We start from the raw sequence: 57,047 nt of genomic DNA on the forward strand, positions 1-57,047 counted from the left end.
GGTGTCGTTCCCGCCGGTGTCTCACCGGGTTGCTCGGTACCCGGATCCTCCGTCTCCTCGGTACCCGGATCATCTCCGAGCTCCTCCGCACCGGGCTCCTCCCCGGTAGGACTCTCCTCCTCCGGGTTTCCGGTATCCGAACTGTTCGGGTTACCGCCCTCCTCGGTGGAGTTATCGCCAGGGCCGGGCTGGTCACCGGTGTCGGTGGGCAGATCGGGGTGCAGGGGCTGGGTCGGGTTCACCGGGACGGGCAGCACGGGGATCTTCGTATCGGCCGCGACGAAGCCGGTTACGTAGTAGTCCCGCATGACCTGCCGGGCCGATTCTTCGTTGTCGGTCCGCTCGTTGTCGAACCCGAGGATGGTCCACTCCCTCGGATCCCAACCCGAATGCTTCTCGATCACCTCGGGCAGATTGGTCTGAGTACGCATAATCGACACGACGGACTCATAGACCTGGACAGCAAGGGCATCCAGCGCGGGAACGAGGTCTTCGGCCCGGGTCGCGTAGTTGTCGATCGCCTGCCGCGATTGTTCCGCCGCCGGCCCTTCCCAGGCAGCAGCGCTGGATCGCCGGATCCGCGCCGCGAACACCTGCACTCCGCTCTCCCACTGAGCGGCGATCTGCCCGTATTGATCGGAGGCCATCATGCCGTGATCGCCGGGAGCCAGCGGCTTGAATGCTCCGTCGATCTCGGGGTGGGAGAATCCATTCGGTTCCTCCGGATCACCGATTCTCGGATTCTCGTTCTGGAAGGCCATCATTCCCCCTGTTTCGAACTCACTGACGCACCGTATGGCCGAACCGCGGGCCTCCTACTGTCCTGCAGTAACCGGGAAGGCCGGCGGCATCGCCAACGGCACGACCGGCGGCGCCCCGGCCATCAACTCGTTGTACCGGCCGGCGAACGCCTCATCGGTCTCCATATACCGCTGCGCGATCACCCGGTGCAACTCTTGAATATCTTCGACGATCACGTAATGCTGTTCCAGAATCGCGTGGACGTCGTTCCCGTCTCCCGCATTCTGCGCTTTCGTTCGGAAGCGACCGACGAGAGTTTGCGCTGAGGGCAGATTGCCCGCGCCTTCTCCAAGGTCCCACCGCTCGCGGTTGTAGATATCGCGCGCCAGACGTTGAAGCGCCCGAATGAGGAGTTTGAACCCCTCACAATCGCGCTCCATATACACGAATTCTTCGGCGTTCACTCGAACTGAATCCGGGGAACCGGAACCGAGATTCACCGACAAGCGCCCTTCCCGCGCCTCCGTAAGTAATTCATCCAACGGACGTTGCGCCGTATCTCCACTCATTCCTGCACCCCTCGCACTGATGAACAACTCACAACGGGACCAACAACACGCCCGGCAACTCACGCATCGGGAATCAGAGGAGCGATCTTCTCAGCGAGGCCCTGCGCAAGTCCACATGTGTCCAGCTGACCTGTCTTATCGTTCGACGCCGGATTGTCCATCGACAATTCAAGGCTTCCCCCTTCCATCTCGACATAGAACAGGCAGGAAGCACGTACATCGGGGGCACCCGCCGCGTCAACCGCCATCGCTGCGCGGCCGTCGACCGTGTACTCCTGCCGAACCACGAACTCTTCGTTGTCCCGTACGACCGGCAATGTCAGATTTGTCGTCGTAATACCCACCGCGTAGCTGTCGGGGGCAACGTAGCCGCATCCGCGCCACTTGATCCCCTGGCCACCGTCGGCATTGGAGTCCAAGCCGTCAGGGACCAGACTCTCCGACGCCAGCACGTCCTGCGGGATATCCGTGCACGGATCGAACGACGACGGCGCCTCCGCCGCGATCGGCAACCCGGTCGTCGTGGTCACCGGCGACTCCGCCCCGCCGCTCCCCGAATCACACCCCGCGACCAGCAGCGCGACCCCCACTCCACACAGAATCCCCCGGATCGACCGCACAACGGCCATCACGAACCTCCCGACACCGGCATTCCATACAGAACCGGGAACCGGCCGGCCCCCCGCGTCTCTACGACCCTACCCATCTCCCGATACCCCACTCAACCCACAGCGAGCAACGCGTGTTGGGTGGGGGTCCGCAGATTTCGCTCGTTACCCCGACATCGCCGGATGGGGAGGTTCAGGCAGGCTGTGCCCTCTCGAACACCGAGACCATCGGCGGTTGGTTCCGGTCACGGATACCGTCGCCCGCGCTGGATGGGCCTGCCGTCAGGTAGCTCTCGGACAGGACGATGTAGGCCGACGGCTGCTCGATAGCTGTCCGGACCCGGAGCCCCGTCCCGCCCGGGCCCTACGTGCCGGGATAGCACTGAGCATGCAGATGAGGCGTATTGCGCTGTCGCACAGGCTATTCTGCGGCAACCGGCAAACTGTTCCCTATTCTGGACGGACCTCGATCACCGATGCACACTCTATATAACGACGACGTTCGGCGCGGATAGCCGAGCGCGGGGGGGTGAGGCAGCAGATATGACCCGTCGACCAGCCGACCGGCCGCAGATCATCGACGGAGTTCCGCCCGCCGCGACAGGTGCGGGCAGAATCCGGTCCGCGCGACTGGATGACCTGCCCATCCTGGCGGGCATGGAAAACGCCCAGTTCACCGACCTGGCCTACCCGTTCTTCATCCTGCGGCAGCTGTTCGAACTGCACGGATCGCAGTGGGTCGTCGCCGAAGAGCGCGGCGAAATCCTCGGGTACGCCGTGGTCGGGGTCGACGGGCAAGGCTGCGCCTGGGTGCTGAGTATGGCTGTGTCCGAACGGGCCCGCCGCAACGGTGTCGGAACTCGTTTGCTGGAACATGTATTCGAGCGGTGCCGTGACGGACAGATACCCCGGGTCCGCCTCACCGTGCGTCAGGAGAACACCGCCGCGGTCCGGCTGTACGAGAAGACCGGCTTTCGGCAGGTCGAGCACGACCTGAACTATTTCGGTGCCGACGAGCCGCGTGATGTGCTCGAGTTCCGGCTCGAACCCGCCCCGAGGCGCTGGGACAGCGCCGCGCCCGGCGACCCCCAATGGGTCAAGCGCCCGCGCGGCCGGCAGCTCTGATCCACCTACTCAGTTCAAGGGGACCCATGCTTGACACCGGCAGCGACCAGATTCCAACCGCGGTGCGATCCATGATCGACCTCATCGGCCGTCAATCCGCTCACTACGCGCTCCGTCTGGACGAACTGGGCACGCTCCAGGCCGACGGCAAACCACTCACCGAAAGGAATCTGCTCGCCAATTTCCATCAGCGCGTCGAACAGGTCGTCGTCGAATACGAAAAATCCAATGTACCGCTGCGCGGAGATGCCCTCGTCTTCGAGCAGATCCACCGCCCGAACCGTGAAGATTCCGCCATTCTGCACGGGCCGGCCGCAACCATTCAGAAGTTACTGGCACTGGAGGTGGAGTTCCGCGGGCCACGCCGGCTCAGCGGTACTCAGAACATGTATATCGCCGAGCTGTACGAAGTGATCGGCGGCGTCTTGAAAAAGAGCGGGTTGCCCGGTCACGCGGCACTCGCGTATAAGCGCGCCACGTACTGTTTCGATGTCGCCGAAGATATCACGGCCCAGGACCGCTGCCGCCTGGCGCGGGCACGGGCGAAGCGGCAGGCGACCAGGCCACGGTGGCGACGCATTCCGGGGTGGATCTCGGATTTGTTGTGCGGGTACGGCTTCAAACCATTTCAGCTTCTGGCCTGGGTAGCGGTACAGCTGGTCCTGTTCACCATCCTGTACTGGATACTGGAGGGGAAGGAACTGACCGGGCATTCGCTCGCCGATGCGGCCAGGATATGCTTCACCAACTATCTCGATCCGGTGGGTGTCGACGATCTCAACGCCCGGGCCCAGGTTCTGTTGCTGGTCGAATCCTGGACCGGAATCATCTTCCTCTCGGTATTGTTCGCGCTGCTGGTGCGGCGTTGGTTCCGATTCTGATCCTCACCCGGCGTTCTCGTGCATGGCCTTCCATGTCGAGACCAGCAGCCGGTTACGCATATGCCCGACCGTGCGCAGCCATTGCGCGGCGAGGTCGGGTTCCTCGGCCAGCTGAGCCCACAAATCGCGCAGCGCCGCCGGCGTATGAGCACCCGGAACCCACAGGTGCGCGAGATGTTCCAGTACCGGGGCGAGGATGTCCACGGATTCGGCGGTCCCCGGACCGGCCAGATCCGCACGCTCGACGGCATCGGCCGCGACGGTCAGCAGCCAATCATGGGCGGCGAGATCCTCGCAGAAACGCTGCACACCATCCAGTTCCGACTCCGTGGGCACAACTATCAGCGCCGTTCTGGTCAGGTCGTCGTGTACTCGCAGCGCCACCTGGGCCCGCGGAAGGTCGCCGACGCGGGCTGCCCAGCGCAGCCGGAGCGTCCCCGCACGCAGGGGTGCCTCGTTGTCCAGCCGGCGCAGCCCGATCCGGCCGAGGAGCCGATCGGTCGGCGAGGTCAGGTCGAGGGTCGCCGAGCTCGGACGGTCACCGAGGAAACCCTCGGCCAGGCGTGCCGGTGTCTCATGGGTGACCCTGGTCATCACCTCGAGGACACCGACCCGGCTCAGATAGTGGAACCACCCCTGCCGCTTGTCCGACGCCGAGCGCGTGATCGAACACCGGGCCGAACTCTGTACGATCCGTCCGCCCACCACGGTCGCGCGCAAGGCGATGGTGCCGATCGCTCGCACTGCCGGATGTCTGGCGACAGCGAGCCCGCAATCCACCCCCTCCGCGACCGGTGGCGAAATCCCCAGCGACACCGGCCGTTCCCGCCACCGCACCCGATGATCCGGGCTGAATTCGAGCAGCTCCCTGACCTCGCCGTGCTGCAGGGCGGTGGCCGTGGGCAGCAGGGCGGTGCTCACCTCACCGAGCATCGCGAGGATGCCGGGCGGCGTGTGCGGCGGCGCAGGCGGCGACGGGGTGCGCGGTTGGCCGGCCGCGGCGCGGGCGAGAACCCGTACCGCCCGGCCCCTCCCCTGTGCCCGGGCAGAACGGCGGGCAGAGCCACGCGGTGACTCTGCGGCATCGGATCCGGCCATCAGGATCCGGCCAGCAGATGATGCTCGAGCCGCTCCGCGACCCGCCGGGACACTGCGACGTTCTCGGCGCGGCCACGCGCGATCACCTGCTCGACCACCTCGTGGTCGAGCTGGATGTGGTCGAGGATCACCCGGACCGAGTGTTCGATACCGACGTAGCGCATGGGCAGAATCGACAGCGAACGGTAGGCGGCGAACGGTTTGGCGCTCTCGTTGAGCTGAATGACCGCAGGGAGATCCTCCCAATGGCCGGGCCACCGTTCCCGGTTCCACACCTGCGGTTCCACCGGGGGCCGCCCCTCGTAGCGCAGCATGCCCAGCCGTAGCAGTTGCCAGATCGCCGCCAGATACGGACAGGACCATCTGGGGGTGCCCCCATCGGGGTTCTGGTTCCACATCTCGACATCGAGGAATACCGAATGCACCCGGCGGCCGAATTCCTCGGGCGGCTGATACTCCTGCTCGGGGTGCATCGCCAGCCCGGGTTCCTGGTCGGTGGCCCGTTTTCCGTTGCACAACCACCCGGACTCGGCAGTCGGGGGCCGGCGGCCATTGGATCCCTGATCGGGCTCGGCGACGATCCGATGCCGCACCATTTCGGCCAGGGCAATCGCGGGGCTGCGCAGGACGCCTTCCCGAACGACCTCGGGAACGTCGGCACACCCCGCTTCCCGGGCCAGGTAATCGATCGTGAGCCCACATTCGGCGGCGGTGCCCAGCACCTTGTCGAGGATCACGCCCGGATCGGTATCACGCCGGAAATAGTCGTCGACGAGGAAACAGGTGCTGACCCGCGCCCGCGATCCGAACTCGGCCTGCGCGGACCGGGTGAACGCGTCGAGCAGTGGCACGATACGCCGGAACTGCTGCCGAATCCGATCCACACCGTTGATCAGATCCTGCATCAGGAAGTGGCCGACCTCGACCGATATATGCGACAACGGCACTGCGCTGACTCTCCCGAGCTCGCTGGCCTCGCTGTAACCTGCCACATTCTCCACGTGGTCGGATGCCTGTTCTGCGAACGATGTCGCGGTCGAATGATTCGGGACGGCTGCCTAGTTCAGTGGAACCCATGTGCGCGGATCGAGCAACCGATCGCCGAGATGATCGAAAGCCTCGACGGTCGAGCGATTGGCGATCTGCTTCTGCACGTCGACGTCGAGGATCAATTGCTCCCGCCACTGCAGCATCGGCTCGACCGGAATCGTACCGAGCAGGGAACTCGCACCGATCTGCAACTCACCGGCGAGTTCGTTCAGAATTCGATCCTGCCGGTGCAACCACGCGGCCTGCGGCGCCGCTCCCCCGCGGATTCGGTCGACCTGGGGCACAGCGGTCCGCACGAAGCGGATATTGCTCAGCAGTTCGTCTCGATCGTGCCCGGCGCGTTCACCGCAATCGAGTAGTCCGTGGGAACCGTATACGAGACCACTCGCGGCATAGATGTGCTGCCGTGTCCAACGGTGGAATACCAGCCAGCGCACGGTTCGCGCGGCCAGTACTCCCTGCGCGGTGGCGTTCAGCACGATATCCAGTGCGATGGATCGACCCGCACTGAGATCGACGATCGACAGATCGAATTCCTTGTCCACCGTGTGCAGCAGACGTACGCAGCGCTCGACCACTTCCGGGTCCCAGCGCCGGTCGAACTCTCCCCCGCCCTGATCGCCGGGAAACAGCACCAACTGCCCGCCTCGACCACGCCTGCGCCGGACATCCTCACGGTCGGTCCGGTCGCGGACGTTGATGCGGGCGGGTGCGCCGCCCGTTCCCAGCAGGTACGCGTGCAGACCGACACCCTGGCCGGCACCGGCATCACGATCGAATTCGGGTGCGACCCCGCGCTCGTAGCCGCCGAGTTCGAACAGGGCGCCCGCGGTGGGTGAACCGAAATCGAAGTCGAGATAGGCAACCCTCTTGCCCCTGGACGACAGCCGGTATCCGATATTGCAGCTCGTCACCGAGCGCCCGGTGCCCCCCTTGTCGGATGTCGCGAAGACGATCATGGGATCACATGTTCCTCGTCGCGTCCCGGCGTCCCGCGGCGAGCTCGTCGAGTTCGCGCAGCGCGTCGAGTGTGTGCACGAAGGCGGTCGCCGCGTCCTCCCGGATCAGCCGCCGGGCTTCGTCGATATGGCGTTCGACGGCGTACAGCGCCTCCCGGTTGTCGGAATAGTCGTCGATTCTGACTCCGAGCATCTCCTGGTCGAAACGGTGTTCGGCGGTATTGAGCATGATCCGCGCCATCGACTGCAGATCGGGCCAATTCGGTGGCGGCTCGCGGTAGGTGCGGTCCGCGGCGACGAAACACTCGATCATGCGCTCGGTCATGTACCACGACGGCCGTGTCTCGGCGTTCTCCCGATGCCCGGCGAACGCCCCGGCGGGGTCGTCCCACAGGCCGACCGCGCCTTCGCGCAGAATACGAGCGTTGAGATGGTCCATGGTTGCCTTCGACAGCTCCATGAGCTTGTCTCGCGCGGCGACGTTGTTCGACAGGCGGGCCGCCTGCATCGTCCGCTTGAGCAGTACCGCCGCGAAGTCCGATACCTGCCATTGCAGCGGCGGGCCGCCGTCCACTTCCTCGGTGCCCCGCAGGGCGAGCAGGACACCGGGCTGATGCAACTGCACCGCCGGATCGCCGCGCATCGGACGCCGGATGATCCGGCCCCGGCCCGCCAGCTCGTCGAAAATCGCCACGGCCCTGGTCAAGTCGTCATCGGAAGCCGTCCGGGCGACGAGATCCTGGATCAGCACGGCGGAAACGATGAGACTGTAGTAGTCGGACTGCTCACCGTCGGAGGTCTCCCACGGAATGTCCTCCAGCGGCCAGCGACCTTCCCCGAACCGGGCCACGTTCGACCAGTAGCGCTGGGTCAATTCCCAGCGGGTGCGCAGCGCCTGCGCCAGCCGGTGCTGGGTTTCGTCGAGCAGGCCCAGTTCACCGGCACGCGGGGAGACCAGGTCGTTGATGCCGTCGAGTGCGACGACGGTGAAATACAGATAAGGCCGTGACTCGGCCACCCCGGGAGCATCCGCGATCGGCGCGGTCACGAAATCGACGGGTGAGGCGTCGTCCGCGATTCCCCACGTCCAGCCGCACTCGAAGAGCAGGGAATCGTCTTCGAGTTCCTCGACCGCCTTGTCCTGCCCGAGCGCGATATCGCTGCGCAGGCGGGCCCGGACCCGCGCGAGGCCGGTCCGGATCCCGGCGAGCACCGTTCGCTCGGTGTCTCCGGACTGGTTCAGCATGCGCAGGACCGCCTGCCCCTCGGCCGAGCCCGGGCGGAAGGTGTTGACGACGAAGCTGCGGACGAGACCGGTCATGGCGGCGGTGAGCCTGTCACTGAGACGGGCCGACAGCTCTTCGATCTGCACGGTGGAGGCCCCGGGCCGGACACGGGCCCGGTAATCGCGAAGGAACCGCAGGCCGGCCATGCACAGCGTCAGTGACATCGAATAGGAGTCGACGATATCGAGCCGCTGCTGCGCCTCGGTCGGTGGCCGGTCCTCGCTCGAGCGCAGATAGCTGCCACCGGCGAAGATCGGCTGCCCGTCCGCGGCGGAATTGTTCTCGATATAGGACGCCAGCAGCGACACCACGAAAGCACCGATACGTGTTGTGCCGCCGATGGGTTCGAGGACGGCCTGCACGTCCTTCTCGATGCGGTCCGGATCGTGCAGGGCGAACACGTCGATTTCGGTGGCGGGATACAGCAGACAGAGCAACTGCTCGGAGTCGCTGATCGAGTTGACCGAGCGGATCCCGCCCCACTGCCACTGCTCGCCGTCCCAGCAGGCGTCGACCATCGCCTTCCAGATTCCCAGAATCTGTTCTCTCGGTTGGATTCTCATCCGCCGGCGTCCTCACACCCCTAGTAGCGGTCCACCGGGCTCCCGGTCGCGTGATACCGACCCGGCCGGCGATTGTGGGCAAAAGATAGCACGCAACTTCCATCGTAATCGTAGGCACCAGCGAAGAATCCACGCTCTCACGCGGACTTGCTCACGCACCGCCGCATTCCGTCGGGGCCGCGGGCCGAGGGGGACCGTCCGCCCCTTGCTCGACGGCAGCCAGGCGGTAGCGGCCCGAACTCAGGGCGTGACGATGGCGAAGCCGGGGTCCGGAGCATCCAGGAGTGCGTTGAGCTGTTGCAGTAGCGCGGGATCGCCGGTGAAGCGGATATCTCCGGAGCGGACCGCGGCGGCGAAATCACCGCCGCCGAGCACCACCCGCAGCAGCGTGGCTCTGGTCAGATCGAAGGAGGCGTCGGGGACGGGACCGGACGGCCCGGGCGGGAGGTCGTAGTGCACGAGGACGCCGTTGCGTAGTTCCATCCGATGGGTGCGGTGCTCGTCGCGGATATGCCAGTCCATGAGCATCCGCCGATCCCAGGCCCGCGGTCCGTCGACCCGGACGGCGATGGCGTCGAACACCATCTCGACCGTCAGCGCCGCACTGAGCCCGGCATTGTCGGTGCTGGTCGGGGTACCGAAGGAGCCGTTGCGCAATTCGGTCGCGCCGGAGAGGTAGAAGTTGCGCCAGGTGGCGTTCTCCGCGCCGTAGCCGAGTTGCTCGAAGGTACTGGCCTGTAGCTGTTTGGCCGCGGTATTCGCCGGATCGGCGAAGACCACATAGTTCACCAGCTGCGCCACCCAGCGGTAGTCCCCGTCGCGATAGGCCGTGCGCGCCTTGTCCAGCACCGCGTCCGCACCACCCATCGCGTCGACGTGGCGGGTGGCCGATTCCACCGGCGGAAGCTCCCACAGATGTGCGGGGTTACCGTCGAACCAGCCCATATACCGCTGGTAGACGCCCTTCACATTATGACTGAGCGAACCGTAGTAACCGTGGGTGTGCCAGGCGTCGCGCAGCGCGGGCGGCAGCTCGAGCATTTCGGCGATCTCACTGCCGACATAGCCCTGGTTGATCAGGCGCAGGGTCTGGTCGTGCAGGTAGGCGTACAGATCACGCTGGAGGGAGAGATATTCGACGATCCGGTCCGCACCCCAGGTCGGCCAATGGTGCGAGGCGAAGGCCACCTCGGCGGAGTGGCCGAACAGGTTGATCGCCTCGGTGAGGTACCCGGCCCACATCCGCGGATCCCGGACCTGGGCACCGCGCAGGGTGATCAGATTGTGCATCGTATGGGTGGCGTTCTCGGCCATACACAGCGCGCGGTGGTCCGGGAAGTAGAAATTCATCTCGGCCGGGGCCTCGGTACCCGGGGTCAGATGGAAGACCATCCGCACCCCGTCGACGGTCTCCTCCTGCCCGGTGCGGGTGATATCGCGGGTGGGCGGAATCAGGCCGATGGTGCCGACCGATGTGGTCTGCCCAAGCCCGGAACCGACCTGGCCTTTCGGGCCGCGGGGCAGCGCGGCGCCGTACATGTAGCCGGCGCGGCGGCTCATCGCCGGGCCCGCGTAGACGTTCTCGGAGACCGCGTGCTCGAGGAACCCGGCGGGCGCCAGCACCGGGCAGCGTCCGGCCCGGACCTCCTCCGGGTTCGTCACGCCGAGCACACCACCGAAATGGTCGACATGCGCGTGGGTGTAGATCACCCCGGTGACCGGGCGGTCGCCCCGGTGTTTCCGGTACAGGCCCAGCGCCGCGGCCGCGGTCTCCCGGGAGATGAGCGGGTCGATCACGACCACACCGGCCCGTCCCTCGACGAGCGTCATACTCGACAGGTCGAGGCCGCGCACCTGATAGATCCCCGGGACCACCTCGTAGAGTCCCTGCCGGGCCACCAGCCCGGACTGGCGCCACAGACTCGGATGCACCGACGACGGGCAGGGCTCCCGCAGGAAGCCGTACGAATCGTTGTCCCAGACGACCTTGTCGCCGGCGCCGCGCACGACCCCCGGTTCCAGCGATCCGATCCAGCCCCGATCGGCGTCGGCGAAGTCCGCGGTATCGGAGAAGGGCAGTGTTTCGGCCGCCCGCCGATGCTGGTCGAGGATATGACCACTGGGGTCGCTCACCCCCGCGAAGGCACCGTCGTCGGCGCCCGGAGAATCGCACCCGGTCACCGACGCGCCCACCGCGGTGACCGCCAGCGCGGCGGCTCCGATACCGAAGATCCCGCGCCGCGAGATCTTGTGGTGGTGATCGCCGGAATCAGATCCGGCGCCATCGATTTCCACGCCGTTACCGCCTGTCATCGCCGACACCACCTATTCACTGGACAGAACACATCCGCGCGCCGGGAACGTCGCGGCCTGCCCTCGTCGCGCACCGCGCGCGTCACCCCGCACGCGGAGTCATGACGGGACGAGAATTCCGTGGCGGCGACCACACCACAAGTTTCCGTGCGCTATGGACGAAACAGTCGAAACGAAAATTGTGTGCATTGTGATCACCGGCGGGGACGCACGTTATCGTGCACAAATGGTCAGAGCGCGATTCCGGACCGTCCGGTTGCGGACCCAGGTCCTGCTGCTGCAGGTCCTGGTTCTCGCGCTGGCCTTCGTCGTCGCGTTCGCGATCTGGGCGTTACGCAGCGATACCCGGCTGCGGACCGGCTTCGGTCAGCGAGCGCTGGCCATCGCGCAAGTGGTCGCCGCCGAACCGGGGGTGCGGGAGCAGGTCACCCGGGCCTCGGCGGTACCGCTGCCGGAGCTGGGCCGGATCGAGGCGGACCCGGCCACGGTGCGGGTTCAGGGCACCGTCGCCGCGACCCGGGCGCGGACCGGCGCGGACTCGATCGTGGTCGCCGACGAACGCGGCATCGTCCTGGCCGGGCCGGACCTACCCGCCAGCCGGGTGTCACCCGGTGGACCGCCGGGTCCGGCCGCCGCCGAGGAATACGGCACCGAAGACGGCACCGCCTGGGCCCGGGTACCGGTGCGCGCGCTCGGCGGTGACCGGGAGGCCGGCACCGTGGATGTCCGGCTGGCCATCGAACCGACCGCCACCCGGCTCGCCCCCGATCTGCGCAACGCGGTGCCGGTCGTCGGGGCCGGGCTCCTGCTGGGCGTCGTCGGCGCCCTGCTGCTGGCCCGCCGCTGGCGCGGCCTCACCCTCGGCCTGGAACCCGCCGATCTGGCGGAGCTGGTCCGCGGGCAGGCCGCCATCCTGCACGGGATCGGCCAGGGCGTCGTCGCCGTCGATTCCGACGGGCGCACCACGTTCGTCAACGACCAGGCCGTCAGGCTGCTCGGTATCACCCCTGCCACCGGACGCCCGATCGCCGAGATCGGCCTGACACCGCGGGTGCTGGAGCTGTTCGGCACCCTGGAATCCCGCCCGACCACCGCGACCGTGCACGATCGGGTCGTGGTCGTCGTGGCCCGCCCGGTCCGCCGCGACGGCCGCGATCTGGGCGCGGTGCTCATCGTGCAGGACCGCACCGATGTGGAAGCGCTGGCCCGCCAGCTCGACGCGGTGCAATCGATGAGCACGGTGCTGCGCGCCCAGCGTCACGAATTCGCCAATACACTCCATCTGCTCAGCGGTCTGCTGCACCGCGGCCGGATCGGCGAGGCCACCCGCTGTATCGACGATGTCCTCGGATCGGGCCCACTCGGCGCCGCCGCACCCGGTATCGACGCCGTCGCGGACCCGTACCTGCAGGCCTTCCTCGCGGCCAAGGCGGCCCACGCCCGCGAGCGCGGCGCCGAACTGGTCCTCGGCCCGGATACCTCGGTGGCGGGCACCCTGATCGACCCGGTCGACGTCACCACGGTTCTGGGGAATCTCCTGGACAACGCCCTCGACGCCGTGGCCGGTACCGGCGATCCGGTCAAGCGGGTGGAAGTGGAATTGGTGCAGGAGGAATCGACGCTGTACATAGTGGTCGCCGACAGCGGGCCCGGAATCGCGCCGGAACTGGTCGACAGAATTTTCACCGAGGGGACCTCCACCCGCGAGCCGGGCACCGTGCCCGGCGGGCGCGGTGTCGGGCTGGCCCTGATCCGGCAGCTCGCCCGGGCCCGTGGGGGCGATGTCCTGTTGTCGAGTCCGAGCGGTGGTACCGCGGTCCTGCGGGGCGCCGAGTTCGTCGCCCGTATCCCCGGCGTCCTGACAGTGCGGAGCGCGGAATGAGCGCCGAGCCGCTGCGGGTGCTGATCGTCGAGGACGATTTCCGGATCGCGAACCTACACGCCGATATCGTGACCTCGGTCCCCGGTTTCACCGTGGTGGCAACCCTGTCGACCGTGGCGGCCGCCCGGACCGGTCACGTGGACCTCGCCGCTGATCTCGCCCTGGTCGACGTCTATCTCCCGGACGGTAACGGGGTCGAACTGGTGCGGGAAATGCGCTGCGACACCATGGTTCTCACCGCCGATTCGGACAGCGAAACCGTTCGTGCGGCACTCCGGGCCGGAGCGCTCGGATACTTCGTCAAACCCTTCCCGCCGGCCGCCCTGAGTTCCCGGCTGGCCGGATACGCCCGCTATCGCCGGCTGCTGGCGGACTCCCGGGTGGACCATGCCCGTGTCGAAGCCGCGCTGGCCGCGCTCCGCCCGGCGCCCGCGCCCGGCCCGGCACCGCCGGTCACCTCGCCCACCAAAACCCTTGTTCTGGAAGCACTCCGAAGTTCCGGACGGCCGATGTCCGCGGGCGAGGTCGCCGATACCATCGGCGTCTCCCGCCCCACCGCTCAGCGTCATCTCACCGCTCTCGTCGGCGCCGGCGCACTCCGGATGCGCCTGCGCTACGGTCAGGCGGGCCGTCCGGAACAGGAATACTCACTGCCCCCGGACCACTGAGCCACGAGGATCCTCGCGGGCCTTCTATTCCTATGAACAAGCGCCCCATCGATATTCGCAACCGGCGCGGCCGGGAACCACACCACTGTCACGAGATGTGCCGGAAGGCGCGCAGTGTAACCTGTTCCCGACCAGGGTAATAGGGGGCGGAGAATGACCAGTAGCGGCGAATTCGTGGTGACGTGTTCGTTTCCCGATGTCGATCTCTCCACCGCGGACGAGCTGTGCGCCGACCTGTCCGACAGCCTCCGCCGGGCCGTACCGGAGGTATCCACCGCGCGGGTCCGGGACAACGAGTTCAATCAGGATCTCGGGACCATCCTGACGATCGTGCTGTCGCAACCTGCCGTGGTTCTGCTCGTTCGCGAGCTGTTCAAATGGGGTGCACGCAGATACGACGCCAGTGTGCGGCTGAGCCGATCCGATACCGGGGAGACCGTGCACATCAAGGGCCCGTTGACGGATCGTCACGAGCGGATACTGCGCGATTTCCTCTCCGGTAACGATCATGCATGACCCGAACCGGACGGTCGCTGTCATCTGCGGTGCGAGCAGCTGGCCGCGGCTGGACCGGTTCACCGCCGCCACCGCGTTCAGCCGGACCGCGAAAGGACTCACCAATTATCTGACCGGTAAGGACGGCCTCGGACTTTCCGAAGAGAACGTGCTGGACCTGTTCGACAGCGACAGCACCGCGGTGGAGCATTTCGATCGGATCAAGACCTTTCTCGAGCTGCATATGCGGCGTACCCGCAGCCGCCACGGCAAAGGCATGCTCGTCCTGGTCGCCTATATCGGGCACGGCGCCTTCTTCGAAGCGCAGCGGTTCTATTGCCTCCTGTTGCGCGACACCCATGAGCCCGCGCCGGTGGAGACCAGCCTGCGGGTGCAGGCCCTGGCGCGCACGCTCAAGCACACCGCCCCCAAGAGTTCACGGATCGTCATCCTCGATTCCTGTTTCGCCGCCCACGCCGTCAACGATTTCCAGAGCGAAGTCCAGCAGGTCGCGTCGGCGAAAGCGCAGGAAGCCGTCGACTACGAACTCGACGCTGTCCATCAGGACGACGTTTTGGACGACACCTTCGAGGAGGTGACCACACTCGAGGCGGGCGGCGGATCGGGTAGAGTCGCCCTGCTGTGCGCCTCCAGTTCCAAGGACCCCGCCCAGCTGGCGAGCCACGATTCCTTCACGCTGTTCGGGCAGGCGCTGCTCGATGTGCTGCACTACGGCGATCCCCGGCAACCGGGCGCGATGAGTCTGCGTCAGGTGAGCCGGCTCATCACCGGACGGCTACGCCAGGTCCGGGACGCGCCGCGCCCCCAGGTGCATTCGCCCGAGCAGGACGGTCGCGATCTCGCCGACGAGCCGCTGTTCCCGAATCCCGCCCAGGAATCCCCGCCCAGGATGCGAATCACCCGCCCCCGGCGGACGAAACGACTACTCGGCGCCCTGGCGACGACGGTCGCCGTCGTCTGCGCCGCGGTCGCCGTCGTGCTGGTCTATCCGGATCGGGACAACGAATGCGGCACCGATCTCGCGACCGTCGTCCTCGACGGTGACGAGTGCATCGGCCTGACCGACGGCTCGTACAACTTCTTCCGGCCGCCTGCCCGGGATCAGGTGGTCCAGGACCAGATCCAACTGGTTCTGGACACCCTCGAAGACCAGAACGACTGGACCGCGGATCTGCACGAACAACATCCCGAGCGGCCTTACTTCACGTTGGTCAATCTCCAGGCACTCACCGCGCCGAAACACGGAAGCGGTACCGCCGCCGATCTGACCGCCGAACGGGAAAGCCTGGAGGGCCTGGTCGTCGCACAGCGGAAACAGATCGACGCCGTCGGACCCGATGAGCCGTTGATTCGTATTCTGATCGGCAATGCGGGCCGTGGCACGGCCAAAGGCCCGAAGCTCGCCGAACAGATCATCGAAGCAGCTCGGAACGACCCTTCCCTCGTCGGTGTCGTCGGCTTCAATATGAGCAATCAGGCGACCCAGGACACCGTGGACGTGCTCGCCCGGCACGGTATCCCGATAGTGGCCACCACACTGTCACTGGACTCGCTGGCCGACCGGAATCCGCTGTTCATCCAGGTGGCACCGCAGAACCGCCGGGAAGCCGCCACCGCGGCGGGATTCGCCGCGAACTCGCTGACCACCGCGAAGCGTGTCCGGATCTATACCTCCGCCGACGAGAAAGATCTCTACAGCGCCAACTTGCGCGACGACCTCCGGTACTGGTTCGAACAGTTCGGATTCGGGGTGGAGGAGATATCGTTCACCCCGTCGGGTTTGCCCGCCCAGGAGGCGAAAGCCGACGGCGGTCGCGCATTCGGCAGCGCATTCGAGGCGGGCACAGATATCTGTACCGGTGACGGTGTCGCCTTCTTCTCCGGACGTGGTGTGCCCGACTTCGGGGAATTCCTGCGCGGAGCGGCGACCTGCGAGCACCTCGACACGACCATCATCGGCGCCGACGATGTCACCAAACATGTCGCCGACCCGGTAGCCCGGTCACGTGAGGCCATCGCCGGTGTGCCGTACTACTTCATCTCGTTCGCCCCGGCTCCCATCACCGATTCCGAGCCGGCCGCGATCGCGACCAGGTTCTACGACTCGCTGCGACAACGCTTCTTCTTCGAACAGCAACCCGAAAGCGAACGATCCCTCGATGGGCATGCCGCGCTGTCCTACGACGGCGCGCAGGTGTACCTCACCGCGGTCCGGGAACTGAACCGCACCGCACCGGGGCAACCGCGGCTGGCGGCGGTCACCGCGCAGATCAGCGAACTGGGCGCACTTCCCGGCGTCACCGGGACCTTCCACTACGGCGTGCCGCCGCGGCCCAACGTGCCCAAAGACAAGCCCGTGACCGTGCTGCGGGTCGAAAACGGGGAGGTCGTCCGCCAGATCCTGGCCTACTGCGGCGACTACCCGGACCGGCCCACGGCCGCCGCGCCCTGGTGTCCGGCCGCCGCCGACGAGCAACCGGCAGGACGCTGACCCGCGCAGGCCATGGGGCGGGTACCGCCTATTCGGTGGTACCGCCGTGTTCACCCAGCCGTGGCGGTGGCCGGTAGTCCGGCGTCCAGTCCGATACCCGGATGGGTGAGGCGACCAGCCGGTGGTCACCGGCCCGGACCACCATCTCCGGGGTGTCGTCGAGCGCCTGCGGCAGGGTACGCACCGCGGCCGTGGGAACGCCCAGCGGACGCAGCCGCGCCTCCCAGGAAAGAGCGGTATCGGTGAGCAGGGCACCGGTCACCAGCTCCAGCACTTCGGCCCGGTTCGCCGCCCGCTCCGCCATGGCCTCGTATCCGGTGATCCCGGCTTCCTTCGAGAACGACTTCCAGAATCCGTCGTGGGTGACGAACAGGGCGAGGTAACCATCCGCGGTCGGGAACAACTGGGCCGGAACGTAATAGGAATGTGCGCCGTGCGGCCGCCGCTGCGGTTCGATCCCGTTGTCGAGGTAGGCGGCCGCGTGATAGTTCAGCTGCGACAGCATCACATCGCGCAGCGAGACATCGATCTGGCCGCCCCGGCCCGAGACGATCTGGGCCAGCAGGCCCAGGGCCGCGGTCAGGCCGGTCGAGTTGTCGGCCGACGAGTAGCCGGGCAGGGTGGGTGGTCCGGCCGGGTCGCCGGTCAGCGCGGCGACCCCGGTGGACGCCTGAACCACATAGTCGAAGGCCGGGTCGTCGCCGTTGTCGAGCCCGAAACCGGTGAGCGCGACGCATACCAGCCGCTCGTTGTACTGCCGCAGGGCGTCGTAGGTGAGCCCGAGTCTGCGGATCGCCGACGGTTTCAGATTCACCAGCAGCGCATGGGAATCCGCGGCCAGTTCCGCCAGCCGCGCCTGCCCGGCCGGTGCGGTCAGGTCCAGACAGATACTGCGCTTACCGCGATTGAGGCTCGCGAAATAGGAATCGCCGACATTGCGGGAGATATCGCCGCCCGCCGGTTCGAGTTTGGTGACCTCGGCACCGAGGTCGGCGAGCATCATGGTCGCGTAGGGACCGGCCAGCATGGTGCCCACCTCCAGCACCCGGATCCCCGCCAGCGGCCCCGCCGTCATCGAAGCCCCCTCGTAGACGGTCGATGCGGTCCGCGGCGGCCGAAGCGTCGGCGGAGGTAGCGCCTCATCGCAGATCCTTGGCGATATCCGCGATCATCTCCCGGGTGCGGCGCTTGGAGGCCACCAGTTCGTCGCGGTTGTCGCCGATGGGCAGCAACCGCACCGACAGATCTGTCGCACCCGCCTCGGCATAGCGGCGCAGACCGGCGGCGATGGCGTCCTCGTCACCGGCGATGCAGATATCGCCGATGTCGCGGGCGTCGCCCTGTTCCAGGAGCCGCTGGTAGTTCGGAGACACTTCGGCCTCGCCGAGAATCCGGTTCGCGCGCTGCTTCGCGGTATCGATATCGGCGTTGGCGCAGAGGCAGATCGGCAGTCCGGCCACGATGCGCGGGGCCCCGCGCCCGGCATCGGCGGCGGCCTTGGTGATGCGCGGGACGACATGATCGGCGATGGCGCGTTCGTCGGCCATCCACAGGATGGTGCCGTCCGCGTGCTCCCCGGCGATCCGCAGCATCACCGGGCCCAGCGCGGCGACCAGCACCGGCAGCGGTGCGACCGGCCCCAGGTCCAGCGGATTGTCCACGGTGAAGCTGCCGTTGGACACCTGTACCGTCCCGGGTCCGTTGAGCGCGGGGTTCAGGACCTCGAGGTAGTCGCGGGTGTAGGCGGCGGGCTTCTCGTAGGGAAGCCCGAGCATGTCCTGCACGATCCAGTGATGAGACGGGCCGATGCCGAGGGCGAGCCGGCCACCGGCCACCGCGTGCGCCGAGAGCGCCTGCCGGGCCAGCGCGACCGGGTGCTGCGCCTGCAGCGGGACCACCGCGGTGCCGAGTTCGATCCGCTCGGTGGCCGCGCCGAGCAGCGCGATCGTGACCAGCGCGTCGAAATCCGTGGGAATCTGCGGAATCCAGGCGGTATCCATCCCGGCCGATTCGGCCCATTTGATGTCGTCGACCATCCGGGCGGCCTTGCGCGCGGTATCGCCACGCTCGGGCCCGATCATCACACCGATCCGCACGATTCCTCCACTCTCACAACTGTTTTCAGGTGGAGCCGCCGCCCACCGTCATGGCGGCGGCTCCGGGCCCGGACGCCGAGCGTCCGGGAGTCAGGACGGGGCCTGGGTTCCGGTGAGTGCCCGGATATCGGTGACCAGTACATCCAGCGGGGTCCCGGTCGGGAACACCGCGGCGGCACCGGCGGCCGTCAGTTTCTCGATATCGCTCTGCGGGATGGTCCCGCCGACCACCACCGCGATATCCGCGGCGTCGGCCGCGCGCAGGGCGTCGACGACCCGTTTCGTCAGCGCCACATGCGCGCCGGACAGGATGCTCAGGCCGACGACGGCCACATCCTCCTGGACCGCGATCGAGACGATGTCCTCGATCCGTTGCCGGATTCCGGTGTAGACCACCTCGAAACCGGCGTCACGCAGGGTGCGGGCGACGATCTTCGCGCCGCGATCGTGACCGTCGAGACCGGGTTTGGCGACCAAGACGCGGGCGGTCATCAGAACACCACCGGCTGCTGGAATTCGCCCCAGACGTCCTTGAGGGCGGCGGTCATCTCGCCCACCGTGCAGTACGCGTTGGCGCAATCGATCAAGCGATGCATGAGGTTGTCGTCTCCTTCGGCGGCCCGCGACAGGGCCGCCAGGGTGTCGCGGACTGCGGCCGAATCCCGTTCGGCCTTCACCTTGGCCAGCCGTTTCAGCTGTTTCTCCCGGCCCTCGGCGTCGAGCTCGTAGGTGGAGATCTCGGGCGCGGGTTCCTCGGAGACGAATTTGTTCACCCCGACCACCGGTTTGACCCCGGATTCGATCTCCTGGTGCAGCTTGTACGCCTCGTCGGCGATCAGCCCCTGCAGGTAACCGTCCTCGATCGCCCGGACCATACCGCCCCGGTCCTCGAGGTCGGTCATGATCTCCTGGATGGCGGCCTCGGTTTTATCGGTCAGCGCTTCCACGAAGTAGGAGCCGCCCAGCGGGTCGGCCACCCGGGTCACGCCGGTCTCGTAGGCGAGGATCTGCTGAGTGCGCAGCGCCATGGTCGCCGATTCCTCGCTGGGCAGGGCGAAGGGTTCGTCCCAGGCCGCGGTGAACATGGACTGCACACCGCCCAGTACCGCCGCCATCGCCTCGTAGGCGATCCGGACCAGGTTGTTCTGCGCCTGCGGGGCGTAGAGCGAGGCGCCGCCGGCCACACAGCCGAAGCGGAACATCGACGCCTTGTCGGTGGTCGCGCCGTAGCGTTCGCGCACAATCGTCGCCCAGCGACGGCGGCCGGCGCGGTATTTGGCGATCTCCTCGAAGAAATCGCCGTGGGTGTAGAAGAAGAACGAGATCTGCGGGGCGAACTTCTCGATACTCATCCGCCCGCGTTCGACGACGGTATCGCAGTAGGTGACGCCGTCGGCGAGGGTGAAGGCCATCTCCTGGACCGCGGTGGCCCCGGCGTCCCGGAAATGCGCGCCCGCCACCGAGATGGCGTTGAACCGCGGTACTTCGGCGGCGCAGAACTCGATCGTATCGGCGATCAGGCGCAGCGAGGGCTGCGGCGGCCAGATCCAGGTGCCGCGGGAGGCGTATTCCTTGAGGATGTCGTTCTGGATGGTCCCGGTGAGTTTCTCCCGGGGCACACCCTTCTTCTCCGCCGCGGCCACGTAGAACGCCAGCAGGATCGCCGCGGTGCCGTTGATGGTGAAGCTGGTGCTGATCTTGTCCAGCGGAATACCGTCGAAGAGGATCTCGGCGTCGGCGAGGGTGTCGACGGCGACGCCGACCCGGCCGACCTCCTCCATCACTTCGGGATCGTCGGAGTCGTATCCGCATTGGGTGGGTAGGTCCAGCGCTACCGACAGGCCGGTACCGCCCTGCTCCAGCAGGTAGCGGTAGCGCCGGTTCGACTCTTCGGCGGTGCCGAAGCCCGAGTACTGGCGGAAGGTCCACAGCCGTCCCCGGTATCCGGTGGCGTAGTTGCCCCGGGTGAACGGAAACGCGCCGGGCGCGGGGGGTTCGGTACGCCGGTCCTCCGGCCCGTAGACCGGATCGAGCGGGATACCCGAGGAGGTATGGACTGCATCGTTCATCGTTGAATACGATACTTGCAGAAAATGAGAATGCCAATACCGCTTCGCGCGAACGCGTAATCGACCGGGAGTGACATGACGACCGAACAGCAGATCTTCACCGACCGGACACTGGTGGTGTCCGGGGCCAGCCGGGGTATCGGTCTCGCCATCGCCCTGGCCGCCGCCCGGCACGGCGCCAATGTGGTGCTGCTGGCAAAAACGGCGCAGCCCCATCCGAAACTGCCCGGCACCGTGCATACCGCGGTCGCCGAGATCGAGGCGGCCGGTGGGAAGGGGGCGGCCGTGGTCGGTGATGTCCGCGACGAGGACGATGTGCAGCGCGTCGTGGATACCGCGCTCGAACGGTTCGGGCGGATCGACTACTGCGTCAACAACGCGAGCGCCATCGCCACCGAACCCACCGAGAAGCTCTCGGCCAAGAAGTTCGACCTGATGCAGCAGATCAATCTGCGCGGCACCTTCCTGCTGACCCGGGCCTGCCTACCCCATCTGCGGGAGGCGCCGAACCCGCATATCCTGACCGTCGCGCCGCCGCTGAACACCAGTCCCCGCTGGCTCGGCGCGCACCCCTCCTACACTCTGTCGAAGTACGGGATGACCCTGCTGACCCTGGGCTGGGCCGCGGAATACGCCGCGGCCGGTATCGCCGCGAACTGCCTGTGGCCGCAGACCTATATCGCGACCTCCGCGGTGGCGAATCTGCCGGACGGCAGCGATCTGCTGGCGAAATCGCGCAGCCCGCAGATCATGGGCGACGCCGCCGCGGACATCCTGTCCCGGGAAGCCAAGTTCAACACGGGCAACTGCTATATCGATGCGACCGCCCTCATCGAATCCGGCCGCACCGATCTCTCGGAATACGGCGGCGGCGCCAACCCGATCCCCGATATGTTCCTGGACTGAGCCCACCGGACCGGTGGCCCGGCCGGTCGACGCGACTCACCCGGAACGGTCTCGCCGGGCCACGACGGCGAAGTTCAACGGGATCCGCGGCGCCATGGCCGGGAGTGTCCAGCCCTCCGGACACTCGACGAGGCCGGGAAACGCGCGCCAATCCATGTAGGGCAGTTCGCGGACCGCTTCGATCCGGAGTCCGGCGCGCAGCAGCGAACCGATGATCTCATCCAGGTCGTGCCGCCACTCGTGCACCGTGGCCTGGGTGATCTGCCCGGCCGAATTCTCGGTATAGCTGCCCGAATCGACGTAGGTCCGGCTGCCGCCTCCGCCGAGGTAGTCGTCGGTGATCTCCCACGGCTCGTGGTCCATCGCGCCCAGGATCGGATGATCGTCGCGGATCATGAACAACCCGCCGGGTGCGAGGAGGTCATGGATCGACCGGGCCCAGTCGGCGAGGCCGGGCAGCCACACGATGGTGCCGGCGCTGGTGACGACGAGATCGAACTGCCGGTCGACGAGGGTGGCGGCATACCTCGCGTCGCCCTCGACCCAGGTGATGTCGCGGCCGTCGGCCCGGGCGAGCCGCTCGGCGTGACGTAGCGAATTGGGTGACAGGTCGAGGCCGTGCACGTCGGCCGCGCCGAGCCGGGCCCAGGACAGGGTGTCGGTGCCGATATGGCATTGCAGGTGCAGCAGCGATCGACCCTGGACGCCGGTAGCCGGCAGATGTCCGGCCAGCACCGAGAGGTCGTTGCGCACCACGGACGAGACGGCGGCGGGGTCGGCCAGGAAGGCGTCGACGTCGTACATCTCCGACCGCCGGTGCACATCGGCCCGTTCGTCCCAGTTCGCGCGGTTGGCGGCTATTGCCGCGGCTTCATCCATGGCTCGGTCCTTTCGGCGGGTTCGGTAGCTCGTGCGGGAGCTTTTGTATCACATGCGTGATGTAACCCGGAACCGGTTTTCTAGACTGAGCCGGTGCCTGTCCGGATAGATGCCGATGCGCGACGACGCCATATCGTCGATGCCACCCTGCGGTTGGTCATGACCGGTGGCCTCTCCGCCGCGACCTTCCGCAAGGTCGCCGCCGAGGCACGACTGAACATCGGCTCGATTCGCCACTATTTCGCCGACCACGAAACCCTCATCGTCGCCGTAGCGACCGAAGTCGGCGACCGCATGGGCCGCCGTCTCACCCGGTACCCGGTCGCCGCGGCGGGCGACCGCCCGGCGGCGAAGCGCCACCTGCTGCGAGTGATCGAAGAATTGGTTCCCCTGGACGACGAGCGGCACCGCGAAGCGGTCGTCCTCATGGAGGTCATCGCCGCGTCGCGCCTGAACCCCGCGTTCGAACCGGTTGTCCGGCAGATGGCGGCGGACCTGCGCACGGTCCTCATCGACGCGCTGGCCGCCACGGGAGCCCCCGACCCAGAACACCAGGCCGTGCACCTGGCCGCCCTGATCTCCGGCCTCTCGCTGGATGCCGTCACCCCCCACGGCTCGGCCGGCCGGGCAACGGTTCGCGCAGTCCTGGAGCAACACGTCGACCGGCTTTGAAAACACGGATATCCGGCCGGCCGCGCCACACCGCGTGATATTTCCCGAGCGGAGACCCGCGTAGAAACGGCCGATCGCCGATGCGCTGTCGGCGAACCAGGCTGGCGCCGTCGCTCAGATTTCGACCGCGGTGCCGCAGATACCGCAGACCTCGAGCCGGCGGCGCTTCCAGCGCGCGACCGGAACGAAGAACAAGGTGAACTGCTTGAACTCCCTCATCTGTTGCCACTGCGTCGTGTTGTGACAGCGCGGGCAGGTCCGGGTGGCTCCCGGGCCGAGGTTCTGTCGCTTGGTACCGAAACCGAAGATGAAGAACACCCGACCAGCGTAGAGGGCCGGACCGATCGAGAGTGCCGGACCGATGAGCGAGCCGCCCACCGACCGGGGACGTACCGGCCGCAGAGGGGATGAGGGCTCGGCGGCCGGTACAGCGGCGGGGCGCGGTGGTCGACTATTGCGCCCGGTTCCGATGCCGATCAGATGGATGCGGGCATACTTTCCCAGCCGCGCACCGTCGAGGTCGGGGAGAGTTTCGCCGCCGACAGATCGGGCTCCCATTCCGGGAAGCGTTTCAGGATCTCCTCCAGGGCGATCCGCCCCTCCAGCCGGGCCAGCGCCGAACCCATGCAGAAATGGGTGCCCACGCTGAAGGCCAGATGCGGCTTGCTCTCGCGGTGGATATCGAAGACGTCACCGTCCGGCGCGAAATGGCGGCCGTCGCGGTTCGCGGCGCCGATGAGCATCATCATCGCGCTGCCCTCGGGAACGGTCTGCCCGTGGTATTCCACATCCCGGGTCACATACCGCGCCACATGCGGGGCCGGGGGCTCGAATCGCAACAGCTCCTCGACCGCGGCCGGGATGAGTGCGGGATTGTGCACCAGCTCCCGCCGCTGGTCCGGATGCTCGGCGAGCACCTTGCCGGCCCAGCCGATCAGCCGGGTGGTGGTCTCGTTCCCGGCGCCGGACACCACGTTGATATAGGTGAGGATCTCGTCGCGGGTGAGATTGCGCAGGGTGCCGGTCTCGTCCTCGAACTCGACGTTCAGCAGTTCGGAGATGATGTCGTCGGACGGGTGCTCGGTGCGCCATTCGACGTACTTCTCGAAGAGTTCGCCGCTGACCATGCCCTCTGTGGACGCCTTCATCGGCTTGCCCTCTTCGGTACGCATCTGGTCGTTGGCGAAATCGCGGATGGCCTCCTGGTCCTCCTCCGGGATACCGAGCAGCATCCCGATGGTCCGCATCGGCATCTGCGCGCCCAGATCGGCGATGAAATCGATGCGGCCGGTACCGATCAGCGGGTCGAGGCTGCGGGCACAGAACTCCCGGACCTTGTCCTCCAGCGCGGAGATCTTGCGCGGGGTGAACATCCGGGACAGCAGTTTGCGGTGCATGGTGTGGATCGGCGGATCCTCGAAGATCAGCACCCCGGGCGGGATCTCGATATTCGCCTTGATCAATTCGATGATCGCGCCGCGGGCCGAACTGAAGGTGTCCTTGTCGATCAATGCCGCGTTGACATCGTCGAACCGGCTCAAGGCGTAGAAATCGTGGGTCTCGTTGTAGTACAGCGGTCTCTCGTCACGGATTCGCTTGAACATCGGATACGGGTCCGCGTTCAGCTGAACGTCGTACGGGTCGTAATAGACATCGCTGGGCGCGCTGGTCGTCACAGGTCGGTCTCCTCTCGGCGCAGTGTGTTCGGTGTGGTCACCACGTCACCGGCAGGCGGTACACACCGAAAGCCAGCTTGTCGTGCTTGAATTCGACCTCCTCGATCGGAATCGCGAGGCGCATGGTGGGGATCCGCCGCAACAGGGTCTTGAAGACGATCTGCAGTTCCACCCGGGCCAGCTGCTGGCCGACGCACTGGTGCGGGCCGAAGCCGAAGCCGACGTGCAACCGCGCCGGGCGGGTCAGGTCGAGTTTGTCCGGCTCCGGGAACTGGTTCGGATCCCAGTTGGCCGGGGCGAGGTCGATGATCACGCCCTCACCGGCTCGGATCGTATGCCCGCCGATCTCGATATCATCGAGCGCGACCCGGCGCTGGCCGTTCTGGATGATGCTCAGGTAGCGCAGCAGTTCCTCGATCGCGTTCGCGAGGACCTTGGGATCGTCGGTATCACGCAGCAGCGCCAGCTGTTCCGGGTTCTCCAGCAGCGCGAGCGTACCCAGGGCGATCATATTCGCGCTGGTCTCGTGGCCGGCGATGAGCACACCGGTGCCGATCTGGGCGGCTTCCTTCATCGAGATCTCACCGGCGGTGACCCGTTCGGCCAGCTCGGTGACCATATCCTCGGCGGGATTCTCCATCTTGGATTTGATGAGGTCGATCAGGTAGCGCGCGAGACCGACCCGTCCCTGCTGCGACTCCTCTTTGGTGGCATAGCGGGAGACACCGGTCGTCGCGTGCTGCTGGAAGAATTCGTGGTCCTCGTAGGGCACACCCAGCATCTCGCTGATCACCAGCGAAGGCACCGGCAGTGCCAGGGCTTCCACCAGATCGGCGGGCTGCGGTCCGGCCAGGATCGCGTCGATATGGTCGTCGGTGATCTGCTGGATCGCCGGGCGCAGCGCGTCCACGCGTTTGACCGTGAACGGTTTGGTCATCATCCGGCGGAACCGGCTGTGTTCGGCACCATCGGTGTTGAACACCGAGCGGGCCCGATGATTGACCATATCGAGCATGCCCTCGTTCCAGTGCGGGAACCCGGGCTGATGGTCGTCGGTGCTGATCCGCGGATCGGACATCAGCGATTTCAGTTCGGCGTAACCGGTGACCAGCCACGGCGTGCTGCCGTCCCAGATCCGCACCCGGCTCAGCGGTCGCTCGGTCACCAGCCCGAGGACCTCGGGCGGCGGCGCGAACGGGCAGCCGGGGGCCCGGTCCAGCGGATAGTTCAGGATCTCGTCGGTTTCCGTGGTGGAACTCGATCCAGCTGAATTCGTCATGTCACTCCTCGTGCACGTGGATGGCCATCGCGGGGCACACCGCGGCGGCTTCGCGGACCTCTTCGGCGAGTTCGTCCGGAGGGTTCTCGTCCAGCAGGACCACGATCCCGTCCTCCTCGCGCTGATCGAACACCGCGTCGGCGGCCATCACGCAATGCCCGGCGGCGATGCATTTCCCTTGTTCGACAGTCACTTTCATGACATTCACTTTCTCGGATAGGAGGTGGTCGGATCCGGACGATTCATGACGACCCCACCGGTGCCCCGCCGTTGGACGCGGGTTCGGTCCGGCGGCGCAGCGGTTTGCCGGCGGTGGTGCCGCCGTCGACGGTCAGCACCGTGCCGGTCAGATAGCGGGATCGGTCGCCGGCGAAATACACGGCGGCTTCGGCGACATCCTCGGGTGTGCCCTCGCGCGGCAACGGGCGGTCCTGATTCATCATGTCCCGCATGGCGCGGGTCATCCGCTCGGCCTTCTCCGGCGACATCGTGGTCGACGCCTTCGCGAGCAGGTCGGTGGGGATGTTGCCGGGGGCGATACAGTTCACCCGGATGTCGTACTGGGCGAGTTCGATCGCCGCCGATTTGGTGAAATGGATGACCGCGGCCTTGGAGGCCCGATAGGTCATCACACCGCCTCCGGCCTGCACCCCGCCCACCGAGGACAGGTTGATGATCGAACCGCCGCCCTGCTCGGACATATGCCGGGCGGCGAACCGGGTGCCGGCCATGACGCCGAGTACGTTCACCGACATCACCTGCTGGAAGTCGGCGAGATCGTCGTGCAGGAGGCTTTTGTGCATCGTCCCGGAAATCCCGGCGTTGTTGCACATGATGTGCAGACCGCCGAACCGTGCCACGGCGAGGTCCACGAGCCGGGCGACCTGCTCGGGATCACCCACATCGGTCACCTCGAACAGCGCGCTCTCCCTACACCGGCCGGCGACCCGCGCGCCGCCGTCGGCGTCGAGATCCCCGACCACCACCCGGGCGCCTTCGGCAACGAACCGCTCGACCATGGCGCTGCCCAGCCCGGACGCGCCTCCGGTCACCACCGCGACCTTGCCCGCCAACTCGTTGCCCATGCGCTGCATTTCCTTTCGTAACGACATACCGTGACCCGTTTCCGTCCGGGCTACCCGCGGATGGACTCTCGGCCGCTGCGCGCGAACTCCGGGGCCGTAGCGGTCGTCGACTGCGCGTCCAGGAATTCCAGCAGCAGTGCGTTGACCGTCTCGGGTTGTTCCAGTTGCGGGCAGTGGCCGGCCGCGTCGACGACCACCGAATCCCCGTCCGGGATGCGGGCGGCCAGTTCGGCGGCCCAGCCGGGTGGCAGCAGTTTGTCGGCGCCGCCCTCGACGACCAGGGTCGGTACCCGGACCCGCTCGTAGGGCCGGTCCCCCGCCGCGGGCGGTGCGTCGGCGCCGGGCCGCCGGAACCGGGCCGCGGCCAGCGACTCCCAGGCGCCCGGGGCGATGGCCGATTCGAACCTCCGCTGCACGTACTCTTCGTCGGCCGGATAGGCAGGTGAGGCGAACAGCGCGGTGACGATCCGGCGCATGGCGGGCAGGGTCGCGTCGAAATCGTAGAGCGCCTGCATATGTTCGTTGGCTTGGATCTGCCCGCCCCCGCAGATCGTGACCATGGCGCGTACCGGCAGCCGCGGGGTATCGGCGGTGGTATCGGCGAACAGGTTCACCGCGCCCATCGAATTGCCCACGAAGAACGCCGAATCGATACCGAGGATCGCGCACAGCCGCGCGATATGACGGATACGCAGGCCCCGCCCGTCGGTGAAGTCCACGACTTTCGCCGATTCGCCGAACCCGAGCATATCGGGGGCGATGACGTGATACCTGGTGGCGAGGGCGTCGATCGTACGCTCCCAGCCGATCTCGGCACTCGCCCCGAATTCACCGCCGTGCAGCAGCACGACAGGTTCGCCGGCACCCGCTTCGAGGTAGTGGGTGCGCAGACCGTCGACCATGATCGTCCGGTGCCGGTAACGAGCAGCTACTGCTCCCGAATCGCTCGACTCGCTCATGCCGGGCCGATCGCGCGGGCAGTGGTGAGCACCTGCGCGGCCAGCAGTTCGAGCTGACCGATCACACCCGCATCGGTCAGCGTGCCCGAATCGTCCCAGATCTTGTCCGCGGAGTTGATCGCGACACCGATCGGCGTGGGCCAGGCGCGCAGCGCGTGCCCGATACCACGCAACTGGCCGAGGGTGCCGACAGCGGCCTGCCACCCGTAGGCGCAGGTGATGCAGCCCCACGGCTTGTTGTCCAGGTAGACCGTGGGATCGGCGCGCATATCCTCGACGTAGTCGAGGGCGTTCTTCACCAGGCCGGAGATCGCGCCGTGATACCCGGGCGACCCGACGATCACCGCGTCGGCGGTGCGCAGCGCCTCCACCAGGGCGACGGCCTGCGGGGTGCGGGCCGGATCGTGCGGGTTGTACATCGGCAGGTTGATGTCCTCGCCGCTGAACAAGGCGGTACGCCCGCCCCGCTTCTCGACCTCGTCCAGACAGTGCCGTAAGGCCCGTTCGGTCGAGGAATTCGACCGCAGCGTCCCGCCGAGGCCGACGACGAACGGCTGCGTATCCGCGCCGGTTGCTGTGCGCTCCACCATTGTGCTTCCCACGGTCATGGCCGGTCTCCTATTTGATGGCGATCGGGTTGATCGGTGATCCCACCGCGCCCACCACGCGCAGCGGCGGTGCGATCAGCTGGAATTCGTAGACTCCGTCGGCGTCGCAGTCGGCGGCCAGGGCGGTGAAATCCCAGTATTCGCCGAGCATCAGGCCCATATCGCGGAGGCAGAGCATATGCATCGGCAGGAACGTGCCCTCGACGCCGGAGACCGGATTCTCCACCATCAGGTTGTCCGCGGCCACCGCGGCGATTTCGTGGTCGTGCAGCCATTTCGCACACGTCCAGTCCAGACCGGCATAGGGCTCCGAGCCGTCGCCCGCCTCGAGGAAACGGTTCCACCATCCGGTGCGGACCAGCACGATATCGCCGGACTCGATGGTCACACCCTGCCGTTTCGCGCACTCGTCGAGTTCGTCACCGGTGATCGGCTCACCCACTTCGAGGAATACGTCCGCGCCTCGGTATCTCACCAGGTCCAGCAGTACGCCGCGGCTGGTGATGCCTTTACTGTCGACTTTTTCGATACCGCAGTGGAACGCGCCCATACTGGTCACCGAATTCGCCGGGAACCCGTTGTAGAGCTTGTCGTCGTAGTAGACGTGGGAAAAGGCGTCCCACTGGGTGGCGGCCTGCAACGGCATGATGAGCATATCGTCGTTGAACCGGAAGGGGTTGTCGGCGAAGAATCCGGCCAGCTCACCGGCCACCGAATTCTGGAGCCATTTCGGACCGTATTCGACCAGTGTTTCGGCGTCACCGCCGTCGACGGTCATCACATGGGTCGGGTTGGCCCGGAACTTGAAGGCGCCCTGGGGTCCGTTGGAGCCGAAGTCGATTCCCAGCGGGAACACCTTCCCGTGCCGCACCAGCCCGGCGGCGCCCGCGACCTTGGCGGGGGTGATGAAATTCAGGGTGCCGAGTTCATCGTCGGCGCCCCAGCGTCCCCAGTTACGCACGGTTTCACCGAGTTTGTAGAAATCGGTCAGAGTTGCCACGTTGCACTTTCCTTCCAGCTGCCTATTTCGGCTCGCCCGGGACAGCCCCGGCGGATTCGGGCGGGGTCGGCCCGGTGGGCCGTGCCGGGGGCGGTCCGGCCAGTTCACCGGCCAGGCGCGCGGCGAGGTTCCCGCCGTCGACCCACAGCACTTGACCGGTGATGTATCCGGCGGCCCGGCTGCCCAGGAACAGCAGTGCGGACGCCTGCTCGACGGGATCGGCGGACCGGCCCAGCGGTTTGGGGATCCCGTCGAGATAGTCCTGGCCGTATGCCGAGCGCAGCTGGTCCAGGATGGGGGTTTCGGTGACGCCGGGCCCGGTGCAGTTCATCCGGATCCCGCGGCCGGCGAGCTCCACCGATCGGCGCACGGTATAGAGGATGATCGCCTCTTTGGACAGCCGGTAGCCGCCGTCCGCGATGGCTTCCGGATTCGCGGCGCACCAGGCGATTCCGTCTTCCATCGAGGTGGTCTCCAGGAATCCGTTGACCGCCCAGCGATTTTCCAGGTATCCGGAGGCGGCCAGCGAGGAGACGCTGACCACCGCCGAACCCGATTTCATATGCGGGACGAAGGCTTCGGTGAAGTGCCGCATCCCGAGGAAATTGATGGTGGCCACGCGCAGCGGGTCGCCGATACCGGAGGAGACGCCGGCGATATTGAACAGCGCGTCCACGTCGGTCCCGACCAAGCGGGCGGCCCGGTCGATGGACGAGGGATCCGCCTGATCCATCTCGTGGAACTCGTCGAGTTCGGTGCCCGGACGCAGGCGATCGAGGCCGACGATCTCGGCGCCCAGGCCCCGCAACTGGGTGACCAGGCAGGCGCCGATACCGGAGGCACAGCCGGTCACCACCACCCGTTTGCCGTCGTAACGCCACCGCCGGTCGATCGAATCCACCTCGGGCACCGCGCTCTCCTCTCCTACTACTGCTGCCGCTCAGCCCTGCTGCTGGTCCTTCAATGCCTGCGCGGCCTTCACCCGGCCTTCGTTGATCTCGGCCATGGCTTCGGGGATCTCGCTGGCGGTGAACTTGCCGCCCCGGCCGGTGGGCAGCCCGCCGATCGAATAGTTCTCGTCGAATTCCGGTGCCACCCAGGGCCGGCGTCGCGCTTCGGCCTTCTCCAGGACCGGCTCGAGCCGCTTGGCCTTCGCGGCCCGGGCCACCTCGTCGCGTTCGATGAATTCGGGCAGGATCTCCTTGCCCATGATCTCGATGGATTCCATCGTTCCTTCATGGCTACGCGGGTTCAGCAGCAGGATGATCTCGTCGACCCCGCTCTCCTCGTAGCCGCGCAAGAATTCGCGCACGGTGTCCGGGCCGCCGATGGCACCGCGGCCGGGACCGTAGGCGAGGGTTTCGTCTTCCTTCACCGCGTCCAGATAGCTGTCCCATACGCCGGTGCGGCCGGGGGTGTGCATCCCGGTCATGTAGTAGTGCATGATGCCGAACGAGAAGAATCCGCCGCCCAGGCCGAGACGTTTGACCGCTTCCTCGTCGGTCTTGGCGACCATCATCGACAGGTCGCCGCCGATGGCGAGAATGTTCGGGTTCATCTGCGGAACCGAGGGCGCGGCGGCGTTCTCGAATTCCTCGTAGTAGCCGCGCACGCGCTCACCGAGTGCCTCCGGGCCGGTATACGCGAAACTCAGTGCGCCGATACCCTTCTGGGCTGCCATCTGCACCGACGACGGCCGGGTACAGGCGACCCACAGCGGCGGATGCGGGGTCTGCCGCGGTTTCGGGATGACATTGCGGGGCGGCATGGTGATGTGCTCGCCCTTGAACCCGGTGAAGGGGGTCTCGGTCATCGCGCGGATGGTGACCTCGAGAGCTTCCTCCCACTGGGCACGCTTGTCCGCGGGGTCGATATTGAACCCACCGAGCTCGGCCACCGACGACGATTCACCGGTACCGAATTCCACGCGGCCGCCGGACAGGTGATCCAGGGTTGCCACGCGCTCCGCCGCGCGGGCCGGATGGTTGATACCCGGCGGCAGATGCATGACACCGAAACCGAGCCGGATGTTCTTCGTGCGCTGGCTGGCCGCGGCGAGGAACATCTCGGGTGCGGTGGCGTGGCAGTACTCCTCGAGGAAGTGGTGCTCGGTGAGCCAGACCGTGGAGAACCCGGCTTTATCCGCCGCTTCTACTTCGTCCAGTCCGTCCTGGAACATCTCGAATTCGTCGTCGTTGCTCCACGGACGGGGCAGGGCGAACTCGTAGAAGAGGGATATTTTCATCGATTACCTCCAGTGGTGTCGATCGTCTGTTCATCTCCTTCGGCCCCGGTTCGGGCCGCCCCCTCGCCGGTGCCCACCGCGGACCCGGAGGTGCCGTTACCCGAGGGCCCGGAGATCCGGTGCGCGCAGTGCTCGGCCGCGATATAGCCGAAGGTCATAGCCGGCCCGATGGTCGCGCCCGCGCCCGCGTAGCTGCGTCCCATCACGGCGGCCGAGGCGTTGCCGACCGCATACAGGCCCTCGATCGCCGACCCGTCCGGCCGCAGCACCCGGGCGTACTCGTCGGTGCGCAGACCGCCCGAGGTGCCGAGGTCGCCGAGCACGATGCGGAAGGCGTAGTAGGGCGGTTTGCCGATCGGGTACAGATTCGGGTTCGCCAGCGTGGGATCGCCGTAGTAGTTGTCGTACACGCTGTCGCCGCGCTGGAAATCGTCGTCGTGGCCGGAGCGGGCCAGCTGGTTGAACCGGGCCGCGGTGGCCTCGAGTTCGGCCGCCGGCACCTCGATCTTCCCGGCCAGTTCCGCGAAACTGCCCGCGGCTTTCACCACACCGGATTCCAGCCACGCCTGCACCATCTTGTATCCGGTGGGCACCGGCGCGAACGGCACCTTCGGAATGGGCAGATGGCCGCCGATCACGTATCTGTGCCAGGACCGGTGGTCGGTGATCAGCCAGCACGGGATATGGGTCACCCCGCTGCGCTGGCCCTCGATCATGGCGTGCCCGAAGTCCATATAGGGCGCGGCCTCGTTGATGAATCGTTTCCCGGCCCCGTTCACGATGAACTGGGCGGGCATCATCCGCTCGTTGAGCATGAACTGCATCCGGCCGTCGGGCCATTGGATGGCGGGGAACCACCAGGCCTCGTCCATCAGCTCGGTATCCGCGCCTGCCTGCTGCCCGGCGCGGATACCGTCACCCGTGGCGACCGGGTTGCCGAAGCTCCAGTCCTGGTCGACCTCGGGCAGTTCCTCTTTACGCCAGGTCATGTCGTGGTCGAAGCCGCCGGTCGCCACGATCACCCCGCGGCGGGCCCGGATCCGGACCGGTTTCCCGTCGCGTTCCACCACCGCGCCGGTGATCTGCCCGTCGGCAGCGGTGATCAGCGAGGTCATCGGCGACCCCAGCCAGAGCGGGATATCGCGTTCTTTCATGGCCAGCCGCAGCCGGGCGATCAGCGATTGGCCGATGGCGGCGATCCGGTCGCCGAACACATGGGCCCGGAACATCCGCCAGATCAATTTCAGCATCACGGCCTTACCGCGCCAGTTCTGCCGGACCTGATAGAACATCCGCAGATCCTTGGGCCCCAGCCAGATCCCCTTCGGCGCCAGCGCCAGCGGTTTGAGCAGCTTCTCTTCCTCGTCGCCGAGCGAGCGCAGATCGATGGGTGGCACATTGATAGTGCTGCCCTGCGGGGAGCCGCCCTCGAGTTCGGGGTAGTAGTCGGCGTATCCGGGCTTCCAGACGAACTCCAGCCAGCGGCTGCGCTGCTCCAGGAACGCCATCATGTCGGGTGATCTCTCGACATAGGCCCGCAGGCGCTCGTCGGTGACCAGCCCGCCGGTGATGGTCCGCAGATAGCCGACCACTTCGTCGGCATCCAGCGAGAAACCGTCACGCTGCTGCGCGGGCGCGTTGGGCACCCAGATACCGCCACCCGACAGCGCCGTGGAGCCGCCGTAGTAGTCGGCCTTCTCCACCACCAGGGTTCGCAGGCCCAGGGCCTCGCCCCGCAACGCGGCGCTCATCCCGCCGCCGCCGGAGCCGATCACCAGCAGATCGACGGTCTCGTCGAATTCCGCGGCCTCGTCTGTACTCACTCATCGCCTCCTGTCGTCGGTCGACTCATCGGCCGGCCGGGCCGTCCGCACCGCGAAACCCGCGATCAGCTCGGGGGCGGGCCGGTAGTAGCGCACCTCGGTGCGATAGGACCCCTGCGCGGCCAGCGCCGCGAACGCGGCGATCCAGGTGCGCACCTCGTGCGCCGAATTGCCCGCGGTGCGGGTGATCTCGCTGTTGTCCCAGTCGTCCACTGCGGCCAGTTGCCCGGTGTCGACCAGATCGAGGAAGGCGCGGTCCCATTCCGGATTGAGGGGTTGCAGCGGGCTGTCACCCGCGGCGAATTCCCGGGCCGCCGCGATCACCACGGTCTGCCGGGCGGCGCGCTGCTCGCCGGACATGGGCGCGCCGTGCACGATGCGTTCCAGCACCGGTTCGGGCGCGGTGGCCCGCTGCGGGACCGGCGGGTCGTGCGAGAGTCCGCCCGAACCGATCACCAGCACGCGTGTGCCGAGGGTCGCCAGATGCCGTCCGACCGCGGTACCCAATGCCCGCACCCGGCGCAGCGGGCCCAGCGGGGTGGCCACCGAGTTGATGAAGATCGGGATCACCGGACGGGCGGTGGCCGCCCCGAACAGCCGTTGCAGCGGCTGCACGGTGCCGTGATCGACCTCCATGGCGGCCGAGGTCGCGATATCTATTCCGGCGTCCAGCAGCGATTCGGCCAACCGCTGCGCCGCCGCCTCCGGCACGTCCAGCGGGCCGGCGTAGGTGCCGTAGTCGCCGATCGCGGAGGCCGAGGTCGCCAGGCAGAACGGCGGCATCAGTTTGTAGAAGAACCCGTTGTAGTGGTCCGGGGAGAACGAGACCACCAGCTCGGGATCGAATTCCCGCACGAAATCGCGGGCCCGGTCCAACGCGGCGCCCACCTCGTCCCGCAGTTGCGCACCGGGACCGGGCAGCTCAAGAAGCGGGCTGTGCGAGACGCAGCACACGGCCAGCGGCATCGGGACCTCCCGGGGTGAGTGTCAGGGCCCGGCGCAGTGCCGCACCGAGTTCGGGGGCGTGCTGCGCGATGCAGGCGCCGGCCACGCACCGGTCCGGGCGCAGGAACAGCACCGAATCCAGCTGGCCGTCGAACCATTTCTTCAGGGCGCCGGTATGGTCGCCGACCACCACCACGTCCGGGTCGTCGTGACCCTCCCAGTGCAACTGGGTGGCCGGGCGCGCTTCGACGAACCGGGCTCCGAGCGCCTTCCACGCGTCGAATTCCTCGTCGCCCAGCACTTTTCGGGGCCTGTTGTTCCAGCACACCACCGCGAACCAGGGACCGAGCGCCTCGTCGAGCAGTACGTCCGGCTGCGCCCGCGTCGCGACCCGGGGCTGGATGAACAGAGTGCCGACCGCCGAATTCGGCGACCGCGACCAGCCGTGCACCACCGCCCCGCGGTCGTAGCGCGGCATCGGTTTGAAGCGCATCCCGAGCACGTACCGCTTCAGTGGCGGTACCAGCGCCAGCCCGCGGACCGCCACATCCCGGACCGCCGCGACCCGCTGGTTGGTCGGTGAGATGACCCGCCCGACCATGGTCGACAGGTCGATCATGGCGCGCGCGTGTTTGCGGCGTTCCTGATCGTAGGAGTCCAGCAGGCCGTCGCCGGCCATCCCGCCGGCCACCGCCGCCAGTTTCCAGCCCAGGTTCGCCGCGTCCCGGATACCGCTGTTGTAGCCCTGCCCCTGCCACACCGGCATCAGGTGGGCGGCGTCACCGGCCAGGAAGAGCCGGCCCCGGCGGAATTCGCCGGCGATCCGGGAGTGATGGGTGTACACCCGGCGCCGGATCACCTCGAGGCGGTCCGGATGCGGGACGAAGGGGGCCAGCAGCCGGTTCAGGAACTCCGGAGTCTCGGCGTCGTCATCGGATTCGTCCGGGTGCAGCATGAATTCGAACCGGCGGATCCCGTGCGCCAGCGAGATCGAGACATTGGGCCGCAGCGGGTCCGCGCCCACCTCCACATTCGGATGCCCGAGCGGGTCGCCGTCGATATCGACGACCAGCCAGCGTGTCGGCGAGGTCGTGCCCTCGAAACTCACCCCCATCGCGCGCCGGGTGGTGCTGCGGCCCCCGTCGGAACCCACGACGTAGCGCGCGCGAACCTGTTCCACCCCGTCCGGGGACTCCAGCTCCACCCGGACCTCGTCGCCGCCGTCGTGGGCCTCGCGCAATGCGGTACTCCAGCGGATCTCCACGGTGTCGAAGCGCTCTAGACCGCGCAGCAACTCGGCGTCCACCAGGGGCTGGATGAAACCACTGCGTTTGGGCCAGCCGAATTGCTGATCGGTGGGCGCGATCTCGACCAGCAGCCGGCGCTGCCCGTCCACGAAACGCATGATCTGATTCGGGTTGGTGTGCGGCAGGATCCGGTCGAGCAGCCCGGTGGACTGCAGTGTGCGCATCGATTCGTCGTCGAGGCCGACCCCGCGCGGGTAGTCGATGAGGTTCGGACGCTCTTCCACCAGCAGCGTGCGCACCCCGAAGCGGCCCAGCATATTCGCGATGGTCAGCCCCACCGGTCCCGCGCCGACGATGAGGACATCGACGAGATCCGGCCCGCTGCCGTTTCCGGTGCTCATATCAACCACCCAGCAGGAATTCGAGATGGAGGGCGTTGAACGCCGCGGGCGACTCGTACTGCGGCCAGTGACCGCAGTCGGGCAGCACCTCGAAGCGCGCGCCGGGGATCATGGACGCGATCCGTTTTCCCTCGGTGACGTCGGCGGTCGGATCGTCACTGGTCCATACCACCAGGGTGGGCGCGGTGATACCGCCGTACTCGGCCGGTCCCAGCAGGTTGCGGGCCCGGATCTCCGGATCCTGCAACGCCATGATGTCGCGCATGGCGTCGACGAATCCGGGCTGCCGGTACACCCGCTGCCGGCTGGCGACGATATCGTCGTAGTCCTTGGATTTATCGGCCATGAGCCACTTGATGCGGGCCCGCACCGTCTCCCAGGTGGGATCGGCGGCCGCGGCCATGGACAGGGTGATGATCCGCTGCATGACCTCGGGATCGGCCTGCGATCCGCCGGCGGTGTTGAGAACCAGCCGGTCGATGCGTCCCGGGTGGTCGTAGGCAGCACGGGCCGCGACCCAGCCGCCCAGCGATTCACCGCTGATATGGGCGCACGGGGCGCCGATGGCATCCAGGAACGAGATCAGATGCCGCACATAGTGTTCGATCTCCAGCGGATGCCCGGGTTTGTCCGTGTACCCGTGGCCGAGCATATCGATCGACCAGGTGGAGAAATGCTCCGCGTGCGCGGCCAGGTTGCGGACATAGGCCTCGGCATGACCGCCGGACCCGTGCAGCAGGACCAGAGCCGGCTTGTTGTGGTCACCGGCATGCAGGTAGCGCGTCCGCACCCCCTCCACATCCAGGTATCCCTGATCGAACGCGACCCCCTGCAGATCGCACCACACGCTCTCGAATTCCGACACTGCTACCTTCCGCTCCGTCCGTTCGCCCGGGCCCGCCGTGTTCCGGCGGTCCGCACCCGGGCGCCGCACTGTCCGTCCGCCCGCTTGTTGTGGATCAGCACTTCACCGAATCGCCGGTGGCCGCGTGGTATCCGGCCCGGAAGCCCCACACCATGCCGGGGCCGATGGTTCCGCCGGCGCCGCCGTAGGCCCGGCCGGTCACCCCGGCCATCGCATTGCCCACCGCGTACAGGCCGGGGATGACCGCACCGCCGATATGTTTGACCCGCGCCTCCCGGTCGGTCCGCGGGCCGCCTTTCGTGCCCATGGCGCCCACCGTCACCGGAACCGCGTAGTAGGGCCCGGTATCGAGGGGTCCCAGGGTGCGACCGGCGACGGTCTCGGCGTCCGGGTCGCCCCAGTAGCCGTCGTATTCGCTGTCGCCCCGGCCGAAGTCGGGGTCGGATCCGGCGGCGACCGCCCGGTTCCAGGCGGCCACGGTGGCGCGCAGCCCTGCCGGGTCGATACCGGTGCGCGTGCCCAGCTCGTCCAGATCCGCCGATTCGCAGAACCAGTCCGGCGCCGCGCCGCCCGGCTCCACGCCCAGGAATCCGTAGCGCCGCAGATGTTCGGCGTCGAAGACCATCCAGCCGGGGTTGTTCACATATCCGCCGCGCGGGTCCAGGTAATGGAAGGCCCCGGCCATGGAGTTGTACTCCGCGGCCTCGTTGACGAAGCGTTTGCCGGCCCGGTTCACGATGATGCTGCGGGGACGGGTGCGCTCGAGCCGGACACTGCGGCTGCGCTGTTCGCCGTCGATGGTGTCGCCGGGCAACTGCACCACCGGCACCCACCAGGCCTCGCCCATATTGCCGAGTTCGGCACCGTGCGCCATCGCCATCCGCAAACCGTCACCGGTGTTGTTCGGCGGCGACACCGGACCCGTCATGGGACCCCGCAGAAACGCCTTGACCAGGCCCGGATCCCATTCGAACCCGCCGGTCGCGAGCACGACCCCACGGCGCGCCCGGACCGTGATCTCCCGGTCGTCCAGCGCGATCCGCACCCCGGTGACCGCGCCGCCGGTGGCGAGCAGCTCCACCGCCCGCGCGCCCGTCCGCGGCGTGATCCCGGCGGCCAGCACACCGTCCAGCAGCCCGGCCACCAGCGCCTGGCCCGCGACGCAGACATCGGCGTTCGCGTCCCCCAGAACAGCCCGGAGCCGGGCGCGGGTTTCGGCGTCGAAGCCAACATTGCTCCAGTCGAGCGGGAAGGTGGTGAGACGGTCACGCCAGGGTCCGAGCCCGGCGAGATCGTAGGCGGCGGGGCCGATGGACCGGCCGCCGGCCGCCCGCCCACCGGGCAGTTCCGGTTTGTAGTCCGGGAACCCCTCCGCGACCTCGAACTTCACGCCGCTGTGCTGTTCGACGTAGTCCAGCATCCGCGCCCCGGTACGCACGAACACCTCGACCAGCTCGTTGTCCATCGAGTTCAGCGACTGCGCCGACAGATAGGCCAGCGCGTCGTCGACGGTGAGTTCGCGGTCGGCTCGGGTATGCGCGGGAATCCAGGCCAGGCCCCCGGACACCGCACTGGTCCCGCCTACCGTCGGCGCCTTCTCGAACAGTTCCACCGCCGCACCTTCGACGGCGGCGGTGAGCGCCGCGGTGAGCCCGGCGGCGCCGGAACCGAGAACCACGACATCGGTTTCGGAGTCCCAGGTATGCGCGGGGTCGGGTTCGGGGGCGGGTTGCTGCGATGGCACTGCGCTGTCCTTTCGGCGAGCAGGCGGGGTGAACAGCGCCGGTCCGGCGGGCTGCCGTGCGGAGCACGGGCCGGACCGGCGCGAGTAAAACGATAATCTCCCTATATGAGAATACTATTCTCGCAGGATGGATGCCGCAATACCCTCTCGGATCAAATGTTTCTGGATCTTGCCGCTGGGAGTGCGCGGGAAGTCCGTGGCCTCGAACAATCGGGCCGGTAACTTCTGCCGCGCGACCCCGGCCCGCTCGAAGAACACCCGCAACTCCGCGTCCGACGGCAGGGTCGCGCCGGGCCGCAACCGCAGCACCGCGCCCACCACCTCGCCGAACCGCTTGTCCGGCAGCGCGATCACCACCGATTCGGCCACCTGCGGCATGGCGTCGAGCACATCCTCGACCTCGCGCGCCCCGACGTTCTCGCCGCCGCGGATGATGACATCGGCCTTGCGGTCGGTGATGGTCAGACAGCCGTCGTCGTCCAGCTCCCCGATATCGCCGGTGTGGTACCAGCCGTCGGCATCGAAGGCGCGCGCGGTGAGTTCGGAATCGGTGTAGCCCAGACACAGATCCGGGCCGCGGCTGAGGATTTCCCCGTCCGCGGCGAAGCGGATCTCCACCCCCGGCATCGGCCGGCCGTCGGTGGTGAGCCGCTCCCGCGCCGGCGCGTCCAGCGCCGACGCCGTGATCGACGGATGCTCGGTGCTGCCGTAGGCCCGGAAGGCGATCACCCCGAGATCGGTCAGCATCCGGGTCACCGAGATCGGCACCGCGGACCCACCCAGGCCCACATGCCGCATATGCGCGAGATGCTCCGGGGTGTAGTCCGGATGCTCGACCATGCTGGTCACGAAATACGGCGGGCCGCCACCCACGACCAGGCCGTCGGATTTCATCAGCGCCAGCGCCCGGCCCGGATCCCAGACGTCGAGCAGGTTCACCGGCCGGCCGTGCAGCACGGGCAGCAGACAGGCGCCGACCATGCCGATGAAGTGCCCGACCGGGGTCGCGGTGAGCTGATCACCCCGATCGTCGGCGTTGCGCTCGGCCAGCTGCCGGGATTCGCAGCCCAGCGTCTGATGACTGTGCACCACCCCCTTGGGCGCGCTGGTGGTCCCGGAGGTGAAGGCGATGAGCGCGGGACCGGCCGGATCGGCGGGCAGCACACCCGCCATCGGCTCGTCGGCGAGCAGATCGTCGAAATCACGCCCCACCACGCCCACGATCGGAATATCGGCGCAGATCTCGGGATCGTAGGTCCGGCGCCCGAACTCCGCCATGGTGATGAAGACCTTCGGCCGGGCGACTCCCAGAATGTGCCGGAGTTCGGCCGGACCGTAGAAATGCACGATCGGCACCACCGCCGCACCCAGGAACGAGGCGGCCCAGTAGGTCGCCGCCGCCTCCATCCAGTTCGGCAGCTGGAAGGCCAGCACATCGCCGGGCCCCACACCGCGGGCCCGCAGTCCCGCCGCCAGCCGCCGCGCCACCCGCTCGACCTCGGCGAAGGTACCGCGCCAGGGCCGCACCTCGGAGTGGACGCGAAACGCCGCGTCCGGCGCCGCGGCCAGACCCCGGCTCAGCAGATCGCCCATGGTGTCGCGGGTCCACCAGCCCTCGGCGATATATCGGGCCCGCAGTTCTTCCGGTATCGGACGGGTCATGCGCCGCCACCTCGCCGATTCCGAACGGTCATACCGGTCACCCCTTCCGCATCGGCGGTGATCGGCCCCGGCACAGCGAGCCATCCGGAACGCGAGTCGGTGCCAGAAACCCGCCGACTGGTGAAAATTGGATTCTCCAATGAGGAAAACATTGGATACTCGTACGGTACGCAGCTCGCCTCGTTCCGGCGGCGTAGATCGGCAGATGAATTATCAACTGCTCAGAGATTGCCGGACCGACCAGGCTTCTTCCGAAACCTTGCCGCCGACCCCGGCGGTAGAGTACCGTTCTCGTATGCGAAAACGCAGTTCTTTTCGCATACGAGAACAGCCGTATGTCCGCAGCCGGTACCCGGCGGTGCTGGGTCTCCGCCGGCAGTACAGCATCGGGTCCGCGGCCGGATCGGCGCGCGGCGGTCGCCGCGCACCCTGTCCCGTACCGCGCTCCGCCCCAGGTGGTTCCGGCACTCGGGCAGGTCACTCCCGAACACAGATCGAAAGGGAATGCTGTGGGACGTGTTGAGGGCAAAGTCGCATTCATCACGGGCGCCGCGCGCGGTCAGGGCCGTAGCCACGCCGTCCGACTGGCAGAAGAGGGCGCCGATATCATCGCCGTCGATATCTGCCAGAGCATGTCGACCATCGGTTATCCGCTGGCCACGCCGGAAGACCTCGAAGAAACCGTGCGCCTGGTCGAGAAGACCGGGCGCCGCATCGTCGCGACCCAGACCGACGTCCGGGACGCGGTCGCGCTGAAGGCGGCGCTGGACGCGGGCGTCGCGGAACTCGGCAAACTCGATATCGTGATCGCCCAGGCGGGCGTCGCCGGTATGAAAGGTCAGCCGGATATCCAGGCGTGGACCGATGTCATCAATACGAACCTGGTCGGCACCATCAACGCCATCCAGGCGGCGCTGCCGCATCTCGGCGAGGGCGCGTCCATCGTGGCCACCGGGTCGACCGCGGCGATGGTCGATACCAGCAAGGTCGACAACCCGGGCTCGGACCTGGGCGGTATGGCCTACGTCCACTCCAAGCGGGCGTTGTCCTACTACGTCTTCGATATCGCCCGGCACCTATCGCCGCGCGGTATCCGGGCCAACGTGGTGCACCCGACCAACTGCAACACCGACATGCTGCAGAGCGAGCCCATGTACCGGTCCTTCCGGCCCGATCTGGAGAACCCGGGCCGCGCCGACGCGGAACCGGCGTTCTACGTCCAGCAGGCCATGAAGACCCCGTGGATCGAACCCGTCGACATCTCCAACGCCATCCTGTACCTGGTCTCCGACGAAGCCCGCTTCGTCACCGGTATGCAGCTGCGCGTGGATGCCGGCGGCTACCTGAAGTGGTACGACCACAAGCTCTGACCCGCCCGGCCACGCCGGCGCAGGCGGCGCGCATCTCGCAGGCGATCGATACGCGCGCCGCCGCCCGGTGGCGAGTCGGCCATCCGACGACTCCCGGAGCGGCGCAGAGCTCCGGGACCCCCGGCGAAGGTTCGCCGACCCAGTGACCAGCAGAGGGACTACACACCGTGACTTCTACGGATAACGACCAGCGCAAGCAGAATCGGTACCACTTCGACCGGCACACTCCCGAGTACCGGGAGAACTTCAGCGAGATCACCCACGAAATGCACGCGAAATGCCCGGTGGCGTGGTCGGATACCTACGACGGGCACTGGGTCGCCGCCGGCGGTAACGCGGTCTTCGAACTCGCCCGGTGCCCCGAGGTATCGGTCGACCACGACGTGCACAACGAACGCCGCGGCTACCAGGGCATCTCGATTCCGAAGGCGCAGCGGGCCGCGATGGTCCGCGGCGGCATGCTGGAGATGGACGAGCCCGAACACCGCACCTACCGCTCGGTTCTCAATCCGTACCTGTCGCCCGCCGCGGTGAAACGCTGGCAGCCGTTCATCGACGAGATCGTGCGGGCCAGCCTGGACGAGAAGATCGAGACCGGCCGCATCGATTTCGTGGACGATCTGGCCAATATCGTCCCCGCCGTGCTGACCCTGGCGATGCTGGGCATTCCGCTGAAGAAGTGGTCGGTGTACAGCGATCCGGTACACGCCTCGGTGTACACACCGGAGAACTCCCCCGACGCCCCCCGGGTCGCCGAAATGCACCGGACCATGGGTATCGATATCCTCACCAGCCTGCACGAGGCAAAAACCGATCCGAAACCGGGCCTCATCAAGGCACTCACCGAACTGCGCATCGACGGTGAACCGGCCCCCGATATGGAACTGCTCGGGATGATCGGCCTGCTCATCGGCGGCGGTTTCGACACCACCACCGCGCTCACCGCCCACTCCCTGGAGTGGCTGTCGGACAATCCGGACCAGCGCGAGGAACTCAGCCGCGACCGCGAGGATCTGCTCGACCCCGCCACCGAGGAATTCCTGCGCTACTTCACCCCCGCCCCGGGCGACGGACGCACCATCGCCGACGACTGCACCTATCAGGGCACCGAATTCAAAGAGGGCGACCGCCTGTGGCTGTCCTGGGCGATGGCCAACCGCGACCAGAGCATCTTCCCCGACGCCGACGATATCGTCATGGACCGTAAGGGCAACCGGCACTTCAGCTTCGGGCTGGGTGTGCACCGCTGCATCGGGTCCAATGTGGCGCGGACGGTGTTCAAATCCATGCTGCTGGCGGTGCTCGACCGGATGCCCGATTACACATGCGATCCCGCCGGGACGGTGCACTACGACACCATCGGCGTCATCCAGGGGATGCGTCATCTGCCGGCCACCTTCACCCCGGGTAAACGGCTGGGCCCCAGCCTCGACGAAACCCTCGAGCACTTGCAGCGGATCGTGGACGAACAGGGTCTGGCCGCGCCGGTGACCGAACGTCCCGACGCCGCCGTGATCGACTTCGAGTACTGACCGCCCGGTACCGGCCGATACCGCGGGGTTCGGCCGGTACTCCTGTTTCCGACGAGGTATCGCCATGAAGGATCTGCCCGACGGCACCCGCACCCCGGTGATCGATACCAGCGTGCACATCTTCTTCCGCTCGAACGACGATATGCGTACGTTCCTGAACGAACCGTTCAAGAGCCGCGGTATCCCCGACGCCGAAATGGACTGGTACGGGGCGCCGGGCGGGGAATACGTCAAAGGCGCGCGCGGACCGCAGCGCGGATATCCGGGCTCGGATCCGGAGTTCGTCGGAGATCAGCTGTTCGGCGAACGCGGTGTCGATGTGGCGGTACTGCACCCGATGACCCGCGGTATCCTGCCCGACCGCCACCTCACCACGGCGGTCCTGTCCGCCCACAACGACATGATGGTGTCGCGCTGGCTGGACAGCGGTACCCATCACGAACGCTTCCGGGGCACCCTGCGGGTGAACCCCGAGGACATCAGCGGCGCGCTGCGCGAAATCGACCGCCTGGGCGATCATCCGCGGATCGTGCAGCTCGGCATCCCGCTGCAATCGCGCGAACTGTACGGGAAACCGCAGTTCTGGCCGCTGTGGGAGGCCGCCGCGGCGGCGAACCTGCCGGTGGCGGCCCATATCGAGACCGGCGAGAGTATCGGCCTGCCGCCCACGCCCTCCGGGCACCCCCGGACCTACGAGCAGTACTACGGGTTCATGGGGCTGAACTACATCTATCACCTGATGAACATGATCGCCGAGGGCGTATTCGAACGGTACCCGGACCTGAAATTCGTCTGGGCCGACGGCGGTGCCGATCTGCTGACCCCGTTCACCTGGCGGATGGACACTTTCGGCCGGCCGCACCTCGAGCAGACCCCCTGGGCGCCCCGGATGCCCAGCGACTACCTGCCCGGACACATCTATTTCGTCCATGCCACGATCGACGGTCCCGGCGATGCCCCGTTCGGAGCGGAATGGCTGGACTTCACCGGCAAGGACGAGATGGTGATGTTCGGCTCCAGCTATCCGCATTGGCACGGTGGCGATATCGACACCTTGCCGGCGGCGCTCACGGCCGAACAGCGGGAAAAACTCTGCTGGCGCAATGCCGCGCGGCTGTACAGCATCGATATAGATGCCGTCACCGCGGTCGGCTGATGCGGCAGGCCCGGTCGGATCTTTCCGCGATGGTGCTCTAGGAGGCGCTATGACCATGGCACAGGACCGGACGCGGGTTCCTTCCACGGAACTGGTTCCGGTACGCGTCGTCGATTCCGATGTGCACCCGGTCCCCCGGCGGGGCGATCTGGTGGAACATATCCCGGAACCGTGGCGCACGTCGTTCTTTCTCAGTCACCGTGTCGGCGACACCATCATCTACGACGCGCCCGACTACGCGCATTCGAAGGCGATGCGGGTCGACACCTTCCCGGAGAACGGTGAATTCCCCGGCAGCGACCCCGATATGGCGTTCCGGCAGCTCATCATGGACGCCGGCTCCGATATCGTGATCCTGGAGCCCACGGTCAAGGCGACCCGCCTGCCGGAGGCCACCGCCGCGATGGCGACCGGGGTCAACGGCTGGCTCGACGCGCACTGGCTGGATTCGCACAACAACTGGCATCAGCGCTGGCGCGGCTCGATCTGTGTGGCCATCGACGATCCGAGCACCGCGGTCGCCGAGATCGAGCACTGGGCCGGGCACCCCTATATGGCGCAGATCCTGATCAAGGCCGAACCCCGGCCCTCCTGGGGCGACGCCCGCTACGACCCGATCTGGGCGGCGGCGGTGAAGCACGACCTCCCGGTGAGCTGTCATCTCAGCCGCGGCGCCTACGAGACCATGCCCATGCCGCCGGTCGGTTTCCCCAGCTACAACCACGATTTCATGGTGACCTACTCGTTGCTGGCCGCGAACCAGGTGATGAGCCTGATCTTCGACGGGGTCTTCGATCGTTTCCCGGCGCTGCGCATCGTCTTCGTCGAACACGCGTTCACCTGGATCCTGCCGTTGATGTGGCGGATGGACGCCATCTACGAGGCCCGGGGTTCGTTCATGTCGATCACCCGCAAACCCTCCGAATACGTCAAGGAGCACATCAGGTTCACCACCCAGCCGCTGGACTACCCGGAGGACAAGACCGAACTCACCCGGGCGTTCGAATGGATGGAGGCGGACAAGATCCTGCTGTACTCCTCGGACTACCCGCACTGGACCTTCGACGATCCGCGCTGGCTGGTGAAGCATCTGCCGCCCGCGGCTCGCGAGAAGGTCATGTTCCGCAACGGGATCGAGACCTACCACCTGCCCGAAACCGTGCCGGCGCTGCCCGGACAGATGCGGGTCCACTGATGGCGGAGAACACCGGCGCACCCGGTACGAGCCCCACCCCGGTGGAGGGGAATTCGGCGGCGGATCGGGTCGATCCACCACGACTCGCGCAGGGTCGCGAACATGTGGTCGCCACCGTGGACGAGATCCCACCCGGATCGTCGAAGGTGGTCCCGATCGGGCGGCACGGGGTCGGGGTCTACAACGTCAACGGCACCTTCTACGCCATCGCCAACTACTGCCCGCACGAGGGCGGCCCGCTGTGCGCGGGCCGCGCCCGCGGGCGCACCGTGGTCGACGAATCGGTTCCCGGTGATTCGGTGATGGTGCGGGACAACGAGTTCATCTACTGCCCGTGGCATCAGTGGGGATTCGAACTCGCGACCGGCACCACCGCGGTCAAGCCCGAATGGAGTATCCGCACCTACCCGGTTCGCGTGGTGGGAGCCGACGTCCTGGTCACCGCCTGAACCGGCGGAACCCGACAGCACGAGAAACGACCGGGCCGCCCTCGGCCCGGTGACGCGAGGGCTGCCACGGCCCGCCCTCGGCGAGACCTTTCAGGAGTTGAGGTATGCCCGCGGTAACGGTGAACGGCGGCAAGGTCGTCTACGAGATACTCGGCACGACAGGCGAACTCATCGTGCTCACGCCCGGAGGTCGCTACAGCAAGGATATCCCCGGGCTGCGGCCCCTGGCCGAGGCCCTCGTCGACGGCGGTCATCGGGTCCTGCTGTGGGACCGGCCCAACTGCGGCGCCTCGGACGTCCAGTTCTACGGGCCGACCGAATCGCATATGCGCGCCGAGACCCTGTACGGCCTGCTCACCGAACTCGGCACCGGACCGGTGATCCTGGCCGGCGGATCCGGCGGCGCCCGGGATTCGATGCTGACCACCATGCTCTACCCGGAACTGGTCACCGACCTGGTGCTGTGGAATATCGTCGGCGGCGTCTACGGCACCTTCAACCTCGGGGCCTACTACGTCCTGCCGAGTCTGCAGACGGTCCGGGGCCTGGGCGTCGAAGGCCTGGTGCGGATGCGGGAGTGGCGGGAGCTGATCGCGGAGAACCCGGACAACGAACAGCGCCTCCGCGACCTCGACGCGGACGAATTCATCAAACTCTCGCTGCGCTGGCTCAACGCCTACGTACCGAAACCGGGTCAGACGATCCCCGGCGTGGACGACGAGATGTTCGAGCGGATCCGGGTCCCCACCCTCATCATCCGCGGCGGCGCCCACGATCTGGACCATCCCAAACGGACATCGCTCGAGGTGAGCTGCCTGATCGAGGGCTCCACCCTCATCGATCCCCCGTGGCCCGAGGACGCCTGGGAACGCGCGATGGAGCAGCGGGCGCAGGGACTGGTGAAGCAGTACAACATGTTCGACACCTGGGTGCTGGCCGCGCCGGAGATCCTGAAGTTCCTGGGCGACCGATGATCAGCGCGGCATCAGACCGTGTGGATGACGACCTCGCAGTTGGTCGAGGCCTCCAGCGCGGTGTGGATCCGGCTCTCCGGGACGCGTTCCAGATCGGCTTCCCGCAGCCGCACCCGCAGGACGTCGTAACCCTCGGTGCCCGGCACCCGGATGATCTCCCCGGCGAGGCCGAACCCGGCGAGCACACCGTGCGCGTCGTCGTCGGTGCCGCGGCTGACATAGGTGATCACGCCCGGGGCCGCGTCGGTACCGAACACCCGCGCGCACAGGGCGGTGATCCGCTGCGTATCGGCCGCCGCGTCGGCGCTGTCCAGCAGCACCTGCACTTCCCGCCGAGACGGCGGCATCGCGCCCAGATCCTTGTCCAGCAGCTGCCCGCCCACCTCGGCGAGGGCGTCCGCCAATTCGGCCATACCGCGGGTCAGGGATTCGGCGGTGAGCCCACCCGCCGGATCGATGTTCACCCGCAGCACCGCAGTTCGCATGCGGATCAGCCTAGTACGCGCGGCCCCCGGGCCGAGCCCGTTTCGAGGGCCGCCGGAGCCGCTTCGGGCGCTTCCGGACCCGACCTCACCCAGGAGGGATGATGCAGCACACCTTCTCGTCGGCCGGTGGCCTGACGGTGGTTCCGTACCCCGGCAGCGATCCACGCCTGCTCCGGATCGGCGACGGGGTGGAAACCGCGTACGAGTACCGGGACCGCGGCGGCTACCGCCCGGTGGGTTCGGTGCAGGCGCTGGCCGCCGCGGTCGAGCAGAGCGGGCTGCGGGGCCGCGGCGGCGCCGGGTTCCCGTTCGCGGTGAAGGTCGGGGCGGTCCGCTCGGGAACCCGGGCGGGCGCCGGAATGCCGGCGGGCTGGACCGAAGCGGTGCTGGTGGCCAACGGCGAAGAGGGCGAACCCGCGTCGTTCAAGGATCGCTGGCTGCTACGCAACCGGCCGCATCTGGTCCTCGACGGTATCCGGCTGGCCGCCCTGCTGGTGGGTGCCCGGCGCGGTTATGTCTACGTCTCCGATCCCGAATCGGCCCGGACGGTCCAGGCCGCTCTCGACGAACTCGGCGGCGCGCTCCCGGAGGGCCCGGAACTGGCGGTGATACAGGTCGAACCCGGCTACGTGGCGGGTGAGGAATCGGCCGCCGTCCAGGCGATCAACGGCGGTCCCGCCAAACCCACCGACAAACCGCCCCGCCCGTTCGAATCGGGTGTGGCCGGTCTGCCGACACTGATCGGCAATGTCGAAACACTCGCGAATCTGCCCTTCCTGGACCGGTGGGGCGCCGACGCCTACCGGGCTGCCGGCACCGCCATGTCCCCGGGGACCTTCCTGTCCACCGTGACGGTCGCGAACCGCGAGCCCGTGCTCTACGAACTGCCGCACGGCCTCCCGGTCGGCGAACTCCTCGCGCTGCACGGAGTATCACCCGCGGCGGTGCGCGGCGCACTGATCGGCGGATACTTCACGGGCCTCCTGGACCGTAGCGTGCTCGACCTCACCCTCGATCACGAAACCCTGCGCCGGGCCGGTGTGGGCCTGGGCTGCGGCGCGCTGTCCGTGATCACCGAGGAATGCCCGGTGGCGGTCGCGGCGAGCGTCCTGAACTACTTCGACCGGGAGAACGCCGGACAGTGCGGGTCGTGTTTCAACGGCACCGCCGCGATGGCGGCCGCCACCACCGCGCTGGCCGAGGGCCGGGCCGCCCCCGACGATCTGCGGCGGTTGCGCCGCTGGTCGACCGTACTGCGCGGCCGCGGCGCCTGCGGCACCCTGGATGCCGCCTGCAACACCGCCGCGGGACTGCTCGATCGATTCGCTCCGGAAGTGGCGGCCCATCTCGACAACCGGTGCCCGGACTGCGCGGTCGGCCCCACCACCGACCATGCCCCCTTCCGGGTCGAAACGGAGGCGTTGCTGTGAAGATCAAACTGGACCGCACCCGCTGCGACGGGTTCGGGATCTGCGCCAGACACGCCCCCGACCGCTTCCCTCTCGACGATTGGGGCTACGCCGTCCTGGCTGGTGATCCGACACTCGACTCCGCCGAGGAGCCCGCCGTCACCCGGGCGCTACTCGACTGCCCGGTCCACGCGATCACCACCCTGCCCGAGCAGGAGCGACCGTCCGGCACCGCACCGTAGCTGGTAACCCGAATGCCGTGGGCGACCGGAAGGTGCAGCCTCGGCGATCTCGGTGCCGGCTCGGCGGGTCAGGCCGGTCGGATGGCGTTCACCGGGGTAGTTGCCCCATCGACGAGGGCGGGGCCGGGGTCATTGTGGGTCCCAGGTATGGGTGTGAGGGTTCCAGCGACCGTGGGTGCGGGTGCCGTCGAGCAGGGGGTTGAGAGCGGCGCCGATGAAGCCGAGAGCGGTGCCGAGGTCGTGGCGTTCTTCGGGCAGGCTGGTTTCTTCGGCCATGGCGGGGTAGGCGCGTTCCCATTCGGGGCCGGGCGCGCGCAGTGCGGTGGGTAGGTCGAGGCCGCGACGGTGTCGCTGGATATCGAGGGCGGTATGGGTTTCGGCGGCATCGAAGGCGAAGCTCTCGACGATCGGACAAAGGTCAGCGAGGTCACGCCATCGACTGGAGGGCTGGAGAGTGACACCGTATCGGGCGGTCACGGCGCAGATTTTGTCCGCGACCTGGCTGGGTATGGGGATAAGGCGCACCGGTGGCAGTGCGGCGAATCCGTCGAGGTCGAGGATCGGGGTAGGGGCAAGGTCAGCTCGGCGCCTGCGGCGGCGTCGCCGGTGAGTTGTTTGGCCAGCTCGACCCGGAAGACGAAGGGGTCGGTTTCGGGCTGCGCGCCGCCGAGGCGGCGTAGTTCATCGATGGCGTCGGTGGGGGTTCCGGTAGTAATCGGCCATGTTGCGGGCGAACCGGTCGAACTCGGTCGTGGTGAGCACTATCGGCCGCCCGTTGGCGGCCGCCGTGAGGGGGGTGACGGCGACCAAAGCCAAAGCTGTCCGGCTGCAGTGGTGTCCGTTTCGTACAAGACCGGCAGTGGTTGTGCCCATATCGTCTGGAATGTGTATCCAAACTCGGTTCTCATGGGTGACACCGCCCGCCTGCTCAGTGCGCTGTCGTCGTTCGCAGTCCTTTTCTCACCCGGCCGTCCGGGCCACGGCGAATGCGTATGTCCCGGATGACGACCTGGCTGTCCCCTTCCGACGAGTGCTATCGCAACGAGTTGAGCACCGACAATTGCTCGGTCGTCCACCACCCGCGGGTGGTGTGTCCCGTCGCGTCGCCGGCCGATGTGGCGGACGCGGTGACTTTCGCGCGCGAGCGGGGCCTGTCGGTCGCGGTTCAGTCCACCGGGCACGGAATGTCGCGGGCCGCTGACGGTGTTCTCGTGACCACACGGCGGCTGTCCCGCGTCACGATCGACCCTGTCCGGCGCCGGGCGTGGGTCGGCGCCGGCGCCCGCTGGCGCGAGGTGATCACCGCCGCGGCCGAGCACGGCTTGGCGCCGTTGAACGGGTCGAGTCCACACGTCGGGGTGATGGGGTACGTCCTCGGTGGCGGCGTCGGGATGCTGGGCCGTCAGTACGGATACGCGGCGGACCACGTGCACTCCATCGAACTGGTCACCGCCGACGCCGTGGTTCGCACGATCTCCCCGGCCACGGATCCGGAGCTGTTCCGCGTGGTCCGCGGCGGCAAGGACAATTTCGGGATCGCCACCGGAATCGAGATCGATCTCTTCCCGGTGACCGGTTTCTACGGCGGCAGCCTCTACTTTTCGGCCGAGCACGCGCGGGAGTTGCTGAACCGGTATGTCCGCTGGACCGCCGACCTTCCGAACACCCTCGCCACATCGATCTTCCTGCTCGGCTACCCGGATCATCCCGATATTCGCCCGGAGCTGCGGGGGCGTTATATCGCACAGCTGCGCATCGCGTATTTCGGCCCATCCGGGGAGGCAGAGTCGCTGCTCGCGGCGATTCGGGAGGTCGGGCCGCCGGTTCTCGACACGGTGCGGCCGATGCGCTACACCGAGATCGGGATGGTCCATCACGAACCGGTCGGGCGGTACACGGTGCACGAATCCGGTTTCTACAGCGGACCTCTCGAAGAAGCCGATGTCGACAGCATTCTAGCGGTCGCCGGGACGGATGCCGCCGAACCGCTCGGTTTCGAACTGCGACACCATGGCGGCGCGTACCGGAAACCGCCGGAGGTACCGAATGTCGTGGGCGGACGCGACGCCGAATTCACGGTGTACCTCAGCTCGGCCATCGACCCCCGCCACGATGCCGACCGGGCCCTACACGCTTCGGCCCGAAACCGATTCCGCCGCCTCGACAGGGGCAGCATGCTGAATTTCCTCGGTGCTCACACCGACCCGGCCGTGGTGGCAGCCGCCTTCAGTGCCGCTGACCTGCAACTGCTCCACGCGGTCAAGAACCGCGTGGACCCGCACAACCTCTTCCGCGTCAACCACAACATCGCACCGCTGACGAAAGGCTGAACCATGGCTGTCTCTCTCGACCTCATCGGTATCGTCACCACCGACCTGGCCCGATCGGTCGCCTTCTACCGTGCTCTCGGCATCGAAACACCCGAGATCAGTGGCAGCGAACCCCATGTCGAGGTCGTACTCCCGAACGGACTGCGGCTTGCCTGGGACACCCTCGACACGATCAGGAGCTTCGATCCCGACTTCACCCAGGCGGCCGGCGGGCACCCGGTGGCCCTCGCGTTCGCGACCGCGAGCCCGTCCGATGTCGACGCACTGTACAAGACCGTCGTCGCAGCGGGTTTCCACGGCCATAAGGAGCCGTGGGACGCCGTCTGGGGACAGCGCTACGCCATTGTCCACGATCCGGATGGCAATACCGTCGATTTGTTCGCTCCCTTGCCCTGAGCGATCGCCTTCCGGAGGGTCGGGTGGGAGGCCTCCGGTTGGCGCTGCTCGAGCCGCTACGCCGGGAACACGCGTGGATATGGCGTCGACACCACCCGGTGGTCTACTACGAACGATCCGCGTCCACGGCGGAGTCAGCCCAGCAGCGAACCCGGGGTGAGCCCGGTCATTCGTCGCGTGTCACGGCTGAGGTGCGCCTGGTCGGCGTAACCCACCGTGACCGCCACCATCGACAGCGTGGCGTCCGGCGCCCGGCGAGCCAGCCGGACCGCCCGCTGTAGCCGGCCCACGACCTGAAGTGTCTTCGGGGTCAGCCCGGTCTCCTGTTCGACCAGTCGCCGCAGATGACGAGGTGTGAGCGCGACACGATCGGCAACGGTGTCGACTGTCGTTGTCGCCGCGGTCAGCAACTCGACCGCCTTCTCCACTCGCGGATCGACGGTGAGGCACGGCCACAACGAGTGCGCTGTCAGCTCGTCGAATTCACCCGCGCCGAGACTGCCGACGAGCGCGCGAGCGACCCGACCGGGCAACAGGTCGTCTACCGCCATCGCCGTGTCCCGCAGCTCGGAACCCGCCACGCCGGTCACCGAGCGCAACGCTGCCGTGTGAATACGCGCGCCATGCAGAACCGTTCCCGGCGACAGCGCCGGCAGGTCGACCGTCGTGGCGGGGCCGACGAGCCAGCTCCGGCCGGTACTGCTCACGATGAAGTCGGCGTGGTTGTCCGGAATCACGCGCTGGGCACCGCCGCCGACCCGATGGGTCCACCTGCACAGAAACCCGGTGCTCGATCCGGCGAAGGCGATCTCACGGTAGTGACTGTGTCCGTCCTCGAGACCCTCGCTGTCGGCGGGCCGACCGGGCAGAGTTCGATCCACTGTTCTCACCACCTCTCGGCCGCAATTTGCCGCAGTTCACCGAACCTCCATTATTGCTCAGTGCCCGTGTCGCATGCGGTTGCCTGTTCCTTTTATGGCATCCGCTGGTTCATGTAGCGGATGGTTTCAGAGCCTGACGCACTCGCGCCCGGGGTTGCCTCAGAGCGCCGGGCGGTGTTCCGATCGGTCGGCTGACAGGCATGGCCGGCAGCAGGCGCCGCAGGATCGCACCGGGCGACCCCGGTCACCTCGCTCACGGCTGCGACTGCGTGTGGTCTTCCTTCACCCCACGAACCCGCCGAGCGCTTCGGCGAGCAGATCGATCTGCTCCAGCGCTCCGGTACTGGGGAACAGCAGCAGGTCATCGGCTCCGGCCTCGGTGAGGTGGTCGATTTCGTTGCGGAGATGGGTTTCGTCGCCGAGGATATCGGGCCGGATCTGCTCTACATATTCGGCGCCGTAGTAATGCTTCACGTACGCCTCGGCGATCTCGGCGGCGCCCGGACCGAGGCAGAAGTAGCGCTCCACGACCACCCGCGGCCGGCCGGGACGCCGGGCGCGACTCCACTCCCGGTGCACGGCCTCGATACCTGCGTGCAGGGTCTGACGACCGAACGACGGCGCCACCCAGCCGCCGGACAGCGCGGCAGCCCTGGCGAAACCTGCGGGCACCACCCCGGCGAGCAGGACGCCGGGCCGGCCCGGCGGCAAAGCGGGCACAGGTCCCGAGGCACCCGACACCTCGCCCCGCCACACCGTGCGCATCGCAGCCAGCGCACTCTCGAACGCGGCCCCCCGACCGGCCAGGGTGACCTCGCTGACGGCATAATCCTCCGGCCAGCCGCCCATACCCAGCCCCACTGTGAGACGTCCGCCGGAAAGGCGTTCCAGGGAGTCGATCTGCTTGGCCAGGACGATCGGGTTACGCCGATAGCCCGTATTGAGCACAGTGGTCAGCAATTCGATTCGCTCGGTGCGCGCCGCCGCGGCAGCCAAGGCCACAAGTGGGTCCAGATTGTCGTAAACCAGCCGGTCGATCACGGCGAGCGAGTGGAAACCACGCGCCTCACTCGCGGCGGCCCAGTCACCGATCGCTGTGGGATCGCTTCCCGGTACAGCGGCGGGCAGACCGATTCCGATCCGCAACTTTCCTCCTCAGATCATGGTGGTGTAGCGGCCTCGCGCGCCTGCGGCCGGGACGCCAACCACCTGAAGCCGCCACGGATGATCGGCCACGAAGCCAGAAGCGGGACCGAGCAACCCGAAGCCTCCTCGAACGCCTCGAATTCCCAAGCAGTCAACCTATGTAGTCGGCCTTGGGCCAGGATTGAACGAATCGGACATCCGCTGTGTCGCGGCAGCCGAGCCACCATCCACCGCATCATCAGCGGCACCCCGCCACGGACGTAACCGCTGGTCCAGGCAACTTCGTTGTTTTTCGCGCGATTACCAGGGGTTCGGGACTGGTGAGATCGCGTATTCAACTGTCGCGGGTTGTCGATGGTCCAACCCTCGAGGGACCGGAACCGGGGTGCGGTGATGTGGCGGCTCCGGGTGTCCGCGATTTCGGTCGCGAGCTTGGTTGTGGTGACGTGGGTGGTAGTCGAGAGCGTCGGCGACGACCGGACGGGCAGCGAGTGCAGAGACGGCGTGCATGAAGCTCGTCCTCTTGCCCGCGGCGCGAGCACCGGTAGTCGGTGGCGAAAGCGGTGCAGTCGGTCCAGATCGGCCCGCACGACTCCGGCTCAGTAGGGGCCGATGGCGAAGAAAACCGCATTCGGTCTGCGGAATTCGAACGGCAGTTCGTCATCCAACCAGTCCTGATGGACGCCCCCATCGAGCTGTCCGACGCCCTCACCGACGATCACACGCCATGTCAGTGGCTGCAGTTTTGCGATCACCCGGCAGGGAAGGCTTCCTGGCACCCGGGTCCGATGGACTTCGTAACGCATGGCCGTCAGATTACCGAGCATCCGCACTGTTCGATGTCTCCGTTATCGGTGCCAAACGGGGTCACGGACGGGTGAAATCGCATACTAATCGTCGCGGGTTGTCGACGGTTGCCAGCTAGCGGGTGACCGAAGCCGTGGGCCGGAGGCGTAGCGGGACCAGTCGGTCGAGGCGTGGGCAGCGGCCCGGGTAGTTGTCTTGTGGTGGTAGCCGAGGGCGTCGGCGACGACTGGTGCGGGTAGTTCGAGGACATGCTGGTGCAGTGCGCCGACGCGGCCAGCGGTGCTGGGAATGCCGAGGGCTTTGATCGATGCCCCGAGTGTTCCGGGGTGCATGGGTTGTCCGGCGCGGCGGCCCGGGAACAACCAGCGGGCTTCGCGGTTGGTGGCGGTATTCATGTTGGTGCGCTGGTCGATCCAGGACAGCAGCAGCTCGGCGACTGGGCCGGGGACCGGTGACGGTGGGTCACCGAGCCGCAGTCGAACGGTGCCGCTGTCGACGATCACGTCGTCGAGAGTGAGCCGGACGATGCGGCTGACGGGCTGGGCATAGAGCAGCACGATCGCCGCCGCGACGCGGGACCTCAGTGGTTGGTCGGGCTCGGTAAGCAGTCGGCCGAGCAGGTCGATCCTCTGCTGTTGTGGCATCGGTGTTGCCGGGCCGATCACGACGGTGGGAAGGCGGAATCGGCGGGTGAGCTTGTTGGCGATGCACCAGTGCAGAAACCCGCGGATTGAGGTGCGGGCGTGGACATTGTGTTCGACATGCCAGGCGTCGATGTCGGCCTGTCCGCAGTGGCCAGCTCGAGGTCGTGTTCGGCGAGCCAGCCGAGGAACTGTGTCGCCTGGGTGATCTGGGAGCTGAAGCCCCGCCGGCTGCTGACGGTGAGTGGATTGCGTTCGGCTCGTGCCCGCAGCCGGGGCGCAACGTCCCAGGCGCCGAACCGCTTGATCAAGCGGGCATGCTCCGGATCGGTGACGGCGGCCAGATGCCTGATCGTCCAGCGTTCGAACGCGCAGATCTGTTTGTCGACCTGGGGCAGGATGCCGCAGGTCATCAACAGTTCTTCGAGGTGCGCGGCCGCGCGCCAGGGCGAAAGTGCGTGGAATGCCTCGTGGGTCAACGCGATCTCGCCGCGGCCGAGTTCGGCCAGCAAATCCGCGGGCGCGCGGTCGCGGCACTTGCGGTGTTTGAGCCAACACAGCCCGGACAGCGGCGAGCTCATTGTCAGCAGCTGCGCGGCGAGCGGGGCGAGTTCGGTTCGGACCCGGCCGGTGTCGTCACTGAGCAGATCGGCGAGTTCGTCGGCGAAGGTGCACCGCGTGCAGAGGCGTCGACCGTGAAGTTTGCCTTCGTGCCCGCAGCGCGAACAGTGTTAGGAGACCGCGAATCCGGCGCAGTCAGCGCAGATCGGTGCGTGATCGACCGGGCGCAGTCCCGGCAGTGGCCGGTTGTCGCCGCAGCCGGGGCAACGTCCGCAGACTCTCAGCGCCCGGTCGTGGCAGGTGCGGCAGACCTTCCCATCGGGCCAGGTCGCGGCGAAGCAGCCGAACCGGCCGCAGCGAGCGCAGTGCGCCTTGTGCCAGCGCTCATACTGCTCGGTGGTCCGATAGGACGGGCTCACAGGTCCGGCAGGATCCGGGCGGCGCGTGGCCGAAGCTTGGCGACGTTGGCCGGGACCGGGCCGGCCAGGTCGTCGGTGGCGGTGCGGCTGACCCCGGCGTTCTCGGCGGAGGTGGCGACCAGGTCGGCCGGGGTGCAGCCGAG

Annotated in this window: 55 protein-coding genes (2 of these 55 cut by a window edge); 18 read left to right on the forward strand and 37 right to left on the reverse strand. The window is 67.3% G+C overall.

Annotated elements, in window-relative coordinates:
* The 3 genes in view from AB0F41_RS09815 to AB0F41_RS09825 are tightly spaced (at most 59 nt apart) and all read right to left on the reverse strand, a layout consistent with a single transcriptional unit that may run on beyond the window.
* Nucleotides 1-764 carry the 5' portion of a hypothetical protein gene (locus tag AB0F41_RS09815; protein WP_357422384.1) on the reverse strand. The gene continues 406 nt to the left of window position 1, outside the view, so 764 of the gene's 1,170 nt are visible here — the first part of the coding sequence; the start codon lies at nt 762-764; its stop codon lies beyond the left edge, outside the window.
* Nucleotides 765-815: 51 nt separating this feature from the next.
* Nucleotides 816-1,310: a hypothetical protein gene (locus tag AB0F41_RS09820; RefSeq protein ID WP_357422385.1), complete on the reverse strand. Its 495-nt coding sequence runs from the start codon at nt 1,308-1,310 to the stop codon at nt 816-818.
* 59 nt (nt 1,311-1,369) lie between these two features.
* The gene (locus AB0F41_RS09825) at nt 1,370-1,939 is read right to left on the reverse strand and encodes a DUF3558 domain-containing protein (RefSeq protein WP_357422386.1); all 570 of its coding nucleotides are present in this window, start codon (nt 1,937-1,939) and stop codon (nt 1,370-1,372) included.
* Nucleotides 1,940-2,461: 522 nt separating this feature from the next.
* Between AB0F41_RS09825 and AB0F41_RS09830 the strand changes: the two genes are divergently transcribed.
* Complete coding sequence (locus tag AB0F41_RS09830; protein WP_357422387.1) at nt 2,462-3,043, forward strand: GNAT family N-acetyltransferase; 582 nt, start codon at nt 2,462-2,464, stop codon at nt 3,041-3,043.
* Between the two features lie 26 nt (nt 3,044-3,069).
* Entirely contained in the window at nt 3,070-3,924 is an 855-nt protein-coding gene (locus tag AB0F41_RS09835; RefSeq protein WP_357422388.1) for a hypothetical protein, read from the forward strand.
* 3 nt (nt 3,925-3,927) lie between these two features.
* Here the strand turns inward: AB0F41_RS09835 and AB0F41_RS09840 are convergent, their stop codons facing one another.
* The 5 genes from AB0F41_RS09840 to AB0F41_RS09860 all read right to left on the reverse strand — a co-directional run bounded on the left by AB0F41_RS09840 (nt 3,928) and on the right by AB0F41_RS09860 (nt 11,193).
* A complete protein-coding gene (locus AB0F41_RS09840; RefSeq protein ID WP_357422389.1) occupies nt 3,928-4,845 on the reverse strand; it encodes an SCO2521 family protein in 918 nt (305 codons plus the stop codon).
* A gap of 176 nt (nt 4,846-5,021) precedes the next feature.
* Complete coding sequence (locus AB0F41_RS09845) at nt 5,022-6,023, reverse strand: SCO2522 family protein (RefSeq protein ID WP_357422390.1); 1,002 nt, start codon at nt 6,021-6,023, stop codon at nt 5,022-5,024.
* Between the two features lie 57 nt (nt 6,024-6,080).
* Nucleotides 6,081-7,031, reverse strand: coding sequence for an SCO2523 family variant P-loop protein (locus tag AB0F41_RS09850; RefSeq protein WP_357422391.1), 951 nt, complete (start codon nt 7,029-7,031; stop codon nt 6,081-6,083).
* Between the two features lie 4 nt (nt 7,032-7,035).
* Nucleotides 7,036-8,880: an SCO2524 family protein gene (locus tag AB0F41_RS09855; protein WP_357422392.1), complete on the reverse strand. Its 1,845-nt coding sequence runs from the start codon at nt 8,878-8,880 to the stop codon at nt 7,036-7,038.
* Nucleotides 8,881-9,120: 240 nt separating this feature from the next.
* Nucleotides 9,121-11,193, reverse strand: a complete 2,073-nt coding sequence (locus AB0F41_RS09860) for an alkyl sulfatase dimerization domain-containing protein (RefSeq protein WP_357422393.1) — start codon at nt 11,191-11,193, stop codon at nt 9,121-9,123.
* Between the two features lie 226 nt (nt 11,194-11,419).
* Between AB0F41_RS09860 and AB0F41_RS09865 the strand changes: the two genes are divergently transcribed.
* The 4 genes from AB0F41_RS09865 (at nt 11,420) to AB0F41_RS09880 (ending at nt 16,750) form a co-directional block, all read left to right on the forward strand.
* Entirely contained in the window at nt 11,420-13,075 is a 1,656-nt protein-coding gene (locus AB0F41_RS09865; protein WP_357422394.1) for an ATP-binding protein, read from the forward strand.
* Nucleotides 13,072-13,743: a response regulator gene (locus AB0F41_RS09870; RefSeq protein WP_357422395.1), complete on the forward strand. Its 672-nt coding sequence runs from the start codon at nt 13,072-13,074 to the stop codon at nt 13,741-13,743. The genes AB0F41_RS09865 and AB0F41_RS09870 overlap by 4 nt, the downstream gene beginning before the upstream one ends.
* Nucleotides 13,744-13,896: 153 nt before the next feature.
* The gene (locus tag AB0F41_RS09875) at nt 13,897-14,259 is read left to right on the forward strand and encodes a hypothetical protein (RefSeq protein ID WP_357422396.1); all 363 of its coding nucleotides are present in this window, start codon (nt 13,897-13,899) and stop codon (nt 14,257-14,259) included.
* Nucleotides 14,252-16,750 (forward strand): hypothetical protein, encoded by a 2,499-nt coding sequence (locus AB0F41_RS09880; RefSeq protein ID WP_357422397.1) that lies wholly within the window; start codon nt 14,252-14,254, stop codon nt 16,748-16,750. Before AB0F41_RS09875 ends, AB0F41_RS09880 begins: the two co-directional genes overlap by 8 nt.
* A gap of 28 nt (nt 16,751-16,778) precedes the next feature.
* Here AB0F41_RS09880 and AB0F41_RS09885 read toward each other — a convergent pair whose 3' ends face one another.
* The 4 genes from AB0F41_RS09885 to AB0F41_RS09900 all read right to left on the reverse strand — a co-directional run bounded on the left by AB0F41_RS09885 (nt 16,779) and on the right by AB0F41_RS09900 (nt 20,915).
* Nucleotides 16,779-17,825: a CoA transferase gene (locus AB0F41_RS09885; RefSeq protein ID WP_357422398.1), complete on the reverse strand. Its 1,047-nt coding sequence runs from the start codon at nt 17,823-17,825 to the stop codon at nt 16,779-16,781.
* A gap of 64 nt (nt 17,826-17,889) precedes the next feature.
* The gene (locus tag AB0F41_RS09890) at nt 17,890-18,846 is read right to left on the reverse strand and encodes an LLM class F420-dependent oxidoreductase (RefSeq protein ID WP_357422399.1); all 957 of its coding nucleotides are present in this window, start codon (nt 18,844-18,846) and stop codon (nt 17,890-17,892) included.
* Nucleotides 18,847-18,936: 90 nt separating this feature from the next.
* On the reverse strand, nt 18,937-19,338 hold the full coding sequence (locus AB0F41_RS09895) for a cobalamin-dependent protein (RefSeq protein WP_357422400.1): 402 nt from the start codon (nt 19,336-19,338) through the stop codon (nt 18,937-18,939).
* Complete coding sequence (locus tag AB0F41_RS09900) at nt 19,338-20,915, reverse strand: methylmalonyl-CoA mutase family protein (RefSeq protein WP_357422401.1); 1,578 nt, start codon at nt 20,913-20,915, stop codon at nt 19,338-19,340. Before AB0F41_RS09900 ends, AB0F41_RS09895 begins: the two co-directional genes overlap by 1 nt.
* Before the next feature lie 75 nt (nt 20,916-20,990).
* On the opposite strand from AB0F41_RS09900, the gene AB0F41_RS09905 reads away from it, so the two are divergent.
* Nucleotides 20,991-21,821 (forward strand): NAD(P)-dependent oxidoreductase, encoded by an 831-nt coding sequence (locus tag AB0F41_RS09905; protein ID WP_357422402.1) that lies wholly within the window; start codon nt 20,991-20,993, stop codon nt 21,819-21,821.
* 36 nt (nt 21,822-21,857) lie between these two features.
* Here the strand turns inward: AB0F41_RS09905 and AB0F41_RS09910 are convergent, their stop codons facing one another.
* Nucleotides 21,858-22,700 (reverse strand): class I SAM-dependent methyltransferase, encoded by an 843-nt coding sequence (locus AB0F41_RS09910; protein ID WP_357422403.1) that lies wholly within the window; start codon nt 22,698-22,700, stop codon nt 21,858-21,860.
* A 93-nt stretch (nt 22,701-22,793) separates the two neighbouring features.
* Here AB0F41_RS09910 and AB0F41_RS09915 point away from each other — a divergent pair, with 93 nt between their 5' ends.
* On the forward strand, nt 22,794-23,372 hold the full coding sequence (locus tag AB0F41_RS09915) for a TetR family transcriptional regulator C-terminal domain-containing protein (protein ID WP_357422404.1): 579 nt from the start codon (nt 22,794-22,796) through the stop codon (nt 23,370-23,372).
* A gap of 114 nt (nt 23,373-23,486) precedes the next feature.
* Here AB0F41_RS09915 and AB0F41_RS09920 read toward each other — a convergent pair whose 3' ends face one another.
* The 16 genes from AB0F41_RS09920 to AB0F41_RS09995 form a co-directional block, all read right to left on the reverse strand.
* Nucleotides 23,487-23,690 (reverse strand): zinc-ribbon domain-containing protein, encoded by a 204-nt coding sequence (locus AB0F41_RS09920; protein ID WP_357422405.1) that lies wholly within the window; start codon nt 23,688-23,690, stop codon nt 23,487-23,489.
* Nucleotides 23,691-23,848: 158 nt separating this feature from the next.
* Nucleotides 23,849-25,048: a cytochrome P450 gene (locus AB0F41_RS09925; protein ID WP_357422406.1), complete on the reverse strand. Its 1,200-nt coding sequence runs from the start codon at nt 25,046-25,048 to the stop codon at nt 23,849-23,851.
* Nucleotides 25,049-25,085: 37 nt separating this feature from the next.
* Entirely contained in the window at nt 25,086-26,327 is a 1,242-nt protein-coding gene (locus AB0F41_RS09930; protein WP_357422407.1) for a cytochrome P450, read from the reverse strand.
* Between the two features lies 1 nt (nt 26,328).
* Entirely contained in the window at nt 26,329-26,526 is a 198-nt protein-coding gene (locus tag AB0F41_RS09935) for a ferredoxin (RefSeq protein WP_357422408.1), read from the reverse strand.
* A 43-nt stretch (nt 26,527-26,569) separates the two neighbouring features.
* Nucleotides 26,570-27,412, reverse strand: coding sequence for an SDR family oxidoreductase (locus AB0F41_RS09940; RefSeq protein WP_357422409.1), 843 nt, complete (start codon nt 27,410-27,412; stop codon nt 26,570-26,572).
* A 50-nt stretch (nt 27,413-27,462) separates the two neighbouring features.
* Nucleotides 27,463-28,371 (reverse strand): alpha/beta hydrolase, encoded by a 909-nt coding sequence (locus tag AB0F41_RS09945; protein ID WP_357422410.1) that lies wholly within the window; start codon nt 28,369-28,371, stop codon nt 27,463-27,465.
* Entirely contained in the window at nt 28,368-28,979 is a 612-nt protein-coding gene (locus AB0F41_RS09950; RefSeq protein ID WP_357422411.1) for an NADPH-dependent FMN reductase, read from the reverse strand. The genes AB0F41_RS09945 and AB0F41_RS09950 overlap by 4 nt, the downstream gene beginning before the upstream one ends.
* Nucleotides 28,980-28,989: 10 nt before the next feature.
* Nucleotides 28,990-29,979, reverse strand: a complete 990-nt coding sequence (locus AB0F41_RS09955; RefSeq protein WP_357422412.1) for a cyclase family protein — start codon at nt 29,977-29,979, stop codon at nt 28,990-28,992.
* A gap of 22 nt (nt 29,980-30,001) precedes the next feature.
* Nucleotides 30,002-30,880, reverse strand: a complete 879-nt coding sequence (locus AB0F41_RS09960) for a coniferyl-alcohol dehydrogenase (protein WP_357422500.1) — start codon at nt 30,878-30,880, stop codon at nt 30,002-30,004.
* Between the two features lie 39 nt (nt 30,881-30,919).
* On the reverse strand, nt 30,920-32,224 hold the full coding sequence (locus tag AB0F41_RS09965; RefSeq protein ID WP_357422413.1) for an LLM class flavin-dependent oxidoreductase: 1,305 nt from the start codon (nt 32,222-32,224) through the stop codon (nt 30,920-30,922).
* A complete protein-coding gene (locus tag AB0F41_RS09970) occupies nt 32,221-34,047 on the reverse strand; it encodes an FAD-binding protein (RefSeq protein ID WP_357422414.1) in 1,827 nt (608 codons plus the stop codon). Before AB0F41_RS09970 ends, AB0F41_RS09965 begins: the two co-directional genes overlap by 4 nt.
* Nucleotides 34,048-35,013 (reverse strand): 3-carboxyethylcatechol 2,3-dioxygenase, encoded by a 966-nt coding sequence (locus tag AB0F41_RS09975; protein WP_357422415.1) that lies wholly within the window; start codon nt 35,011-35,013, stop codon nt 34,048-34,050.
* The gene (locus tag AB0F41_RS09980) at nt 34,970-36,640 is read right to left on the reverse strand and encodes a bifunctional 3-(3-hydroxy-phenyl)propionate/3-hydroxycinnamic acid hydroxylase (RefSeq protein WP_357422416.1); all 1,671 of its coding nucleotides are present in this window, start codon (nt 36,638-36,640) and stop codon (nt 34,970-34,972) included. The genes AB0F41_RS09975 and AB0F41_RS09980 overlap by 44 nt, the downstream gene beginning before the upstream one ends.
* A 1-nt stretch (nt 36,641) precedes the next feature.
* Nucleotides 36,642-37,505: an alpha/beta hydrolase gene (locus AB0F41_RS09985; RefSeq protein WP_357422417.1), complete on the reverse strand. Its 864-nt coding sequence runs from the start codon at nt 37,503-37,505 to the stop codon at nt 36,642-36,644.
* A gap of 94 nt (nt 37,506-37,599) precedes the next feature.
* Nucleotides 37,600-39,249, reverse strand: a complete 1,650-nt coding sequence (locus AB0F41_RS09990) for an FAD-dependent oxidoreductase (RefSeq protein ID WP_357422418.1) — start codon at nt 39,247-39,249, stop codon at nt 37,600-37,602.
* 114 nt (nt 39,250-39,363) lie between these two features.
* Nucleotides 39,364-40,911 (reverse strand): AMP-binding protein, encoded by a 1,548-nt coding sequence (locus tag AB0F41_RS09995; protein WP_357422419.1) that lies wholly within the window; start codon nt 40,909-40,911, stop codon nt 39,364-39,366.
* Between the two features lie 509 nt (nt 40,912-41,420).
* Here AB0F41_RS09995 and AB0F41_RS10000 point away from each other — a divergent pair.
* From AB0F41_RS10000 to AB0F41_RS10025, 6 genes are all read left to right on the forward strand, one after another.
* On the forward strand, nt 41,421-42,281 hold the full coding sequence (locus AB0F41_RS10000; RefSeq protein WP_357422420.1) for a mycofactocin-coupled SDR family oxidoreductase: 861 nt from the start codon (nt 41,421-41,423) through the stop codon (nt 42,279-42,281).
* Between the two features lie 167 nt (nt 42,282-42,448).
* A complete protein-coding gene (locus AB0F41_RS10005; protein ID WP_357422421.1) occupies nt 42,449-43,813 on the forward strand; it encodes a cytochrome P450 in 1,365 nt (454 codons plus the stop codon).
* Nucleotides 43,814-43,877: 64 nt separating this feature from the next.
* Nucleotides 43,878-44,969, forward strand: coding sequence for an amidohydrolase family protein (locus AB0F41_RS10010; RefSeq protein WP_357422422.1), 1,092 nt, complete (start codon nt 43,878-43,880; stop codon nt 44,967-44,969).
* Between the two features lie 49 nt (nt 44,970-45,018).
* Nucleotides 45,019-46,164 (forward strand): amidohydrolase family protein, encoded by a 1,146-nt coding sequence (locus AB0F41_RS10015; protein WP_357422423.1) that lies wholly within the window; start codon nt 45,019-45,021, stop codon nt 46,162-46,164.
* A complete protein-coding gene (locus tag AB0F41_RS10020; RefSeq protein ID WP_357422424.1) occupies nt 46,164-46,613 on the forward strand; it encodes a Rieske 2Fe-2S domain-containing protein in 450 nt (149 codons plus the stop codon). The genes AB0F41_RS10015 and AB0F41_RS10020 overlap by 1 nt, the downstream gene beginning before the upstream one ends.
* A 104-nt stretch (nt 46,614-46,717) precedes the next feature.
* Nucleotides 46,718-47,587 (forward strand): alpha/beta hydrolase, encoded by an 870-nt coding sequence (locus tag AB0F41_RS10025; protein ID WP_357422425.1) that lies wholly within the window; start codon nt 46,718-46,720, stop codon nt 47,585-47,587.
* Nucleotides 47,588-47,598: 11 nt separating this feature from the next.
* On the opposite strand, the gene AB0F41_RS10030 is transcribed toward AB0F41_RS10025, so the two are convergent.
* Entirely contained in the window at nt 47,599-48,072 is a 474-nt protein-coding gene (locus AB0F41_RS10030; protein WP_357422426.1) for a hypothetical protein, read from the reverse strand.
* 101 nt (nt 48,073-48,173) lie between these two features.
* Between AB0F41_RS10030 and AB0F41_RS10035 the strand changes: the two genes are divergently transcribed.
* Nucleotides 48,174-49,502 (forward strand): NADH-ubiquinone oxidoreductase-F iron-sulfur binding region domain-containing protein, encoded by a 1,329-nt coding sequence (locus tag AB0F41_RS10035; RefSeq protein ID WP_357422427.1) that lies wholly within the window; start codon nt 48,174-48,176, stop codon nt 49,500-49,502.
* On the forward strand, nt 49,499-49,723 hold the full coding sequence (locus AB0F41_RS10040; RefSeq protein ID WP_357422428.1) for a ferredoxin: 225 nt from the start codon (nt 49,499-49,501) through the stop codon (nt 49,721-49,723). The genes AB0F41_RS10035 and AB0F41_RS10040 overlap by 4 nt, the downstream gene beginning before the upstream one ends.
* A gap of 129 nt (nt 49,724-49,852) precedes the next feature.
* Here AB0F41_RS10040 and AB0F41_RS10045 read toward each other — a convergent pair whose 3' ends face one another.
* Complete coding sequence (locus AB0F41_RS10045) at nt 49,853-50,284, reverse strand: nucleotidyl transferase AbiEii/AbiGii toxin family protein (RefSeq protein WP_357422501.1); 432 nt, start codon at nt 50,282-50,284, stop codon at nt 49,853-49,855.
* 440 nt (nt 50,285-50,724) lie between these two features.
* Between AB0F41_RS10045 and AB0F41_RS10050 the strand changes: the two genes are divergently transcribed.
* Both AB0F41_RS10050 and AB0F41_RS10055 read left to right on the forward strand, forming a co-directional pair.
* Nucleotides 50,725-52,053: an FAD-binding oxidoreductase gene (locus AB0F41_RS10050; protein ID WP_357422502.1), complete on the forward strand. Its 1,329-nt coding sequence runs from the start codon at nt 50,725-50,727 to the stop codon at nt 52,051-52,053.
* Nucleotides 52,054-52,056: 3 nt separating this feature from the next.
* The gene (locus AB0F41_RS10055) at nt 52,057-52,449 is read left to right on the forward strand and encodes a VOC family protein (RefSeq protein WP_357422429.1); all 393 of its coding nucleotides are present in this window, start codon (nt 52,057-52,059) and stop codon (nt 52,447-52,449) included.
* Nucleotides 52,450-52,583: 134 nt separating this feature from the next.
* On the opposite strand, the gene AB0F41_RS10060 is transcribed toward AB0F41_RS10055, so the two are convergent.
* From AB0F41_RS10060 to AB0F41_RS10085, 6 genes are all read right to left on the reverse strand, one after another.
* Nucleotides 52,584-53,330 carry a helix-turn-helix domain-containing protein gene (locus AB0F41_RS10060; RefSeq protein ID WP_357422430.1) on the reverse strand — a complete coding sequence of 249 codons (747 nt, stop codon included), beginning with the start codon at nt 53,328-53,330 and terminating at the stop codon, nt 52,584-52,586.
* A gap of 282 nt (nt 53,331-53,612) precedes the next feature.
* A complete protein-coding gene (locus AB0F41_RS10065) occupies nt 53,613-54,476 on the reverse strand; it encodes an LLM class flavin-dependent oxidoreductase (protein WP_357422431.1) in 864 nt (287 codons plus the stop codon).
* A 599-nt stretch (nt 54,477-55,075) separates the two neighbouring features.
* Nucleotides 55,076-55,282: a hypothetical protein gene (locus AB0F41_RS10070; RefSeq protein ID WP_327147638.1), complete on the reverse strand. Its 207-nt coding sequence runs from the start codon at nt 55,280-55,282 to the stop codon at nt 55,076-55,078.
* A gap of 84 nt (nt 55,283-55,366) precedes the next feature.
* The gene (locus AB0F41_RS10075) at nt 55,367-55,927 is read right to left on the reverse strand and encodes a hypothetical protein (RefSeq protein ID WP_357422432.1); all 561 of its coding nucleotides are present in this window, start codon (nt 55,925-55,927) and stop codon (nt 55,367-55,369) included.
* Nucleotides 55,928-55,944: 17 nt separating this feature from the next.
* Nucleotides 55,945-56,505 carry a hypothetical protein gene (locus AB0F41_RS10080; protein WP_357422433.1) on the reverse strand — a complete coding sequence of 187 codons (561 nt, stop codon included), beginning with the start codon at nt 56,503-56,505 and terminating at the stop codon, nt 55,945-55,947.
* 395 nt (nt 56,506-56,900) lie between these two features.
* Nucleotides 56,901-57,047, reverse strand: the end of a protein-coding gene (locus AB0F41_RS10085; RefSeq protein ID WP_327147640.1) for a helix-turn-helix transcriptional regulator. It continues 192 nt past the right edge of the window; 147 of the gene's 339 nt are visible here — the last part of the coding sequence; its start codon lies off the right edge, out of view; the stop codon is at nt 56,901-56,903.

The sequence above is a fragment of the Nocardia sp. NPDC024068 genome (assembly GCF_040638875.1).
Classification (GTDB): Bacteria; Actinomycetota; Actinomycetes; order Mycobacteriales; family Mycobacteriaceae; genus Nocardia.

Coding starts and splice junctions, on each gene's coding strand:
- AB0F41_RS09935 (WP_357422408.1), bottom strand. CDS start 26,526: ATGAAAGTGACTGTCGAACAAGGGAAATGCATCGCCGCCGGGCATTGC.
- AB0F41_RS09940 (WP_357422409.1), bottom strand. CDS start 27,412: ATGGGCAACGAGTTGGCGGGCAAGGTCGCGGTGGTGACCGGAGGCGCG.
- AB0F41_RS10070 (WP_327147638.1), bottom strand. CDS start 55,282: ATGCGTTACGAAGTCCATCGGACCCGGGTGCCAGGAAGCCTTCCCTGC.
- AB0F41_RS09850 (WP_357422391.1), bottom strand. CDS start 7,031: ATGATCGTCTTCGCGACATCCGACAAGGGGGGCACCGGGCGCTCGGTG.
- AB0F41_RS09875 (WP_357422396.1), top strand. CDS start 13,897: ATGACCAGTAGCGGCGAATTCGTGGTGACGTGTTCGTTTCCCGATGTC.
- AB0F41_RS09900 (WP_357422401.1), bottom strand. CDS start 20,915: ATGAACGATGCAGTCCATACCTCCTCGGGTATCCCGCTCGATCCGGTC.
- AB0F41_RS09945 (WP_357422410.1), bottom strand. CDS start 28,371: ATGAGCGAGTCGAGCGATTCGGGAGCAGTAGCTGCTCGTTACCGGCAC.
- AB0F41_RS09825 (WP_357422386.1), bottom strand. CDS start 1,939: ATGGCCGTTGTGCGGTCGATCCGGGGGATTCTGTGTGGAGTGGGGGTC.
- AB0F41_RS10025 (WP_357422425.1), top strand. CDS start 46,718: ATGCCCGCGGTAACGGTGAACGGCGGCAAGGTCGTCTACGAGATACTC.
- AB0F41_RS10010 (WP_357422422.1), top strand. CDS start 43,878: ATGAAGGATCTGCCCGACGGCACCCGCACCCCGGTGATCGATACCAGC.
- AB0F41_RS09865 (WP_357422394.1), top strand. CDS start 11,420: ATGGTCAGAGCGCGATTCCGGACCGTCCGGTTGCGGACCCAGGTCCTG.
- AB0F41_RS10030 (WP_357422426.1), bottom strand. CDS start 48,072: ATGCGAACTGCGGTGCTGCGGGTGAACATCGATCCGGCGGGTGGGCTC.
- AB0F41_RS09980 (WP_357422416.1), bottom strand. CDS start 36,640: ATGAGCACCGGAAACGGCAGCGGGCCGGATCTCGTCGATGTCCTCATC.
- AB0F41_RS09950 (WP_357422411.1), bottom strand. CDS start 28,979: ATGACCGTGGGAAGCACAATGGTGGAGCGCACAGCAACCGGCGCGGAT.
- AB0F41_RS10050 (WP_357422502.1), top strand. CDS start 50,725: ATGACGACCTGGCTGTCCCCTTCCGACGAGTGCTATCGCAACGAGTTG.
- AB0F41_RS09930 (WP_357422407.1), bottom strand. CDS start 26,327: ATGACGAATTCAGCTGGATCGAGTTCCACCACGGAAACCGACGAGATC.
- AB0F41_RS09905 (WP_357422402.1), top strand. CDS start 20,991: ATGACGACCGAACAGCAGATCTTCACCGACCGGACACTGGTGGTGTCC.
- AB0F41_RS10015 (WP_357422423.1), top strand. CDS start 45,019: ATGACCATGGCACAGGACCGGACGCGGGTTCCTTCCACGGAACTGGTT.
- AB0F41_RS09870 (WP_357422395.1), top strand. CDS start 13,072: ATGAGCGCCGAGCCGCTGCGGGTGCTGATCGTCGAGGACGATTTCCGG.
- AB0F41_RS09895 (WP_357422400.1), bottom strand. CDS start 19,338: ATGACCGCCCGCGTCTTGGTCGCCAAACCCGGTCTCGACGGTCACGAT.
- AB0F41_RS09820 (WP_357422385.1), bottom strand. CDS start 1,310: ATGAGTGGAGATACGGCGCAACGTCCGTTGGATGAATTACTTACGGAG.
- AB0F41_RS09830 (WP_357422387.1), top strand. CDS start 2,462: ATGACCCGTCGACCAGCCGACCGGCCGCAGATCATCGACGGAGTTCCG.
- AB0F41_RS10080 (WP_357422433.1), bottom strand. CDS start 56,505: ATGAGCTCGCCGCTGTCCGGGCTGTGTTGGCTCAAACACCGCAAGTGC.
- AB0F41_RS09965 (WP_357422413.1), bottom strand. CDS start 32,224: ATGAAAATATCCCTCTTCTACGAGTTCGCCCTGCCCCGTCCGTGGAGC.
- AB0F41_RS10075 (WP_357422432.1), bottom strand. CDS start 55,927: ATGCCACAACAGCAGAGGATCGACCTGCTCGGCCGACTGCTTACCGAG.
- AB0F41_RS09975 (WP_357422415.1), bottom strand. CDS start 35,013: ATGCCGCTGGCCGTGTGCTGCGTCTCGCACAGCCCGCTTCTTGAGCTG.
- AB0F41_RS10035 (WP_357422427.1), top strand. CDS start 48,174: ATGCAGCACACCTTCTCGTCGGCCGGTGGCCTGACGGTGGTTCCGTAC.
- AB0F41_RS09910 (WP_357422403.1), bottom strand. CDS start 22,700: ATGGATGAAGCCGCGGCAATAGCCGCCAACCGCGCGAACTGGGACGAA.
- AB0F41_RS09995 (WP_357422419.1), bottom strand. CDS start 40,911: ATGACCCGTCCGATACCGGAAGAACTGCGGGCCCGATATATCGCCGAG.
- AB0F41_RS09880 (WP_357422397.1), top strand. CDS start 14,252: ATGCATGACCCGAACCGGACGGTCGCTGTCATCTGCGGTGCGAGCAGC.
- AB0F41_RS09835 (WP_357422388.1), top strand. CDS start 3,070: ATGCTTGACACCGGCAGCGACCAGATTCCAACCGCGGTGCGATCCATG.
- AB0F41_RS09885 (WP_357422398.1), bottom strand. CDS start 17,825: ATGACGGCGGGGCCGCTGGCGGGGATCCGGGTGCTGGAGGTGGGCACC.
- AB0F41_RS10055 (WP_357422429.1), top strand. CDS start 52,057: ATGGCTGTCTCTCTCGACCTCATCGGTATCGTCACCACCGACCTGGCC.
- AB0F41_RS09855 (WP_357422392.1), bottom strand. CDS start 8,880: ATGAGAATCCAACCGAGAGAACAGATTCTGGGAATCTGGAAGGCGATG.
- AB0F41_RS09860 (WP_357422393.1), bottom strand. CDS start 11,193: ATGACAGGCGGTAACGGCGTGGAAATCGATGGCGCCGGATCTGATTCC.
- AB0F41_RS10020 (WP_357422424.1), top strand. CDS start 46,164: ATGGCGGAGAACACCGGCGCACCCGGTACGAGCCCCACCCCGGTGGAG.